We start from the raw sequence: 48,417 nt of genomic DNA on the forward strand, positions 1-48,417 counted from the left end.
TGCGCCGAAGCTCCGCCGCCGTGGGATTGGCAGGGTCCGCATACAGGGGCGCGGCTGCGGCGCCCAGGCCCGTCTTGCCCAGGCCGCCCGTCAGCAAGTCCTGCGTGGCTGCCGTGGCACCCGTGCCGGTAGCCGTGGCCGGATACACCGTGGCGCCCAGCTCGGTAAAGCCCTTGGGCAGGTCGTTGCTGGGCTCACGCTCGCCGCTGCCGCAGGCCGCCAGCGCGGCCGCCGCCAACGCCGTGAAGGCCCAGCGCCAGGGGGTTGCAGGAATCGACGACACCATCTCTTCACGCTTCAACATGCCCATCTCCTTGTGGTAGTTCTCTGATGCACGAATGCGCCAGGGGCCCTGGTCAGGCTCCGGCGCGGGAAGAACGCAGACGCCCCACGACGCCCGTGGGGAAATAGTAGACCGACAACACGAACAGCACGCCCAGCCACAGCAGCCAGCGGTCGGGCGACAGCAGCGCGGCCAGCCAGGGCAGGCTGTGCGCGGCCTCGCTGGCCACGCGCAGCAGGTCCTGCAGATAGCTCTGGGCGATGAGGAACAGCACCGAGCCGATCGCCGCGCCATAGATGGTGCCCATGCCGCCGATCACCACGATCAGCAGGCAGTCCATCATGATCTCGAACGACAGCGAGGTATCTGGCCCGTTATAACGCAGCCACAGCGCCAGCATGGCCCCGGCCACGCATGCGAACAGGGCCGACAGCACGCTGGAGAGGGTGCGGTACACCACCACGCGGTAGCCGATGGCCTCGGCGCGGAACTCGTTCTCGCGGATGGCCTGCAGCACGCGGCCGAACGGGGAATTGACGATGCGCAGCAGCGCCAGCACCAGCGCCACGGCCAGCACGAACAGCAGGTAGTAGGTGATGATGCGCCCGTCGATCAGCACGCCCAGCACCTCGTTCTCGAACGGCTCGAAGCTGGGCGACAGCCACTCGGGCAGCTTGAAGCTCAGCCCGTCCTCCCCGCCCGTCCATTCCGACAGTTGGGAGGCCAGCGTCTGGAACGCCGCCGCCACGGCCAGCGTGATCATGGCAAAGAAGATGGCCCGCACGCGCAGCGAGAACAGGCCGATGGCCAGCGACAGCAGCAGCGACACCAGCAGCGCCGCGCCCAGGCCCAGCGCCAGCGCGCCCCAGCCCGCGCCCATGCGCGACGATGCAATCGCCACGCCATAGGCGCCAATGCCGAAGAACATGGTGTGCGCAAAGCTCACGATGCCGGTGTAGCCCAGCAGCAGATCGAAGCTGGCCACCAGCACCACGAAGATCAGCACCTTGGCCGCCACGTTCAGCGCCTTCACGCCAGGGAACACGAACGGCGCCGCCGCCAGCCCCAGGAAGATCAACAGCAGCAGCACCGCCAGCACGCGGCTGCGCGGCAGGTCGCCGGAAAGCAATCGGTTGAGCATGTCGATCACTCCTTCAGCGGTTGGCCACGGGATAGACGCCCTGCGGGCGCCACAGCAGGATGGCCACCATCAGCGCGATGTTGGAGAACAGCGCCACCTTGGGCACCAGGAACCCCGTGTAGTTGGCCATCAGCCCCACCAGCAGCGCGCCGATCAGCGCCCCGCCCGTGCTGCCCAGCCCGCCGATGATGATCACGATGAAGATCAGCACATTCACCTGCGCGCCCATCTGCGGCACCACGCTCTGCTGGTACATGCCCCACATCACCCCGCCCAGCCCGGCCAGGGCCGAGCCCGCCACGAACACGCCCACGAACAGGCGGCGCACGCGGTAGCCCAGGGCCTCCACCATCTCGCGGTCCTGCACGCCCGCGCGGATCAGCAGGCCGATCTTGGTGCGCGACAGCGTCCAGGCCAGCAGGGCAAACACCGCCAGCCCCACCAGCACGGCCACCACGCGGTACTTTTCCACGGCGGCATCGCCCAGCAGCCAGGCGCCCTTCATGCCCTGGGGCAGCGGCAGCGGAATCTGCTGCGGGCCCCAGATGAGCTTGATCAGCTCCTCGCCGATGATCATGCCGCCCATGGTGATCAGGATCTGCTTGAGATGCTGGCCGTACACGGGCCGCACGATGAAGCGCTCGAACGCCAGCCCGATGGCACCCGCCACCAGCATGGCCACCACCATGGCCGGCAGCACGGCCAGCAGGTTGCGCCACAGCTGGTCCGACCCCGTCCAGTCGCCCATGGCACCCAGCACGTTGGTGGCCACGAAGGCACCCAGCGCGATGAACACGCCGTGGCCGAAGTTCAGCACGTCCATCAGCCCGAACACCAGCGTCAGCCCCGAGGCGATGATGAACACGATCATCCCCATGGCCAGCCCCGCCACCGTCAGCGTCAGCCAGGTCGAGCCCGAGCCCACCAGCGGCAGCGCCGCCAGGGCCAGCACGGGCACCAGCAGCAGCGGCTTGAAATCCACATCCAGCCTGTTCAGCTTGTTCATAGCGAAAGCCCCAGCAGCGACTGCTGCAACGCCGCGTCTGCCGAGAACTCGGCCATGCCGCCCGCGTGCACCACGCGGCCGTTGTCCATCACCGCCACGCGGTCGCCCAGGCGGCGCGCAAAGCCCAGGTTCTGCTCCACCAGCACAATCGTCGTGCCGCCCGCCTTGAGCTGGGCGAAGGCCGCGATCATGTTCTCGATGATGGCCGGTGCCAGGCCCTTGCTGGGCTCGTCCACGATCAGCAGGTCGCGCGGCTCCACGATGGCGCGCGCCACCGCCACCATCTGCTTTTGCCCGCCCGACAGCTTGCCGGCCGGGTGGTTCCAGAACTTCTCCACGGCCGGGAACATGCCGAAGATCCACTGCAGCCGCTGCGCGTCCATGCGGTCGGCGCGCGAGGCGCCGCGCGCGGCCAGCAGCAGGTTTTCCTGCACCGTCAGGTCCGCGAAGATGCCCATGTTCTCGGGCACATAGGCAATGTTCAGCCGCGCGATCGCGGGCGTGGGCAGGGCCGTGATGTCGGCCCCGCCAAAGGCGATGCGCCCCTGGCTGGCCCGCCACAGGCCCATGATGGTGCGCAGCGTGGTCGTCTTGCCCGCGCCGTTGCGCCCCAGCAGCATGGTCAGCTGCCCGCGCGGCACGGCCAGGTCCACGCCATGCAGGATGTGATAGGCCCCGATATGCGTGTGCACGCCCGACAGTTCCAGCAGGTTGGCGTTTGGGTTGAGGTTGGCGGCAGCGCTCATGCGGCCTCCTTCACGGCGCCCTGCTCCGGCACCACACCCAGGTAGGCCTGCTGCACCACAGGCGAGGCAATGACCTCGGCCGGCGGCCCATCGGCCACCAGCGTGCCATTGGTCAGCACGATGATGCGGTCGGCCAGCTCGCGCACCACATCCATCTTGTGCTCCACCAGCAGGATGATCTTGCTGCGGTCCTGCTTGAGCTTGCGTATCAGGTCCAGGATCACCGGCGCCTCGTCATGGCTCATGCCCGCCGTGGGCTCGTCGAACATATAGACCTGGGGTTCCAGCGCCATCAGCAAGGCCACCTCCAGCTTGCGCTGGTCGCCATGCGGCAGCGCGGCCACGGCCTCGTCGCGCCGGGCGGACAGGGCCACCTGGTCGAGGATGTGCAGCGCCCGCTGCGTCAATGCCCGGTGGTCGCTCCAGATGCTCCACAGGTTCAGGCCGCGCCGGTGCGGCCCCTCGTCGCGCGCCTGCACGGCCAGGCGCACGTTCTCCAGCACGCTCAGGTGCGGGAACAGATTGGTGAGCTGGAACGCCCGCCCCAGCCCGGCCCGCGTGCGCGCCGAAGGGGCCAGCCCCGTCAGCTCGCGCCCGCCCAGCAGCACGCGCCCGGCCGTGGCCTTGAGCTGCCCCGAGATCAGGTTGAAATACGTGGTCTTGCCCGCCCCGTTGGGCCCCACGATGGCCGTCAGCGTGCCCGGCTCGAAAGCGCAGCTCACGCCGTTGACGGCCACATGGCCCCCGAAGCGGATGGTCAGATCCTCTGTGCGCAACATTGCTCAGCGGCCGTTGCGGATAGGAACCTGCATCTCCTCGGGCTTGATCTCGCGCACCAGCTCGGGCACGCCCCAGGCCAGCGCCGGGTCCACGCGGATCTTGAAGTGGTACATGCTCTGCAGGGCCTGGTGGTCTTCCTTGCGGAAGGTCATCTGGCCCTTGGGCGTGTCGAAGCTCATGCCCTCCATGGCCTTGATCAGACCGTTGGTCTTGGTGTCTCCACCTGTCTTCTTGAGCGCCGTCACGATGGCCATGGCCGCAGAGAAGCCGCCGGCCGTGAAGAAATCCGGCGGCGTCTTGTACTGCTTGTAGTGCATGGACACCAGCGCCTCGTTCACCGGGTTCTTGGGAATGCCGTAGTAGTAGTACGTGGCGCCCTCCATGCCCGGCAGATTCTTGTAGGCCGCCATGGCGGGCAGGATGTTGCCGCCCGTGGCGATCTCGATCCCGTAGCGCTTGAGGTCCAGGTCCGCGATCTTGAACGGATTGCCCGCCCCGGCCCACACGATCCAGATGATCTTCCTGCCCGGCTGGTCCTTGAGCTTGTCGATCAGCCGCTGCGCCCCTGCCGTGAAATCCGTGGTGGCGGCAGGCAGGTACTCCTCATGCGCCAGCTTGCCCTTCTTGATGGCGTCCTTGAAGGCCTTCACCCCGTCGCGGCCGAAGGCGTTGTCCTGGGCCAGCGTGGCAATCGTCACGCCCGCCCTGTCGATGGCCACCGCATTGCTGATGGCGTCCTGGCTGGAGTTGCGGCCCGTGCGGAAGATGTACTTGTTCCACTTGTCGCCCGTGATCGAATCGGCCACGGCCGGCTCCACCAGCAAAATCTTCTTGTACTCCTCGGCCACCGGCAGCATGGCCAGCGCCACGCCGGACGACGTGGGCCCCACGGCCAGATCGGCCTTGTCATCGGAATACGCCGTGGCCAGCAGGCTCTTGCCCAGGTCGGGCTTGCCCTGGTCGTCCTTCTCGATCACCACCAGCTTTTTGCCATTCACCGCCATGCTGCCGCCCGTGGCGTACTCCAGCCCCATCAGCAGCCCGGCCTGGGTCTGCTTGCCATAGGCCTCCAACGCGCCGGTCTTGCTGTAGACGTGGGCAATGCGGATCTCGCCCTGCTGGGCCAGTGCAGCAGGAGCTGCAGCGGCCATGGCGGCGAGTGCGATGGCGCAATGGAGGAAGGGGCGGCGGTGCATGGTTTGTCTCCTTTGGGGTTTGCGGCTTGATGGCCTGGCTGGGCCTGCCGTTTTGCAAGGGGACCATGCATGCTTTGTGCCAGGCACGCCCAGGCGGCACCAAGACAGGGACGGCCTTGCGCCCCCCGGGGCCAGGCAGCCCGTGCCAGGGCCGAAAGTGTCTGGCCATTGGACAGATTCAGTGTCTTTTTCCAAGACAGCTGCCTGAATCCGATACAGGGCAAACCATGAACTCCTGGGATGTTCCCCTTCGCCTGGCCCACCATCACGTCCTGGCCGGCCAGCAGCCTCATGAGTTCAGGAGGCCCATGGGCGTGGAGAGAAAACCGTTGTTTTCTTCAGGCAACAGCCGCTGATTCGGCCAGATGGGGCATGGTGCGCTGCCTCAGCTCGACCAGCGGCAATGCCCGCTGAACCGCCAGCGCGGCCCGCTGTAGCAGTGCCTCGTCGTGCAGGCGGTAGTCCAAGAAATCCTTGTCGGTCGCGTAGACACCCAGTGGCAGGGTGCGTGCCTGGAAGAAGCTGAACAGCGGCCGCAACTGGTGGTCGATCACCAGGGCATGGCGCTCGCTTCCACCGGTGGCCGCCAGCAGCACGGGTTTGTCGATCAAGGCGTCCTGGTGGACGAAGTCGAAGAAGTGCTTGAACAGTCCGGTGTAGGCGCCGCGAAAGACCGGTGTGGCCACCACCAGCACATCCGCCTGCTCCACCGCCGCAAGCTCACGCTCCACCGTCTCGGGCAACTGCGAGCGCCACACAGCGCCGGCAAGCTGCGGCGCGAGCTGGCCCAGTTCCACCAGGCGTTGTTCGCACGGACCTTCGTCGGCGATCAGATCAGACAGATGCTCTGCCAGGGCGGCAGACTTGGAGGGGCGCTGCAGTCCGCCGGATACGGCGACCAGACGAAGTGGACGTGTCATTGCTGCTCTCACGCAAGATGGCCGGGGTTCAACGCGGGAGCCGGTTGTGGCGACCATGCGGTCCGAGGTGAAGTGATGGCCATGACTGCTTCCCAAAATGCAAACGAACAATGGGAGCGGATGATATGGAGCCAAATCAATGAAGTAAAATGTTTTTATCTCACAATTACATGATTAAAACTCATATAAAGCCTTAAACCTGCCCCGTCGGTGCTGTTCGGGGGAGCATCCGGGTCACAAGCGAGGCGGGCATCTGCATCGCGCACAAGCGGGCCGTTGCCGAACCGGCATTCCCGCTCAGCGGCCCGCTTCCTGGGCCTGCACCAGACACTCCCGCAAGGCCTGCGCCACAGGCCCGAGCATGCGATCGCGCCGCTGCAGCAGGCCCAGCGTGCGCCACACATCGGGCGCGGTCAGCGGCACGCCGCAGACCTGGGCATGGTCCTGGCGCAGGGCCAGCTGGGGCACGGCGGCCAGGCCCAGGCCCGCTTCCACCAGGGCCAGGGCGCCCGTGACGTGGTTGCATTCGTGCCAGGCCACGGGCTGCTCTGGCAGGCCGGCCATCACCTGGTCCAGCAGCAGCCGGTTGCCGCTTTGGTGGGAGACGGACACCAGGCGCTTGCCCGCCAGCTCGGCCCATTCCACCTGGCTGCGCCCGGCCCAGGCATGGCTGCGCGGCATGGCCAGCACATAGCGCTCGCGCGTGAGCGCCTCAAAGCGCAGCGACGGCTCCTGGCTGCCCGTGAAGCTCAGGCCAAAGTCCGCCTCCCCGCGCAGCACGGCCTCCACCACCTGGTGCGCGCTCTCGTCGATGACGTGCACCTGCACATCGGGCTGCTCCACGGCAAAGGATTTCAGTACCGGGGGCAGCAGATTGGTGGCCACCGAAGGCACGCAGGCAACCGTCACCCGGCCACGGCGCAGCTTGACCTGGTCATCCACGCGCTGCACGGCCTCGTCCAGGCCGGCCAGGGCCCGGCGCGCCTCCTGCAGGAATTCATGGCCTACCTCGGTCAGCTTCACTTGCCGCGTGGTGCGCTCCAGCAGCCGCACGCCCAGCACCGACTCCAGGCGCTCCACGCGCCGGCTCAAGGCAGGCGGCGACAGGAAAAGCGCTTCTGCGGCCAGGCGAAAACTGGCCTTCTCGGCCGTGGTCACGAAGGCGATCAGCTCCCCCATGTCGAATTTGATGCGCTGCATGCAACAGTCCCTCCAAAAGTTGCAATTCACAGAATAGCAGCCCCTGCATAGGATGGCGCCCTTGATAACGCTGCCCCCTGCGGGCAGGCAAGACCAACAAACGGAGACGACATGCACCAACGCAGACTGATCGCGGGCGGCGCCCTGGCAGCCCTTCTTTCCCTGGCCGTGGGCGCTGCCCAGGCCCAGGACTTCCCCCCCAAGAAACCCGTGGTCATGGTGGTCGGCTTTGCTGCAGGCGGCTCGGCCGACATTGCCGCGCGCATCATCGCCAAGAAGCTGGGCGAGAACATCGGCCAGAGCGTGGTCGTGGAAAACAAGCCCGGCGCGGGCGGCAACCTGGCCCACACGCAGGTGGCCAATGGCCCGTCCGACGGCTCGGTGCTGCTCTTCGGCTCCATCGGCCCGCTGGCCATTGCGCCGCACTTCATGAAGATCGGCTATGACCCGCTCAAGGACCTGGCCCCCATCACCATGGGCGTGAACTTTCCCAACGTGCTCGTCGTGCCGGCCGCCACCGGCATCAAGACCCTGGGCGAATACGTGGCCAAGGCCAGGCGCGAACCCGGCAAGCTGGACTTCGCCTCCACCGGCCCCGGCTCCGCATCGCACCTGGCCGGTGAACTGCTCAACGATGTCGCCAAGATCGACACTCTGCACGTGCCCTACAAGGGCGGCGCGCCCGCCCTGCAGGATGTGCTGGGCAACCGCGTGACCTCCTTCTACGCAGCCCCGCCCACGGCCCTGCCCCACATCGAATCGGGCAAGCTCATCCCGCTGGCCACCACGGGCCTCACGCGCCCGGCCTACCTGCCCAACGTGCCCACCGTGGCCGAAAGCTTCCCCGGCTTCAACGCCACCAACTGGTACGCCTTCGTGGCATCCGCCAAGACGCCCAAGCCCTTGCTGGACCGCTGGAACACCGAGCTGGTCAAGGTGCTGAACACCCCCGAAGTACGCGACAACCTGCTCAAGCACGGCCAGACCGCCGCCCCGGGCACCCGCGAGGAACTGGGCCAGTTCATTGGCGCCGAGCACGCCAAGTGGGGCCGCATCATCCGCGAGCGAAAAATCACCGCCGATTGATTCCCTCGCCAGCCGTTAGCCGTTCCCCAACCATAAAAAACCAGGAGACAAACCATGACCGCCATCCGTTCCACCCCCCTGCAGTCCTCCGTGCCATCCACCCTGCGCCGCCGCACCCTGGGCGCGCTGCTGGGCGGCGCCCTCAGCCTGGGCCTGGCCCTGGGCGCTGCCGCGCCCTCCACCGCCGCCGCAGATGAAATCCGCGTGGTCACCTCGGGCGGCTTCTCTGCCGCCTACGACCAGCTGATACCCCTGTACGAGCAGGCCACGGGCCACAAGGTCGTCACCTCGCGCGGCGCCTCCATGGGCAATGCGCAGGACTCCATTCCCAGCCGGCTGGCGCGGGGCGAGCAGTTCGACGTGGTCATCCTCGCCGACTCGGCCCTGGACAACCTGGCAGCGCAAGGCAAGGTGGAAGCGGGCAGCCGCGTGGACCTGGCGCGCTCCATGATCGGCATGAGCGTGCGCAAGGGCACGCCCAAGCCCGACATCAGCACCGTGGACGCGCTCAGGCAGACCCTGCTGGACGCCAAATCCGTTGCCTACTCGGCCAGCGCCAGCGGCACCTACTTGGCCAACGAACTGTTCCCGCGCCTGGGCGTGGCCGAGCAGATGAAGGGCAAGGCCACCCGCATCCTCAGCGAGCGCGTGGGCGCCGTGGTGCTGCGTGGCGATGCGGACATCGGCTTCCAGCAGGTCAGCGAACTGCTGCCGTTCAAGGAGCTGGAATTCGTCGGCCCCCTGCCCGATGAAGTGCAGCAGCGCGTCTTCTTCTCCGCAGGCGTGGCCACCGGCGCCAAGAGCCCTGACACGGCGCGACACCTGATCCGCTTCCTGGCAGCCCCCGCCGCTGCGCCCATCGTGCGCAGCACCGGCATGGAGCCGGCGGCCAAGCCCTGACGGCAGGCCCCCGAGCCCTCAAGGCCCTCTAGGCTCTCTAGGCACTCAAGGCCCTCGACACACAGGGGGCCTTCCCCCTCCCCGGTTCGACCTCCATCCAGCGGCGCTGCAACGGCACTGCTGCGGCATGCCGCTGCCCAGCCCTATCACCCTCGCCACACCCATGAACACCAAAACCCTGGTGCTGATCACCCTTGCCGCCGCACCGCTGTCGGCCCTTGCGCAATCCAGCATCACGCTCTACGGCATTGCCGATACCGGCGTGCGCTACACCAGCGGCCTCACCGCTGCCAACGCGGCCAGCAACACCTCGGGCGCCGCGCTGTCCAGCGGCGTCAACACCACCAGCCGCTTCGGGTTTCGCGGCCGCGAAGACCTGGGCGGCGGCATGTACGCCCTGTTCAACCTGGAAACCGGCCTGAACCTGGACACCGGCACCACCGCCAACTCCAGCAAATTCTTCGACCGCGCGGCCATCGTGGGCCTGGGCGGCAGCTGGGGCCAGATCACGGCCGGCCGCCAGACCAACCTGCTGGCAGAGGCCATCAGCCCCGTGGACCCCGTGGGCATGCGGTTTGCCTCCTTCAACCCCAACATCGCCACCGCCGCGCTCAGCAGCCACGGCCTGGGCGTGGAATACGGCAGCGCGGGCGCCACCACCGGCTCGTACCGGCTGGACAACTCGGTCAAGTACACCGGCCGCTTCGGCGGCCTCACCGCCCGCGCCATGTACAGCTTTGGCGAGACGGCGCAAGGCGGCTCCGCCCGCTCATCGGCCGGCGCGGGCCTGGCCTATGGCACGAAGACATGGACCGTCTCCGGCGCCTACCAGCGCTTCAAGACCGCAGACCAGTGGGAGCTGAAAGCCGCCACCCTGGGCGCCAGCTACCAATGGGACAAGCTGCGCCTTGCGCTGAACACCGCGCGCAGCGACGGCCAGACCAACGCCACCACCGCCCGCACCGTGCAGCGCGTGCACTCGCTGGGCGCCACCTGGTCCGCCCGCAGCACGCTGGACCTGACCGCCGCCCTGTACCGCGTGGAACGCGAACGCAGCGGCCGCGCCGCAGACGGCTACACCCGCGCCCTGCTGTTTGCGGAATACAAGCTGTCACGCCGCAGCAAGCTGTATGCGGAACTGGACCGCACGCATTGGAGCGGAGGGTTTCAGGGCGGGCAAAACAAGGATGTGGCTACGGGGGTTACTGCTGGGTTGATGCATAGCTTCTGAGGGGCGCTGCGAACACTCGCCCCATCGCCAGCTCAACCGCCCAGCTTTTTGAAAGGCGTGTCGGAAGTGATCCAGCCCTTGCCCTGGGGGCAGATCACTTCCTTGTAGCGCAGCTCCTTTTCAAAGCTCCACTGCTGGCCGAATGCGCAAAAGTCCCCTGCGTTGAGGACAAATGCCACTGTCTGCGGTTGGCCCTTTTTCAGCAGAACATCGACGCTTTGCCTCGCTTCCCACCGGCCATTTGGCGGCTGGCTGCAACCCAGAGTTGCCAGCAACGCCGTGATCGCTGCCCCTCGCAGTAGGTTTTTCATCAACTGCATTTCTTGTGGTTGTCGCGCGAAGACTTTCGAGCGACGGCTTCAGGCTGGTTGACGACGTTCAGCGGCGACAACCCAACGACGGCTATCGACCCGTTGCAGTCGTTCGTCGCGGGCCTGTCGGTGTCGGCTTTGCGGCGGTTGCGGTCTTCCAGACTTCGCCGTCGAACGCGCACTACCGGCCATCAGCAGTCGTACCCCACTAAGCCGCGAGCGACCGCTGCGGAGAAGAGCCGCCGCACAGGCCCCCTGCTCCGCACGAGCAGCAGCGCGCTTGGTGCATCAAGAGACGCGAATCGAGGCTGAATGCTGCGCGGGTGTTGTCTGTTTTCAAGACCGGACAGCAGTCTCGACCAAGACACTCGGCGCCATGCGTCCCCGCCAGGTTAAAGCCGCCCCTCCAGATGCTCAGGCGCCGAGATGGTGCGCATCCACTTCACCGACTCCACCTTCCAGCCTGGCTCACGCTGCATGATTTCCATCACGCCTGGCAGATGCGCAGCGCCATACGTGACGTAGATTTTCGGGCGCTTGTCATCCAGCAATTGCCTTGCAAGGTGGCGATTGCGGAAGTCGAGCACCACCGGGTCCAGGTCCCCGCCGCCGCCCTGGCCGGAACGGCGCATCACATAGGTCATGAACCCGCGGCACAGTGTGCCGGCGAGCGTGACCTGCCGCTCATCGCCAGACTTCTGCCATTCGATCACACGCGCCACGACTTCCGATGAATCGTCTTCAGCGTCGGTGGCTTGCTGCACTTCACGTTGGCGCATCGCTGCCGCGAAGGCTGGGTCGCTCTGCACCAATCTGTCGTACTCCTGCTTCATCGCTCGCGTGTCCACGTCCATGGTCACGTGCCGTTCGGGGTGGGCCTTGGCATCAGCCACCACCGGCCCGAAGTAGTCGATCTGGTAGGCGAGACCGCAGTTCTGGCCGAGCTCTCGGTAGCTGTCGCCAAGGTCTTTACCCTGGGTCAGGACCTTCTTGAACCAGGCGTCGGGTTCCGGATCGCTGTTGGCCACGCCCTCGTAGGCCAACACATAACCGTCGGCTAATGCCTTCTCAAGGTCGTAGACGATGGTCTTGAAGAACCGCTCGGCACCCACGTGCTGCATGCCTTGCAGCACGACGGTGCGGGGTCCGTTGGACATGGTGACGGTGGGCACGATGGCTGGACGTGTCTCCGTCATGACGGCAAGGACATACACCGGTGCTGCCGCCAATCCGCACAACAAAAACCACAATCCGACGGTGCCATGCAGCCAACTTGCAGCCCAGGACCGTGCCCTGGACGAACGCGAGATCCGCCGCCAAGTCCAGACCAGCGGAACCGCGATCAGCGCGGCTGCTAGTAGCAAAGCAGGCAGCGAGAGCCAACTCGCACCGAGAAGGATCGGCAGGCCCGCCACGAAACAAAGCACAAGCACTGCCCACAGCAATGTGGTCAAGCGGATTGACAGCGTGCTGCGCACAGGGCCGCTGTCGGTTGTAGGGGTGGAGGCCTCCATCTTCAGAACTTGCGGCCCGCGCCCCAGTCTCCCTGGTCGCATTTGCCGACAAAGCCGGGCTTGTCCTTGATCTCGACCATGCCGGTACGCCGGTCGATGTTCACGCTGAGCCTGTTGAGGCCGTTGACCTGATAGCGCGCCGTGATGCGGTCGGGCGACATCTGCACATCCTCCAGCTGCCACCAACCGTCGACGCCGCCGGAATGCAGGGGCGGAATCATCTTGTCGCTCAGGTGGATGCGTCCCCGGCCATCGCGGAACTCGAACTGCACGCCGGTCTGGAACTGCTCGTTCGCAGACTCCACGCGCTGCGTGGGCTCGTAGTGCTTGCGCCTGTCGTTCCACTCGTAGCCCGAGTGGCTGGAGAACACTGCATGCTCGCCCTGACCGTAACAGATGAGTGTGAGCGCGTCCGGCTGGTGCGGGCGCGGCGGTATGTCGCCTGCCACGCCTCCAGGACGACAGTTCTGCTCAGGGATGCGGTTGATCGACGCGTAGCGGCCATCGTCGGTGGAAATCGCCACGCAGGCACGCTGCGCGTCGCTCCACCAGAAGGTCCAGGATTGTTCCCGCACGCGGGTGGCGCGCACCTGCTGGTAGCCACGCGCCTGCATCTGGGTTTCCCCGCCGGCGCCGCGCGCGCCGACAAGATCGGCAAGGTCCGGCGGGGTCTGTGCCTGTGCTGTCGCAACGCACAGCGTCGCAAGAAGTCCAACCGTCAATATCCGGCTTGTCATATGTCACTCCGTTCTGTCGGCATGATGCCATTCTCGCCGCAGCGGGTGCGGTTGCTCAATGACAGCAATGTCGCGAGACGGTGATTTACAAAAGCTGGGCGACCGGCCAAGCCGGTTGATCAGTTCCAAGGGAGAGCCAAGCGCTTGGCTCTGCGACTGCCATATCCCAAACGCATGCACAAAGCATTCAAGTGTCCGCGACGGATGAAAGAGTCAGCCACCAAGCAACGACAGACTCAGAGCTTGGCCCCAACCCATATGCCTCTGCACCAGGCCCTCTGCCTTCCCGGCAATGACGATATCCGGGTGCTCGCTTTTATCAGCGTTGTCAGCCACTGCATGCCAAACATCGCCCACCCGCTGAAAGCGCCGCACAAGCATCTGCCCTTCCCACGCGAATGCATAGACGCTGCCACGGCGCGGCGTTCCATCCGCACGATTGAGCAAGAGCACGGCCCCATCCCGGATCGTGGGCTCCATGCTGGTTCCTGCCACATGGACGAGGGCCGCGTTCACCGCACTGACACCAACTGAGCGCAAAAAGTCGCGCCGGAACTGCAATGCGCCAAGCTCCGCCACAAGAGCGCTCCCAACATCCGAGTCTTCGGTCACGCCGACGCTGAGTTGCGAGACCTGAACGAAGTCGCTGTGTTCTTCATCCCCGTCAAGGGAATATTTCGGCAGGTTCAGCGCCTCTTCTATCTCCCGCGCCAGCTTCGCGCCTATTGGCTTTCTCCCTCTCAAGCGATCAGACCAATAACTCGATGTCCGGCCAAGTCGATTGATCAACTCCAAAGGGGAGCCCGAGTTGTCGCCCTTCCGACTGGTCCTGCCCAAGCGCAGGCAAAAGGCATTCAAGTTCGCACAACGGATATTTGACGTGTCGCTCATGGGTGTACTTGAGCCCACGAATTACACCAAAGGGTGTTAACAAGAAGCGATTCCAACGATGCAATGGCGATTGATCGTTTCTGTGAATGCACGCTTGCCCTTATTCCATGCACATCACCCACCACTTCACCCCCGGCCTGCGCTTCGCCGCACGCTGGAAGTACGCCGCCCGCGCGCCATCGGGCCGGGCCTGTTGGTCGGGGCAGCCGGATGCGGGCAGGGCCGATCCGCATGGCGCCTGGTGGTGTGTGCGGCGCTGCGCTGCCGTGCTGCGGCGGGAGATGTGGCAGTCGGTGGATCTGCCGCCAGGCATGCCCTTGCGGCCGGGGCCGGAAGATGTGGCGCTGGCTCTGCACGCGCTGATGCCGCGCTGGCAGGTGCAGCTCAGAGCAGGGGACTAGAGCTGACTGGATGTGGTGACGGCGGCGCAGCGGGATGTGTTGTGGGCGGTAGTCCGTATCTACTGGCAACGATGACCTAATTTGTCATTTGCTCAAGAGTTAATCTTGGGCAATCTTGGCACTCCCTTGGAATATTTTCAAATATCACATCATTTCCCACCATAATGCTATTCATTGGCGGTTCAAGATACCAATATATTGAGCCATTCAGCCAAAGATCCACCACAGCGCTTTCAGAAATAAGTCTACCTGTTTTTACTTCATAAAGACGCACAGTCATGGGCATTTTCATCTGGTGATAAATCAGTTTCTGGGCTAATGGCACGTAATAGTACTCAACCCTGTAAACACCGCGCGGGCTGATGCTCTCACCTTGTTTCTTTGGTATCATGAACAGCAAAAGCAATACCGTAAACACTACCATCCCCAGGATGATAAATATCCATTTTTTACTATATTTAATTTTCACAAAATTATCTCCTGAGGATGATTTATTTTTACCCCAGAGCCATTCCCATGACATGACGCCACGCTATTTCGCAGGCGATGCCCTTGGATTCATCAGCATTGCACCTTTTCAAACCCTGCAGATCAGCAATGGTGGAATTCTTCGTCTGCTCAAGACGATCCACCACGGGGGCAGCACCTACCGCAAGTTCCTGTCCTTGTACCCCGAAGTACGCTGCGAGCCGCTGGACTCGCTGTATTTTCTTCGCACCAGCCTCAATGCCTTTGACAGATCGCTGCTACACGATCTGCTTTTTTGCTACGGCTGGCGAGAGTCCAACTGGGGTGCACTCCTAGCGGCGCTGGCCCCAGCCCCTGAATACCGCGCCATGCTGGAGGACCGCCGCCCCAGCCTTCCATACGCAAGCCGGATCGTCGACTTGGCACTGGCAGCATGCGGCCACCCAGTGCCTGAACAATTGGTGGAGCACCAACATCTCCTGACCTCGATCAGGTCCATGCTAGACGAGCTACCTGCTGCAAGAATTCCCTTGCGCCCATCCCTCAATGCCGCCATGGAAAGCCAATACATCCGCGAGGCCGAGCACATCAGAAACATCTACCGGATGCACGGCACGGATGCCGCAAAAAAGCAGATGACGCAAGGAGTCATTGGCTACTATGGAATGAGCCATAGATTGTGGGTGGCAAACGGGGGCCGTGCCTATCAGCCAAAGTAGTACTCCCATCACCATGCCGCAAGAAGCATCTATTGCAACTTCCCTAGGACTCTCACCACCGCAATTGCGCCGTGGAACCTACAGACCCCGGTTGCCCAGAAGCACGCCAAGAAAGCTCTGAACGCCGAATATTCATCGGGCAGCAAGCGGTATGGGCATGCCAGCAAAGCATCGCTCCGATACCTGGCGACGGTACGGCTTGCAGGCGGCGGGTGACTCAGCCCTGCAGCTCCAGCACCGCCATCCGGTCATACAGCGTGGCCCGCGAGATGCCCAGCTGGCGCGCCGTGGCCAGTTTGTTGCCGCTGTTGGCGGCCAGGGTGGCGGTGATGGCCTTGCGCTCCAGCTCGGCCACCTGCTGGGCCAGGGGGCGCAGCAGGTCGGTGTCGGCGGGGCTGTTGTGGGCAGAGGACGGGGCGGGTGCAGTCTCTGGGCCGGGCGCGGGGGCGGCGGGTTCCACGCCGGATGAGCGCAGCACTTCGCGCAGTTGCTCTGCGTTGATGGCGGTGTCTTCGCTGCGCATGGCGGCCTGCTCCAGCACGTTGCGCAGTTCGCGGATGTTGCCGCGCCAGGTCTGGCCGGCCAGCAGGGCCAGGGCGTCGGGCAGCAGTTCGGGCGGGGGCATGTCGTTGCGCAGGGCCAGTTCTTCGGAGAGGACTTCGACCAGTGCCGGGATGTCGCGCCTGCGTTCGCGCAGCGGGGGCACGCGGATGGGCAGCACGTGCAGGCGGTAAAAGAGGTCTTCCCTGAAGCGGCCGTCGCGCACCATCTGCGGCAGGTCGCGCGAGGTGGCGGCGACCACGCGCACGTCAAAGCGCACGAGCTGGTTGGAGCCCAGCGGTTCGATCTCGCCTTCCTGCAGCGCGCGCAGCAGCTTGGCCTGCAGGTTCAGGGGCATGTCGCCGATTTCGTCGAGGAACAGCGTGCCGCCGTCGGCCAGCCTGAATTTGCCGTCGCGCGGCTTGCGGTCGGCGCCGGTGAAGGCGCCGGGGGTGACGCCGAAGAATTCGGCCTCCAGCAAGGCGTCCGGCACGGCGGCGATGTTGACGGTGACGAAGGGGCCGCCGCTGCGGGCCGATGCGGCGTGGATGGCATGGGCCAGCAGCTCCTTGCCGGTGCCGGTCTCGCCCAGCAGCAGCACGGGGCTGAGCGACTGGGCCGCGCGGCGCGCCTGGCGCTTGACCTCCACGGCCGCCGGGCTGCTGCCGACAAAGCTGGCAAAGCTGTACTTGGCGCGGCGCTCGCCCTGCACGGCCACGCGCAGGCTGCGGTTGCGCTGGGCGGCCAGCTCGCGCCGGGCCTCGTCCAGGTCGCGTTGCAGAACGGCGAACTTGCTGATCAGGGGCTGCAGCGTGGTCTCCGGCTGGTCGAACAGCACGATGCCGATGGCACCGATGACCGCGCCCGCATCGTCCTTGAGCGGGATGCGGCTGACCACGAAGGTGCCGGCACGGTTGGTGAGCAGGTCGATGAGCACGGGCTCGCCGGTTTCCAGCACGCGGCGCATGCGGGTGTTGGGAATGACGTCCTCGACCATGTGGCCCAGGAACTCATCCACCGAGGCCACGCCCAGGTCGGGCAGGAAGCGCTGGTAGCCCTCGTTGACCCAGACGATGCGCCCCGCCCTGTCGGCCAGGAACATGCCCTGGCTCATGGTGGAGAACAGCTGGAACATGGAGCGCGCTGCCAGCGCGAGGATGCCGTCGGCATCGAGCGGCAGGGGCTGGACCAGGGTGGGTGTGGGCGGCATGGATGGCATCCTAGCCGAGTCGCCCCTGCCAGGCTGCGGCACTCAGCCCTGCTCGATGGCGACCTGGGTGCAGATGGCGCTGCACATCTGCGCAGCCTGCTCGTTGGCGATGAAGTAGTAGATGCTGACGCCTTCGCGGCGCCGGCCCAGCACGCCGGCCTGGTACAGCGTGTTCAGGTGCTGGGACATGTTGGGCTGCGTGGTGGCGATGCTGGCGAGCAGCTCGGTCACGTTCTTCTCGCCATTGCACAACACGCTGATGATCTTCAGGCGCACGGGCGCCGCCATGGCACGGAACAACTCCGCAGCGCTCTCGAAAACGCTGTCGTCGCTCAGGTCCATGCTGTCATTGCGGCTGTCCATAGGCGTCTGTCATCCTGGTATACGGCGGGAGGGCAAGGGGGCCGGCATGCTTTGCCGCCCGACCGGGCTAGTTTATAGCCCGCAGGGCGGCAGCGCAGGCTCGGTGCGGCTTGATGGAAGGCAAGCCGCCCTGTCATCGCTCAGAAATCAACCGTGGCCGACAGCATGAAGGTGCGCGGTGCGCCCAGCCCGAGGCTAGTCCACAGTGGCGTGGCCCAGTAGGCCTTGTTGGCCACGTTGGTGATGCTGCCGCGCAGCGTGAGCGGATGGCCGGCCGCCGTGGTCACGTAGCGCGCGCCGATGTCGAACACGGTGCGGCCCGGCACGGACAGCGAGTTGTCGGCATTGATGTACTGCCTGGAAGCCTTGGTGGCGTTGGCCGTCAGCGTCAGGCCCTGCACGGCGGGCAGGTCCCACTCCACGCCCAGCTTGCCCTGCAGCCTGGGCACGCCCGCCGCCAGCTTGCCCTGGTTCACGCCGCCTGCCGTGCGGGTGAGCTTGGGCTGTACGTAGGCAATGCCGCCCATCAGGCGCACGCCCGTGGCCACGTTGCCGAAGAAGCCCCATTCCACGCCCCGGTTGCGCTGCTCGCCGCCGAAGGAGAAGACGTTGGAGACGGGATCGGTGTAGCCGTTGGGCCGCTGGATCTCGTAGAGGCTGAAGGTGTGGGCGAAGTCGCCCAGGTCCAGCTTCAGGCCCAGCTCCTTTTGCCTGGATTTGTAGGGAGCAAACACTTCGCCCGCGTTGGCCGCCGTCATGGGTGCGGTGGCGCCCTGGCTCAGGCCTTCGATGTAGTTGGCGTAGACCGAGACACGCTCGCTGGCCTTCACCAGCAGCGCGGCGGCGGGCGTGGTGGCGCCTTCGTCATAGCGCGCGGTGCGCGCGCCCGTGGCCACGTTGAAGGTGTCGCTGAGCACCTGCTGGCGGCGCAGGCCCAGGGTGAGCTGCACGCGGTCCTGCGCAAAAGACAGGGTGTCGGCCACGCCGATGCTGGTCAGCCGTAGTTCGGTGCGCGAGATCGGGGGCGCGTTGAAGCTGGTGGCCGGGCCCCAGATGGGGTGGTAGATGTTGGTGATCCAGTCCTGGGCCAGCACGTTGCGGCGGCCGAACTGCTTGTCGGTATGCGTGTAGTAGGTGGCATTGAGCGCCCACTGGTGGCCCACGCCGGCCGTGTTGAACTTGCCCTTGAGGCCGGCCTCGGCCGACTTCTTGTCCATCTCGAAGCCCAGGTCGGCCAGGTTGGTGCGGTAGTCGCCGGCCGTGTTGAAGACCTGGATCAGATAGGCGCCCGTGGAGCGGTACCGGGTCTTGCTGGTGCCCACGGCGGCATAGGCCGTGACGCGGTCGCCCAGGTCGAGTTCGCCGCGCACCATGGCGCCCTTGTCCTTGGTGTCGTAGAAGGCCCAGCTGGGGTTGAGCAGGGTGTCGGCCTTGGGCGGCCTGGGCACGGGCAGGCCTGCGGCCAGGTTGATGCCGCGGTTCAGGCCGTCGGTGCGGTCCTCGCTGCTGTACAGGTCGGCCGACAGGCGGGCACGGTCGCCGCGCCAGTCCAGGCCCAGCGAGGCCAGCCGGGTCTCTTTTTCCTGGTGGTTCACGGCGCCGTCGCCGTCGCGCAGCACACCGTTGAAGCGGATGCCGAACTGCTTGCGCTCGCCGAACCGCCGGCCCAGGTCGATGTGGGCGCCCAGCTGCGCATCCGACATGAAGGAGGTGGTCAGCCGCGTCAGCGTCTCGTCGCCCGCGCGCTTGGGCACGAGGTTGACCGTGCCGCCCACCGAGCCGCCGGGCGGCATGCCGTTGAGCAGGGCCGAGGGGCCCTTGAGCACGTCCACGCGCTCGAACATTTCTGGCGATGCGCGGTAGAACGGCGCCACGCCGAACAGCCCGCCAAAGGTCACATCGCCAATGCTGGAGCTGAAGCCGCGAATGGAGTAGTTCTCGCTGATGATGCCGGTCATGCCCGTGCTGAACACGGTGGGGTCGGCGGCCGAGATAACGTCGGTGATGTCGCGGGCCTGGCGGTCGGCGATGAATTTCTCGGTGTAGCTGATGGTGTTGAAGGGCGTCTCCATGAAGTCCTTGTCGCCCAGCAGGCCCATGCGGCCGCCTGTGGAGACCTGGCCGCCGGCATAGGCTTCCGGCGCCTGCTGAGCCTGTGCGCGCACGGTGACGGCAGGCATGAGCACGCCGCCGTCCACGGGCGCTGCCGCGTTGCGGTCGCGGCCCAGGGTATAGCTGCCGTTGGCTTCGCGCAGGGCGCGCAGACCCTGGCCGCGCAGCAGCTCGGCAAAGCCTTCGGCCACGCTGTAGCTGCCCGACAGGCCTGCGCTGCTGCGGCCTTGCAGCAGGCTGGAATCCACCGTCAGCTCCACGCCGGCCGATGCGGCAAAGGCGTTGAGCGCCTGGCCCAGCGGGCCGGCCGGGATGCTGAAGGCGCGGCGGGCCTCGCCGGGTGCCGCCCCGGAGGCGGCTCCAGATGCGGCCCCCTGGGCAGCCGCCTGCGCCAGCGCGGACGGCATGGCCACGGCCAGGCCCCCCAGTGCCAGGCCCGCCATGCAGAGCATGTGCACGGCGATGGCCGTGTGCCTGCAGGCAAAGGCCGGGTGCGGCAGGGCGCGCGATGCGCCGTTGTGCGCGGGACGGGATGGATGGCGTAGTGCCATGCGGGACTCCTTTCGATTCGGGTAGGCGTTGGGTGTTTCACCTTGTCTTCCGAACGAAAACGACAAACCCTCAATCGAGAATGCGATCAATTTGCAACCGCAGCGGCCACCGGGCCCGCGCCCGCTGCCGGCACATCGCCGTAGCCCTTGAGCACGTCATCGACCATGAGCTTCACCGAGGTCACGCTGGCCGCCGTGACGTACCAGGCCTCGGAATCGACGAAGACCACGCGGTTGTTCTTCCAGGCGCTGGTCTGGCGCAGCAGCGGGTTGTCCATGCCGGCAGCATCCATGCCCGGGCGGCGCTGCATGATGGCCGTGCGGTCGATCACGTAGAGGATGTCCGGGTTGGCCTGCTGGATGAATTCGCTGGAGATGGGCTGGCCGTGCAGGTCAGCCTCGGCCGCCGTGCTGGCGGGCCTGACGCCCAGCGCGTTGAAGACAAAGCCGTAGCGCGACTGCGGCCCGAACGAGGTGAAGGCGCCGTTGTTGTGCATGACGATGAGGGCCGTCTCCGCACGGCCCTCGGTGGCGCGCCGGGCCTGGGCCACCTTGTCGTCCATCTCGGCGGCCTTGGCGCGCGCCAGGTCCTGCTTGCCGAAGATGCGGCCCAGGGTCAGCAGATGATCGCGCACGGTGTCCAGGTGCCGGGTGCCGCTGTTCCTGAAGTCCACGTCGAAATGAACCGTGGGCGCAAAGCCCGAAAGCTCCTGGTAGGCGCTGGCCTGGATGGGCGAGATCAGCACCAGGTCGGGCTTGAGCGCATGCACGCGCTCCAGGTTGGGCTGGACGATGGAGCCCAGGTCCTGCACGTTGGCATCGTCCTTGTACCGGGCCAGGAAGTGGGGCACGAAGTCCTTGGGCATGCCGGCAATGGGCACGCCGAGCTGGTCGAGGAAGTCGGCCTCGTTCATGTCCAGCGCGGCCACGCGCTGCGGCGGGCGCTCCACCACCGTCGTGCCCAGCTGGTGCTGCACGGTGACGGGCTTGAACTCGCCGGTGCCCGCCGCCTGCGGCGCTGCGGCCTGTGCCGACGGGTTGGCGGGCCGGTCGCAGGCCGACAGGGCCAGGGCAGCGGCCAGGGCCAACATGGGAGCGTGATGGGGAACGCGGAACAGACGGGTCACGGGCTTTCTCTCCTGAAAAATGGGATGCATTGCGTTGGGTGTTTTTGGGAAGCCGGGGCCGGCTCAGGCCCGCCCGCGCCCGCGCACCATGAGCGCGAGGAAGTAGCTGCCGCATACCAGGTTGACCAGGATGCCCACCGAGGTGCGGTAGTTGAAGACATGCTCCACCGCCAGCTGCGCCGCGAGGAAGATGGACACGGCCACGGCGCAGCCCAGCGGCAGCGTGACCCGGTGGCGCGCCGTGCCCGCCAGCGCATAGCTGATGTGGGCCACGAAGATGCCCATGAAGGCCGTGGGCCCCAGCAGGCTGGTGGACACCGCCACCAGCGCGGCAATCAGCGCCAGTTGCAGGCGCAGCTGGCGCTGGTAGTGCACGCCCAGCGAGATGGCCTGCTCGCGCCCCAGGGCCAGCACGTCCAGCACGGGCAGGCTGCGCCGCACGATCACGCAGGCCACGGCCACGATCAGTGCCGACCACAGCAGCTGCGCGGGCCGGGCGCGGTTGAACGAGGTGTAGCTGTAGCCCTGCAGCACCGAGAATTCGCCCGGGCTGATGCGCAGCTGCACGAACTGCGTGAAGGTGCCTATCACCATGCCCAGCACCAGGCCCAGCAGCAGCAGGAAGTACACGTTGTCGCGGCCCCCGCCCAGCAGCCAGCGGTGCAGGACCCAGGAGTAGCCCAGCATGCAGGCCACCGACAGCCAGAAGTTGCCGCTGGGGCCCAGCACCACCAGGCTTTGCACGCCCATGGCCAGCACCAGCAGCGCCTGCAGCAGCAGGTAGACCGCCTCGTAGCCCATGATGGCGGGGGTGAGGATGCGGTTGCCCGCAAGCGTCTGGAAGACGATGGACGACAGCGCAATGCAGATGCCGCCGATGACGATGGCCGACAGCCGCGTCAGCCGCCGTGCAATGACGTAGCCGAAGTCCAGCCCCGAGCCCAGCAGCACGAAGCAGGCCGCCAGCGCGACGGCAACCACGGCAACCACGGCAGCCGCAATCCATGCGGTGGTGTGAGGCAAGGCCTTGCGCATCACGGCCTTCTGCGCAGGATGAGCACGAGGAAAAGCACGCCGCCCACGCTACCCGCCGTCAGGCCGATCGGCACCTCGAAGGGGTGCATGATCAGCCGGCCCACGATGTCGCAGACCAGCAGCAGCGAGGCGCCGCTGAGCGCGACGATGGGCAGGGTGCGGCCCAGGTTCTCGCCGCATCGCATGGCCACCAGGTTGGGAATGACCAGGCCCACGAAGGGAATGGCGCCCACGGTGATGACCGTGGCCGAGACGGTGACCGCCACCAGCACCAGGCCCAGCGTGGCCAGCGCCGGATAGCTCAGCCCCAGGCTGGTGGCCATGCCCTCGCCCATGCCCAGCACGGTGAAGCGGTGCGCAAACGCATAGGTCAGCACCACGATGGGCACGATGAGGTAGATGATCTCGTAGTGGCCCTGCACGACGCGCGAGAAGTCGCCCAGCAGCCAGCCCTGCATGCTTTGCAGCAGGTTGTGGCGGAAGGCATGGAACTCGGCGATGGCGCTGAGCACGCTGCCGTACATCAGGCCGACCACGGGCACCAGCACCAGGTTGCGCAGGCGCATGCGGCGGATGATGGCCACGTACAGCAGGCTGGCGCCCAGGCAGAACACGAGCGCGAACACCATGCGCCAAGCCACGCCCCACGCGCCCGAGGTGAAGGCCGAGGCGGGCGCCACCGTCAGCGACACCAGAATGCCCAGCTTGGCCGCATCCAGCCCCCCACAGGTCGCAGGCTCCACAAATCGGTTCTGCACGATCTGCTGCAGCACGACGCCGCACACCGACAGCCCCACCCCCGTGAGCACCAGCGCTGCCAGGCGCGGCAGGCGGCTGGCCGTGAGGGTGAGCCAGGCATCGCCCGACAGCGACAGCAGCTGCCCCCATTCCACCTGCCGCGCGCCGGTGAGCACGGAGGCGCAGCACAGCGCGGCAAACGGCAGCAGCCACGGCGCCAGGCGCGGGACCTGCGTCCCTGTCTTTGGCTTCGCAGGCTCGCTCAACGGAGGTCCTCACCCGTGCCCGTGCCCGTGCCCGCTACCGTGTCCGTGCCCGCAATGCGCCAGCCCTTGGCGGCGCGCCGCCGCGCCAGAAAGCGCGCATACAGGCCCTGCGCCTGTGCCAGCTGCTGCGGCGTGCCCTGCTCGCTGACGCGGCCCTGGTCCAGCACGATGATCTGGTCGGCCATGGCCACGGTGGACAGCTGGTGGGCAATCACGATCAGCGTGCGCCGGCCGCGCAGCCGCGCCAGCGCCTGGGCGATGGCGGCCTGGTTTTCGGCATCCAGCGCGGCCGTGGCCTCGTCGATCAGCAAAATGGGCGCATCCTTGATGAGCGCACGCGCGATGGCGATGCGCTGGCGCTCGCCGCCCGACAGGCGCGCCCCGCCCTCGCCCACCGGCGTGTCCAGGCCCTGCGGCAGGCGCTCGATGATTTCGGCCACGCCGGCCTGGCGGGCGGCTTCCATCACCTCGGCATCGCTGGCCTGCGGGCGGCCCATGCGGATGTTGTCGGCAATGGAGCCCTGGAAAAGGTAGCTGTCCTGGAAGATCTGGCTGATCTGCCCGGCCAGCCGCTCGCCCGCGATCTGGCGCACGTCGATGCCGCCCACCAGAACGCTGCCCTGCTGCACATCGAAAAAGCGTGCGACCAGCCGCAGCACGGACGATTTGCCAGAGCCCGAGGCGCCCACCAGCGCCGTCATCGAGCCCGGCTCCACGCGCAGGCTCAGGCCGCGCAGCACCTCGGGCTGGCCCGGCGCGTAGCGGAACACCACATCGCGCAACTCCACCGAGGCATCGCGCGGCGCCTGGGGCACGGCAGGCTCGGGCAGCGGCTGGACCGCGAGGATGTCGCGCACGGCATCGAGCTGCACGCGCGCGGCGCGCAGCGAGTCGGCGTAGCCGGCCACCTCCAGCAGCGGATCGACATGGCGGCAGGCCAGCAGCAGGGCCACGATCACGGGGATGGCGGCTACCATTCCCATGCCCATGCCCTGTGCTGCAACGCCGCCCAGGCGCTCGTCCAGCCACAGCGCGCCGGCCACCAGCAGGGCCGCAAACACGGCCTGCACGGCCCAGCCGTTGAGCACGCCCGACAGCGCCGCCAAGCGGATGGATTGCGCGCCCGATGCGCGCTGCCGGCCCAGGGCCTGCTCCAGCCAGCGCGTGCCGCCGCCTTCGCCATTGAAGGCGCGCAGCACGGACTGCGCCTGCGCAAACTCCACCATGCGCTGGCTGGCGCCGGCCATGCTGCGCTGCAGGCGCTCGTCGGCACGGCGGCCCAGGTACGCGGTGACCAGCAGCACGCCTGCCAGCAGCGGCAGCGCCAGCAGCGCAATCAGGCCCATGCGCCAGTCCATGGCACACAGCGCGGCCACCACGGCAACGGGCGCCACGGCGCCGCTGAACACGGGCGTGAACACATGGGCCGGCAGCTGGGCCACCTCCATCATTCCCTGCGAGACAACGTGGTTGAGCCGGGCCGTGTTCTCGGGCGTGAACCATCCCACGGGCAGGCGAGCCACATGGTCACCCAGCCGGTGGCGCGCCACGCGCAGAACGGCGGCGCCCAGGCCCAGGCCGGCCTTTTCCACCTGGCGCTGCCAGGCCCAGCACAGCACCACGCCCGCCAGCAGCACGGCCAGCCAGGCTGCGGCGCCGCGCGTATCGCCTGCCAGCAGGCGCGACAGCACGGGCACCAGGGCCGTGACGACCAGGCCGCTGAGCAGGCCATGCGGCACGGCCATGCAGGCATAGCGGCGGAAAAGCCGGGCGTCGTCGCCCAGCAGTTGCATCAGGGTCTTCAGCATGGGGGCAGCTCCGGGGCCAGGGCGGGGGTGGAAGGCAGGGATTGGGAGGGCTGTGACTCGCACCCGCCCAGCGCCCACAGCCGTGCGTAGCGTCCGCCCAGCGCCAGCAGCTCGGCATGGCGGCCGCGCTCGCGGATGGCTCCGCCTTCCACCACCAGGATCTGGTCCGCATGCATGACGGTATCCAGCCGGTGAGCGATGACCAGCAGGGTGCGTCCGGCGGCCAGGCGCGACAGGGCTTCCTGGATGGCGGCCTCGCTCTCGGCATCGGCAGCGGCCGTGGGTTCGTCCAGCACCAGCACGGGCGCATCCAGCAGCACGGCGCGCGCAATGCTCAGGCGCTGCTGTTCGCCCCCGGACAGCTGGGCGTCTTCGCCGATCACCGAGTCATAGCCGCGCGGCAGCGCCAGGATGCGTTCATGGATGTGGGCGGCGCGCGCCGCCTCTTCCACCTCCTGCGCGCTGGCCGAGGGCCGGCCCAGTGCGATGTTCTCGCGCACGCTGGCATGCACCAGGCGCACGTCCTGCAGCACAAAGGCCAGGTGGCGGTACAGCTGTGCGGTCTCGATCTGCCGCAGGTCCACCCCGCCCAGCGTGATGCGCCCTTCGTTCGGGTCGAAGAAGCGCAGCAGCAGCCGGGCGAGCGTGGACTTGCCCGCGCCCGAGCCCCCCACCACGGCGGTCACCGTGCCGGGCCTGAGCGTGAAATCCATGCCCTTGAGCACGTCATGCCCCGCCTCGTAGGCATGGCCCACGCCTTCGAAGCGGACTTCGCAGCCTTGGGGCAGCCTGCATTGATGGGCGGCCGGTTGCTCCAGCACGGGCGTGCGCAGCAGCGCCTGCACGCGCTGGGCGGCGCCCGTGGCGTGGTTGAGCGCATGCAGGTTGAAGCTGAGCAGCTGCAGCGGCGCGCTGATGCCCGGCGCCACCAGGGCAAAGGGCAGCACGTCCACGGGCGCCATCCAGCCCAGGGCCGTGAACAGCGTGCCAAAGGCCAGCACCACCCCCAGCACGGCCACGGGCGCGATCAGCGCATTGGCATTGGCGCGCGCCGACACCAGCGGACGCGCAAAGCCGAGGAAGGCATCGGTAAAGCCATCGACGGCCTCGCGGTAGCTGCCATGGGCGCGCCCGCTGGCACCAAAGGCCTTGACCACGGGAATGCCGTGCACGAACTCCACCACCGCGTTGTTGATGCGCGCCAGCCCCGCGCCAAAGGCCGGCATGTGGGCGCCACTGGCCTGCATGGCATGGCGCATCACCAGAAAGAAGATGCCGAACGGCAGGGCCGAGACCAGGGCCATCCGCCAGTCCATGGCCACCAGGTAGACCGCAGAAGCGGCCACCGTGCCCGCGCCGCGCCCCACCGTGGTGTAGAAGTGCGCGGTCAACTCGTGCAGGGTGGCCACGTCGTCCTGCATGGCCTGCTTGACCTGGCCCGAGGCCCGCTCGGTAAACCAGCCCAGCGGCACGCGCGCCAGCCGCTGCATGGCCGACAGGCGCAGCCCGTGGGTGAGGCGGTTGTCGGCCAGATGGGCAACCAGCTCGCCCGCCGACACCAGGGCCATGCCCGCGAACAGGCAGACAAGGCACAGCGCGATGACGCGCCAGGCATCGGCCGCCACCATGCCGCCATCGGCCAGCGCCAGCCGCGCGATGTGGGCAATGCCCGCCAGCGGCGCCAGCGCCAGCACGGCGCCCGCAAACGACAGCAGCGCGGCAAGAACAAGCTGCGCGCGGATGGGCTGCAGCGTCTGCGCAATGGGGCCGGGGCCGGCCTGGGGGTCATCGGCATCGGTGGAGTGCATGGGATTTCCTGGAAGGCATGGCGGAACAGAAAACAAGGGCTCTTGCCTGTCTTCCGAACGAGAACGCCAAACCCTCAATCCGCAGGGCGAGGAAGTTGAATCAGCCGGTAACGGGTTCCGAGAGACGAGGAAGGCGCCGCGATGAAAGGCGCCTCAGCCCGCCGCCTGCACCGTGACCCAGTAGCGCGTGCGCGCGACCACCTGCACGGGCAGGCCCAGCGCCAGGTTCTGCAGGGCGCGGTCGGTATCGCGCAACGAGAACACGCCCGTGACGCGCAGGCCGGCTACCTGCGGGTCGCAGCGCAGCAGGCCCGTGCGGTAGCGCGCCAGCTCGGCCACCAGCTCGCCCAGCGGCATGTTGTCGGCCACCAGCACGCCGCGCGCCCAGGCGGCGGCGCTTTCCTGCGCGGCCACCGGGGGCTGGGCCAGATCGCCGGAGAAGACGGCGCCCTGCCCTGCCTCCACGCGCACCACCTGGCCCGGCGCCCGGGCGGGACGCACTTCCACCGCGCCCTCGAACACGGTCACGCGGGACTGCTCATCTTCCTGGCGCAGGGTGAAGCGCGTGCCCAGGGCCTGCACCGTGCCGTGGCGCGAGCGCACGCGCAGCGGGCGCGGTGTGCTTTGCGGATCAGGCGCGGTGGTCACGAGGATTTCTCCGGCGCGCAGCAGGATCAGGCGTTCGGCCCCGTCAAAGCGCAGGTCGATGGCCGAGGCCGAGGCCAGCACCACCTGCGTGCCATCCGGCAGCGTGATCTCTCGGACTTCACCACGCGCCGTGCCATGGCTGGCGGCGGCGACCTGCCATGCATCGGTGCCGCGCACCACATGGGCAATGCCTCCGGCCGTGGCCATGAGGCCCAGCAACTGCATGGCACGGCGGCGGCCCCGGGGCGCCGGCGACGCAGCGGAGGTGTCCGCCAGCGTATGCCGCGCGATGCCGCCGGGCACGCTGCGCAGCTTGTCGTCAAAGGCCTGCAGCCGGCTCCAGGCCAGCTCGTGCCGCGGATGCTCGGCACGCCAGCGGGCGCAGGCGGCTCGGTCTTCATCGCTGGCGTCGTCAGCCCACAGCCGGGCCATCCATTCGGCGGCGCGCTGGACAATGGCCGGCTCCAGCAGCTCGCTGGCGGACGCAGTTGCGCAGGCGTCAGTGGATGCGGCTGACGCGGCCGATGCCGGAGATGAAGACATGCCGGCCACTCAGCACACGGCGCCGTGCAGCGCCTGGTAGCAGGCCAGCAGGCCGGCAGCGATGTATTTCTCCACCGAGGACACGGACACGCCCAGCTCGGCCGCGATATCTCGGTAGGCCATGCCGTCGAGCTTGCACAGCAGCAGGGCCTTGCGCGCCTTGGGCGGCAGGCCGTTCAGCGCGGCATCGATCTCCACCAGCGCCTCCAGCGCCAGGGCGCGGGCTTCCTCGGAGGGAGCCATCTGCTCGGGCAGCAGGGCCAGCGCTTCAAGATAGGCCGCCTCCACGCGGCGGCGCCGGTACAGGTCGATCACCAGGCCATTGGCGATCTGGGTGAGATGGCGGCGGCGCTCATCGGCCGGCGGAACACGGCCCGTGCGCAGCAGTTGCAGGTAGACGTCGTGCGCCAGATCGGCCGCATCAAAGGCATTGCCCAGCTTGCGGCGCAGCAGGCCGCGCAGCCAGCCGTGGTGATCGGTGTAGAGAATTTCGACTTGTTGCTGATGCGCAAACTCGGCGGCGGCCACAGTACCCCTCCCTGTGCCCCAGGGCGCAGGCACGCCGGGGACGTATGACAAATGAGAACCATTTGCATTTTATATGGAAGCCAGCCCCCGCCGCCGCGACGCACTAGCGCTGCGGCAGGCCGGGCAGTATGGCGTTCAGGTCTACCGCGTTGGCCATGGCGCGGTTGCCTTCGTCGCCAGGATGCAGGTGGTCGCCCGAGTCGAAGCGCGCCGCCATGCGTGCCGGGTGGGCGCTGTCGCGCAGCACGGCGTCGAAGTCGATGACGGCATCGAAGGCGCCGCCCAACCGTATCCATGCATTCACCTGCCGCCGCAGGTCGTCCTTGCCGTCCTGGTAGTAGTCGTCCAGCGGCGTGCCTGGCAAGGCGCCCTCGAAAGGCGGCAAGGTGGCGCCGATCGCGCGCAGGCCGTGGCTGCGCGCCCTGGCAACCAGCTGGCGATAGCCCTCTGCCATGTCCTGCAGCGTGGGTCGCTGCGCCCGCCGCGCAAAGGCCGTGCCGGGCCAGGAAATATCGTTGATGCCCAGCAGCACGATGAGGCTGCGCACACCGGGCTGGGCCAGCACATCACGCTCCAGCCGCGCCAGGGCATGCTCGCCCATGCCATCGGACAGCAGGCGCGCCCCCGAGATGCCGGCATTGACCACCGCCGCGCCGTGCGGCGCAAGGCGCGCGGCCAGGAAATCCGGCCAGCGGCTGTCTCTGTCCAGGCTGGCCGTGGCACCGTCGGTGATGGAGTCGCCCATCACCGCTACCACGGGCACCGCGGGGTCGGCCTCGACCTGAATACCCGCCAACAGCGGGCGGGCCGTGCTGCTGAGCGTGCCAGGAGCCGAAGTCCGCAGCGCCGCAGCCGCGGACTGGTCGCCCGCCACGATCCAGCCGGTCTGACGCCCATCCCAGTGAAAACTCTGCACAGGCATGGCGCCGGGCAGGTACAGGCTCACGGCCACCTGCGACAGCGCCGCCAAAGGCAAGGCCACAGGGTCGCTGACCAGGGATGCGCCTGCGGCAATGGTGGCTTGCGCGCTGCCGCCAAAAGTCACGGCCTGCAGGCTGCCAGCGTCAATGGCGCCCTCCGGCAACGGCTTTGCCACGGTCGCCCTGCCCACGGTCACAGGCTGGCCGCCATAGGCGTTGGACAGCACGATGCGCAGGCGCGGCCCGCCCAGGCTGATGCGCGCCACCTGGCGCACGGTCTGGTCCTGCAGAACGGCGGGCAGGTTGGTAGGAAAGAGGAAGTCCGCCCCCCAGACTGGCTGCGGGCTGGCCTGCCACGTGGCAGCCCAGTTGGAGGCTTCAGCCGAACCCGCCGGCACCGTTGAATCCGCCATGGCTGGCGTGGAAATCACAAGCGCCAGAAGGGCCGCGCCCGAGGCCGTGGAAAGCGATGGAAAAAGTTGCCGCATGCAAGGAATCCGATGTCTGTCGATGGCGGGATCATGGATTCAAGGGCTGCGCGGGACTAGACGGTCTGCTGGAACACCATCTGTGAATTTAATTCACGATGAGGCCTGTGCTGTGCTTTGGCAGCGAGGATGGGTTTGGCGTGCCCAGATGGTCGCAGGGATGGCAGGGAATGGCGATGCGCCGTTGCCATTCTTTTCCTGCCCTTGAAGTTAGGCTGCATTTAACTGAACTTGCTTTGTGCTGTGCGCCGTGGCGCTTTTTTATCACCAATTTTAGACGGAGCTTTCCATAGTATATTTTGTATATATACTATTTCTTGAAACGGATGATGATGCAAACACTTGTTATAACAAAAATACAAGTTGATGTTATTATGGAAAATTTATTATCAATAAAAGGTATTTTGAAATTAATAATGCTCTTAAAAAGAAATAGAAGGAAAATATATGCCATTGCATATACTTTATTCTTCGTACATTTGATTTTTGTTACGCAATATATTGAGAATATAAAACCAGCGTATCTACTGAAATTAAATAGATGGCAGATATATCGCCTGATGCCCAGCAGGTAGCGGGCCACATAAATGCTGTGCATGCTATGAAACTGTAATTCCTCATTTTATTTACAGGGGCAGGTGAATCCATTTATGTCGCCGGATTTAAATGCTTCCCACGCCTTCTTTGCACTCTCAAATAGAGAGCTATCCTTACTGGGGACAATCGATTCCTTGCCTATATGAATAAGAATTTCCGCAGCACTCTCTTGTCCAGTCCACAGTTGAAAACCCGAGTGAAATGGGAACGTCGCATCTTGTATAGTGTGCAATGCCGCGCCGAAATGGAATAGTGCTGAGTCCATATCGCCAGATTTTTTGGCGTTCAGCGCTTTCTGCGATTCATTTTTTATAAATTTATTTGTGGCGGCACATGCCCCTGCTTTGGTCTGACCGGGGCGTCGCATCGCGTGCATATGACTAAACTCCGGCGTTTGGTGCTCAGCGCTATCGGCCCACACATGACCTCTTGCGACGGCCGACAATTGTGATTGACTTATCTCTTTGCCAAAAACCAAATAACCGGCTCTTTGATGCACGTATGCGCCTTTCTGGGAAGCCCATAACCCTAATGGGTCAATTTTTTGTAATGAAATCAATGGATAGATACTTTTATTCATGCCGCCGCTTAACCCAATAGGATCCTGATTGACATAAATCCCCACCACCGGATCGTAATACCGATGCCGGTTGTAATACAGCCCCGTCTCCCTGTCATGGTGCTGCCCCGGCAGCCGGATCGCCTGGTGGATGCCCTGCGGGTTGTATTCCTGCAGCACATTGCCCCAGGGGTCCAGCTTCGCGGCCCAGGCCACCTGGCCGTTCTGGTCCGTCAGGGCCATGGGTGTGCCCAGATGGTCGCAGTGGTAGTGGTGGATGGCGATGCGGCCGTGCTGTTCTTTTTCCTGTTCCTGCAGCTGGGCCTGCATGCTGCCCAGCAGGCGTGTGGGTGCTGTCTGCCTGTTCACCCAGCGTGGCTTGGGCGCCGGGCGGCAGGTCCAGCGTGTGGGGCAAGTGGCGGGCAGCGTCTTGCTGCACGGCACTAAATAAGAGTTATATCGCAAAGTCAAACGATGAGATTTTCAGAAATCTCAGTGGATCCTTCACCCTGATACCCCACTAATCTGCCTCCTCCGCCAATACACCCCTGATTATTGGATAATTTAAAATCCACGCCAGAAGAACCCCAATCAGAAAAAACCATCTATTGTCTGCAACAATAGACATTCCAACGCCAGCAAAGAAGAAAATTATCCCCAATATTTTTCCTAACATCAAAACAATCTGGTATTTTTTCTTTGAGATTTTTATGATCATATGGTTATTTGCATTGACAAGTAAAATTATTTTGATTTGCAACAGCCCCATAACCAGCATTCATAGCGACCAGCTGAGTTGCTCCTCCCGTGGTTGGTTGGACAAATGTTCCCGGCACCGCTCTTACATAACCAGTCGTTTTATTAATAGCCACCGGTATGGCAGAACCAGGTGGCACAAAAGGATTCCTTGGATATCCCCCCACTGAGGATGCGTATTTACCAGCACCAAATAATCCAGCACTTGAGGATTTTATCCCCGACTGTGCGATACCTGCTGCTCCCGCTTCAGTTGTGAAGTGTGTAAGTGTTTTTGGAATTGCACCTACCGCGTTAGTGGCAAGTGTTGCCGCTGCGCCGGTCACAACACCTGACTTGTATGCACCTGTACATTTGTCAATTCCGCCATCCACCCCCAAAGAGTCACGCAGAGATTGACCTTTAAGTAATCCAAAACTCATAGTACTCAATATCCCATCACCCATTCCTGCCGAAAAGTCAACGACCCCTTGCGGCAAGGAAGGCAATGATGCAAAAAATGAAAGGCCTAAAGTATCTATTCTGCTAATCGGCTCCCCACCTGTATAAGAATATATATTCAATCCCCCCATCAACCCGATCGGATCCTGATTGATATAACTCCCCACCACCGGATCGTAATACCGATGCCGGTTGTAATACAGCCCCGTTTCCCTGTCATGGTGCTGCCCCGGCAGCCGGATCGCCTGGTGGATGCCTTGCGGGTTGTACTCCTGCAGCACATTGCCCCAGGGATCCAGCTTTGCGGCCCAGACCACCTGGCCGGTCTGGTCCGTCAGCGCCATGGGCGTGCCCAGATGGTCGCAGTGGTAGTGGTGGATGGCGATGCGGGCGTGCTGTTCTTTTTCCTGTTTCTGCAGTTGGGTCTGCATGCCGCTGAGCAGGCGGGTGGTGCTTTCGGCCTGTTCGCCCAGCATGGCCTGGGCACTGGGCGGCAGGCCGTGCTCCAGGGTGTGGCGCAGGTGGCGGGCGGCGTCTTGCTGCATGTCGCGCGGCATGGCGTCGAGCATGGTTTGCATGAGGGCCAGGGCCGGCGTGTGGTTGGGGTCGTCCGGGTCGGGCAGGCCTGCGGTGATGGCTTGCACCAGCAGGTGGGGCTCGTCTTGGGGGTCGCCGCTGGCCGTGGTGCTCAGGCGCACCAGGGGCGTGAAGCTGCCCGGTTCGTAGATGGTGTGTTCTATGTGGCGGGTGTCGCTGCCGTGCTGCAGGCGCTCGGTGTGGATGAGGCGGTCGCCGTCCCAGCCGTAGTAGTGGGTGCGGGTGGATTCTGTGGAGTCCGCGCTTTCGACCTGCTGCTTCAGGCGCCTGCCCAGGGCGTCGTAGGTGTAACGGCTGTGGTGGCGCAACTGCTCGGCGTTGCCCTGGATCTGGCTGCTGCGCACGGCGATGAGTTGGTGTGCTCCGTCGTAGTGCAGTTGCTGCTGGCTGTGGTCTGCATGCATTTGCGCGATGCGGTTGCCGCAGGGGTCGTAGCGCCAGACGCGGTCTTCGGTGAAGCCGATGCGGTTGTCTTCCCAGCGCTGCACGGGGCCTTGCCGCTGGCCTGCAAGGTGGCCCAGGCCCATGAGGTTGAAGTCGGTGTGCCGCCAGTGGGCATGGACCTGGGCGGCCCAGCTGTCCTGGGTGTTCGTCTGGCCCGGTGCACCGGGTGCACCGAGTGCGGGCAGGCGGTTGCCGGCAGGGTCGATCTGCCAGCGGGCGGTGGTCTGGGGGTCCTGGCTGTCGGTGGCCGCTCTGAGGCGCCCGGCGCTGTCGTAGCCGTAGCGCAGCAGTTGTGCGGCCTGGCTCGGGGCGCCGGCCTGTTCGATGGCAACGAGCTGGCCCAGGCTGTCGTAGTGGTAGCGGCGGCCAAGGATCTGGCCGATGAGGGGCTGGACGAGGTGATCCCTGCCTTCCGTGCTTTGCAGGCCTGTGGTGCCCAGGGCCGTGAGGCGGCCCATGCTGTCCCATTGGCGTTGCACCTGCAGGGGGTGGTGTGCGTCTGCGTCTGCGTCTGCATCTGCTTCTGCATCTGCTTCTGCTGCGGGGGTGGGTGGGTGCAGGCTGCGGCGGACTTCGCGGTGCAGGGCGTCGCGTTCGAAGTCGATGAGGCCGGCGCCGTTGAGCTGCAGTCCGTGCACATGGCCTGAGCCGTAGGTGAGCCAGGCGATCTTTCCCAGGCCTTGCAGCTGGCTGTGCTGGCGTGCGCCCAACGCGTCCAGGCTGTGGGCGATGCGGTGTTCGTATTCGATCTGGTCTGCGCCGCCGTCCTTGCCTGGGCGGTACAGCTGCTGCACTTCTGCGGTGATGCGGCCCAGGGCATCGCGTTCCAGTGCTATGCGGCTTTGCAGTTGGGTGGTGTTCTCTGCGGTGTTCTCGACGGTGTGCTGCCAGACGCTGGCGACCATGAGGCGTCCGGCCGCATCCCATTCGTAGCGGTGGGTCTGGGCCGGCGCATGGGCCGTGGCGGGCAGCTGGCGTTCGACCAATCTGCCGCCTTCGTCCCAGCGGTAGTGGCTGCTGCTTTGCCGTGCAGCGTTGCCGTCCGTGGCTTCCATGAGCTGGCCTGCCGCATCCCAGCGGTAGCGCTGCAGCCGCTGGTCAAACCCTTCTTCCTGCACGAGCCGGTCCAGCGCGTCCCAGGCAAAGCGGCTTTGGGCTCCGTTTTCGTTGACGAGACGCGTGAGGCGGCCAGCGCTGTCGTATTCGAAGGCCAGGGTGAGGCCGCCATGTGTTCGCTGGACCAGCCTGCCCCAGAGGTCGTAGCGCAGGTGGATGCTGGGGTCGGCGGCCGGTGCAGCAGGGCTTTGTCCCCCCATGAGAGGGGTGAGCGGGGGTTGGGCCGGTTCGATGCGCGTGAGGTGGCCTGCGCTGTCGTAGTGGTAGCGCTCGATCTGGCCGTTGGGCAGTTCGCTGGCCACGATGCGGCCCTGGCCGTCGCGCTGGTGGCGTTGGCGCTGGCCCAGGGCGTTGCCCACTTCGATGAGTGCACCCCAGCGGTCGTAGTGGTAGTGCGTGCTGTGGCCCGAGCAGTCGGTGTAGCTGAGCAGTTGGCCCGCGTCGCTCCAGGCCAGCTGTTTGCTGCCGCCCTGGGCGTCTTCGATGCGCCGGGGGCTGTCGCAGGTGAGCGGCGCTTCCTGGGGGTCGGGGTAGTGGTAGCGCTCGGTGCTGCCGTCGGCCTGGGTGATCTGGGTGAGACGGCCCCAGGCGTCGTATTGGTAGCCGGTGGTGGCGCCTGCCGGGTCCGTGGAGGCGAGCAGGCGGCCCGTGGCTTCGTCGTGTTCCTGCTGGGTGCTGCGCCCGTCGGGCAGTTGCACGCCGATGAGCCGGCCCTGGCCGTCGCGCCTGAGGTGGACGCTGCGGCCCAGCGGGTCGGTGCGCGAGGCCAGGCGGCCGAAGCTGTCGTAGCTTTGCAGCCAGCGGCTGCCGTCGGCCTTGTGGTGGGCGATGAGGCGCGACAGGCCCGCCGCACCTTCGAAGTAGTAGGTCTCGATGCGATCCAGGCTGTCGCTGACGCGGGTGGCCGCGCGCGGCTGGCCGTCCGGGCCCGGCGGTTGGCTGAGGTAGTCGAAGCGGTAGGACAGCCCTTCCTGGTTGCTGTGTTCGATGACGCGGGCGCCGGGCTGGGCGCTCTCGTAGCGGTAGCGGTGCCAGGGTCCGCTGGCATGGCGGTGGGCGCTGATGCGGTGGTGGTCCCATTCGAATTCGCGCACGAGCTGGCCTGCGCGGTCGTGGACGGTGATGAGATCGCCTGCACTGCTGTAGCCGTAGCGCACGAGCGTGATGGGGGTGGACAGGGGATGCAACGGGTCCTGCGTGAGGTCGACCCCGATGAGGCGCCAGCCATCGTCGGCGCCCCACAGTCCGTTCAGGCCCTGCGCGTCCTTGCCGCCGTGGATGCGCTGGTGCAGCAGGCGGTAGCGCCGGCCTGTGCCGTCGCTCAGCGAGACCAGGCGGCCTGCGGGCAGCGGTTCCGGACTGCCGTTGACGTCCGGGGCCGTGGTCTTGCCGTCGCTGTAGTGGTAGAGCTGGCGGCGTCCGTAGCGGTCGATCTGGGCCATGAGGCGCCAGGGGCCATCGACCGACTCACCGGGCGGGGGGCCAAAGCCCCAGAGGGTGTCGCCATCGCCGCTGAAGGCCAGGATGGCCTCGGGATTGCACGCCAGCGCCGCCTCCACATGCGACCAGCGCGGGTTCGCAGCCCAGGGCGCTGTGCCGCCGTCCGGCTCCGGGCTGCCGCCGCGCAGCAGCCAGATGTCTTCGCTGGCACTGTGCAGCTGGCCGCCCGGGGCCAGAGGCTGGTCGAAGGTGATGACGCGGCCGCTGGCGTCCAGCAGCAAGGTGGCCTCTTCCTGCAGGCGGATGCTGAGCTCCTGCAGCAGGTGCCAGCCATGGCCCAGCAGGCCGCAGGCAGCGCCGTGCTCGGGGTTGACGTAGCTGCTGTACTGGCGCTGCCAGGCCACGGGCAGCGCAGCCGATGGCAGGGCGAAGTCCAGGTCTTCTGCACCCAGCAGGACCTTGGCGCCCAGCTGGGGGTTGACGGGGGAGCTGACGGTGATGCCACCTGGGCAGACGGAGCAGGCCAGGCCCCCCTGGCTGCCGATGAGCACGGTGCGCGAGCCGGTGACGATCTTGCCCTTGACGACGCTGTCGGTGATGCGGGCTGCGGGTTGGCCACTCATGCGGACTTCTCCTGAGTGGACTTGATGGCGCAGTCGCTTCGTATCGCTGTATCCAGAGCGGCAATTGCTTCACATTGCCTCATCCCAGGCAGATGGAGACAGTGGCGGATTCCCTGATGGCCAGGCATTTCATGAGAATGCAGTGGCTCGCCCCATGGCGTGCGGATGTCAAATGGTCGTGTCATTGTGTCAACCGCCCTGCGGACGGCTCCCCTCTCTCGATGAGCGCGAATCATAGACAGGCCAATGGCAATGGCGCAATTGATTTATGCGTCAGACTTTTCCTATAAATGTAAGCAGATTAATTATCTTGGATACATCAGCAATTGAATGAAGCTTCACCCATGGACGGCCATATCGATAATTCCCACATGCCATTGGTGCAATGGGCATGAGGCGCCTGCTGATCCGCATCAAGGCGCGTCAATAAAAAAGCCCCTGCCTCGAAAGGCAGGGGCTGTCAGGGGCCCGTGGACGCCATGCGTAGCATCGACGGGCCGGCTAGCAACGGGTTGGCGTCAGCCGGCAGTGGCCTGCGGCGAGGGCTTGGGCTGCAGGCGCTTGAGCACGCGCGGCACGATGAGCACGCAGGCCACGATGATGATCAGCGTCAGCGACATGGGGCGCTGCAGGAAGATCCACCAGCTGCCTTCGCCGATGGACACGGCGTTGCGCATCTGCGCCTCGGCCAGGGGGCCCAGGATCATGCCCACCACCACGGGCGCGGTGGGGAAGTCGAAGCGGCGCATGATCACGCCCAGTACGCCGATGCCGTACAGCAGGAACAGGTCGAACGCGCTCTGGCGCATGCCGTAGGCACCCACGGTGGCGAAGATCAGGATGCCGGCGTACAGCTGGGGACGCGGGATCTTGAGCAGCTTGACCCACAGGCCCACCATGGGCAGGTTGAGCACCAGCAGCATCAGGTTGCCGATGTACAGCGAGGCGATCAGCGCCCAGACCAGGGCCGCGGACGAGCTGAACAGCTGCGGGCCGGGGTTGATGCCGTAGTTCTGGAAGGCGCCCAGCAGCACGGCCGTGGTGTTGCTGGTGGGAATGCCCAGGGTCAGCAGCGGGATCAGCGCGGCGGTCACGGTGGCGTTGTTGGCCGCCTCTGGGCCGGCCACGCCTTCGATGGCGCCCTTGGCGCCGAACTCCGCACGGTCCTCGCCCTTGGCCAGCTTCTTCTCGGTGGCATAGCTCAGGAAGGTCGGGATCTCGGTGCCGCCGGCGGGAATGCAGCCGAAGGGCGTGCCGATGACGGTGCCGCGCAGCCACGCGGGCCACGAACGCTTCCAGTCACGGCCGGTCATGTGCACGCGGCCCATCTTGTTTTGCGTATCGACGACCTTGCCTTCGTACATGGCGGCGTACAGCACTTCGGCCACGGCGAACAGGCCCACGGCCACGAGCACGATGTCCACGCCGTCCAGCAGTTCCATCTTGCCCATGGTGTAGCGCGCAGCGCCCGAGATCTGGTCCATGCCGATGCAGCCCAGCGCCAGCCCCAGGAACAGGGCCGTCATGCCGCGCAATGCGCTCTGGCCCAGCACGGCGCTCACGGTGGTGAACGCCAGCACCATCAGCATGAAGTACTCGGGCGGGCCCAGCTTGACGGCGAAGTCGGCCACCGAAGGCGCGAACAGCGTGACGACCACGGTGGCCACGGTGCCGGCCACGAAGGAGCCGATGGCGGAGGTGGCCAGCGCGGCGCCCGCGCGGCCGCTCTTGGCCATCTTGTTGCCCTCCATGGCCGTGACCATGCTCGCGGTCTCCCCGGGAGTGTTCAGCAGGATGGAGGTGGTGGAGCCGCCGTACATGGCGCCGTAGTAGATGCCCGCGAAGAAGATCATCGAGGCGGTGACATCGACCTTGGCGGTGATGGGCAGCAGCATGGCCACGGCCACGGCCGGTCCGATGCCGGGCAGCACGCCCACGGCCGTGCCCAGGGCGCAGCCGACCAGGGCCCACAGCAGGTTGGCCGGTGTGATGGCGGTGGCAAAGCCCGCCAGCAGTGCGTCAAAGATTTCCATTACAGCCACCCCGTCTCAGTCAGGCCCGGCAGGTTGATCGCCAGGAATTGCGTGAAGGCCCAGAACACAGGCGCCGAGATCAGCAGTCCGGTGACCACGTCCTTGGCCCAGGTGATGGGCTTGCCCGCCTGGGACTGGCCGCCGGCACGGCGCAGGCCCTGCACGGCCAGCACGTAGCAGACGGTGCAGCTGACGATGAAGCCCACGGTGCCGATCAGCACGGCATTGACCAGCAGGCCCGTCGACACCCAGACGAAGGCGCCGATGTCGGCTCGTGGGTGGCCGCCTCCGCAAGAGGCTTCGCGAAAGCCGCCCGTGCGTGCCTCCCAGACCAGCCAGGCGCCGCAGACTGCGAGCACCAAGGCACACAGCCAGGGCAGGAAATTGGGGCCGACGCCGCCGTAGCCGGCATCGCCAGGGATTCGCAGCGCGCCGAAGGCCAGGCCTGCGGCGACAAGCAGCACGCCGGAGCCGACGATGGTCTGCGCGCGTACCGAGGGAAAGCCGCTGGGCTCATCGGCCTGGGCGGCATCCGTGGCAAGTGGATTGGGTTGTGAGGACTCGGACATGGTCAGTTCCTGGCCGCAGCGGGACCGGCGACCGGGCCGGCCACCGCTGCAGACGTGGGGAAAAAATTAAGCCGCCGGGGCCTGCGAGCCGCTGGCGCGGCGCGCGGGCATCTTCCGCTTCTTGAAGCAGGCGCTGCGACTGGCGCCTGCCGTGGCCCGCAGGAGTGCGGGCCTGTTGCTGCACCGACCCCGCAAGAGACCGGTGCAGCAGCTCGATCACACCATGCCGGACTTGACCATGGTGGCGCGCAGGCTCGCGAACTCCTGGTCCACGAACTCGCCGAAGGCATCGCCGGCCAGCCATGCAGGCGTCCAGTCGTTCTTCTGCAGCGCCTCGGCCCAGGCCTTGCTCTTGGTGGCCTTCTCGATCATGGCGACCAGCGCATCGCGCTGTGCCTTGGTGATGCCGGGCGCGCCGTACACGCCGCGCCAGTTGCCGATCTCCACGTTGATGCCCTGCTCCTTGAGCGTGGGCACGTCCACGCCCTTCAGGCGCTGGCCCGAGGTCACGCCGATGGGCTTCATCTTGCCGGTGCCGATGTACTCGGCGAACTCGCTGTAGCCGCTGCCGCCCACGGTGACGTTGCCGCCCAGGATGGCGGAGATGGCCTCGCCGCCTCCACGGAATGCCACGTAGTTGATCTTGGAGGGATCGACGCCGACTTCACGCGCAATCATGGCCGCCGCGATGTGCTCGGTGGAGCCGCGCGAGCCGCCGCCCCACTTGACGGAGCCCGGGTCCTTCTTGAGCTGGGCGATCACCTCGGCCATGTTCTTGAAGGGCGAGTTGGCGGGCAGCACGAAGACGTTGTACTCGCTGGTCAGGCGGGCCAGCGGCGTGGCCTGCGTGAGGTTCACGGGCGGCTTGCCCGTGATGATGCCGCCCAGCATGACGGCGCCCATGACCATCATGGCGTTGGGATCGCCCTTGCTGCCGTTGACAAACTGCGCAAGGCCGATGGCGCCGGCGGCGCCGCCCTTGTTGTCATAGGTGACGGAAGCAGCCTGACCAGCGTCCTGCAAAGCCTTGCCCAGGGCACGGCCCGTGGTGTCCCAGCCGCCGCCGGGGTTGGCCGGCAGCATCATCTTGACGGCTGCCGCAGCCTGCGCAGACAGCGGCAGGCTGCCTGCGGCGGCCAGTGCGGCCAGCGACTTCAGAAAAGTATCACGACGCATGGTTTGACTCCTTGTGTTGTAAGGCTGTCGATGATCGGTTCGCTACCTGTCAAATGGCTGTCCAAACCCCTAGGGGAATCCCTAGATCGCTCTCGCCACGATGGCCTGCATCGCGCCCGGTGCTAACGTCCGGCCCATGCAATTGCTGCTCGTAGAAGATGACAACGCCATGCGCACCACGCTGCAGCGCACGCTGATCCGGCGCGGCATCCAGGTGGAGACGGCGGCCGACGGCCCCTCGGCCCTGGCGCAGTGGCTGGTGCGCGAGCCCGACGCCGTGGTGCTGGATTTGAGCCTGCCCGGCCTGGACGGCCTGCAGGTGCTGGAGCGTGCGCGCGGCCAGGGCCTGCGCACGCCCGTGCTCATCCTGACCGCGCGCGGCACCGTGGGCGACCGCGTGCTGGGCCTGAACGCCGGTGCCGACGACTACCTGGCCAAGCCCTTCGACCTCGACGAGCTGGAGGCCCGGCTGCGCGCCCTGCTGCGCCGCAGCAGCGACAGCTTCACGCCCAAGCCGCCGCCCGAGACCATCGCCATGGGTGCGCTGCGCTACGACAAGGCCAGCGGCGCCATCCACCGCGATGGCGAGATCATGGAGCTGACGCCGCGCGAGCTGGCCCTGATGCACGCCCTGCTGGCACGCCCCGGCCATGCCGTGGCCAAGGAGCGCCTGTTCGCGCTGGTGTTTCCCGGCGAGTCGGACGTGCAGTACGAAGCCGTGGAAGTCGTCGCCTACCGGTTGCGCAAGAAGCTGTCGGGCACGGGCGTGCAGCTGGTCACGCTGCGCGGCCTGGGCTATCTGCTCAAGGCCGAGTCGGCCTGAGGCACTCCACCACTCACCGCAGCCCATGCGCGACCCCGGTCTTCCCCTTCCCGCCCCCGCGCGCACGCGCCAGCCCTGGTCGCTGCGCCGCCAGCTGCTGACGGGCATTCTCGTGCCCGTCATTCTGTTCATTGGCTTCAATACCTGGAGCCTGTACCACCAGACGCTGGCTGCGCTGAACACCGCCTATGACCGCACGCTGCTGGCCTCGGCCAAGAGCATCAGCGAGCAGCTGGATGTGACGGGCTATGACGAGTCCGCCCAGCTGCATGCCATCGTTCCCTACTCGGCGCTGGAGATCTTCGAGGCCGACAACCAGAGCCGCATGTTCTACCGCGTCTCCACGCTGGAGGGGGAAATGGTGTCGGGCTTTGGCGAGCTGCCCATGTGGCACGGCGTCATTCCCCAGCGCCCGCCCTACGCGGCCCTGGTCGACTTCTACGACGCGCAGTTCCGGGGCCGGCCCGTGCGCATGGCCGTGCTGCTGCAGCCCGTGGCCAGCGCCAAGGGGCGCGGCATGGCCGTGATCCAGGTGGCCGAGACGCTGGAGCTGCGTGAAGCGCTGGCCCTGCAGATCCTGCGCACCACGCTGGCGCGGCAGGCCCTGCTGGTGGCCGCCGTGGCGCTGATCGTGATCTTCGTCGTCCAGCGCGCCACACAGCCCGTGCGCCGGCTCAGCAGCGACCTGCGATCGCGCCCGCGCGGCGATCTGAGCCCGCTGTCGGCACCCTCAGCACCGCGCGAGTTGCAGCCGCTGCTGGAGGCCATCAACCAGCTCATGCTGCGGCTGCGCCAGCTGCTGTCGGACCAAAAGCGCTTTGTGCGCGACGCGTCGCACCAGCTGCGCACGCCGCTGGCCGTGCTCAAGGCACAGCTGCAGTCGGCCCAGCGCGGCGATGTGCCAGCCGAGCAGGCCTTTGAGGAAATCGGCGCCACCGTGGACCGCGCCACGCGCCTGGCCAATCAGATGCTGGCGCTGGCCAAGGTCGAGCAGTTGCGCCAGGAAGACAGCGCCGAGCCCGCATCGCCCGCGCCCAGCCTGCTGGACGAAGTGGTGCGCGACGTGGCCATCGAACTGTCGCCGCTGATTGCGGAGCAGGACATCGACTTTTCCATAGACACGGAGCCCTGCCCCGTTCCTGCCCACGAATGGATGCTGCGCGAGCTCACGCGCAACCTGCTGCACAACGCCATACGCCACATGCCTGCGGCCGGCAGCCTGCACATCAGCGTGCACCAGGCCGGCAGCCAGGCCGTGCTCAGCCTGCGCGACAGCGGGCCGGGCATAGACAGCGAGCTGGCGCAGAGGCTGTTCCAGCCATTTTCGGCCGGCAATGCGCGCAGCGGCTCGGGTCTGGGGCTGGCCATCTGCCACGAGATCGTGCAGACGCTGGGCGGCGCCATCGAGCTTCGCAACATCTACCGGCAAGGCCTGGTCTGCGGACTGCATGCGCACGTGGCGATTCCGCTGCAGCCGGCCACTGGCAAGCACCCCGCGCCGCGCGCACAATAACGCCATGACCGATATCGAATCCATGCGTCTGGACAAATGGCTGTGGTGCGCGCGCTTCTACAAGACGCGCAGCCTGGCGACGGAGGAAATCGGCAAGGGCCGCGTCACCGTCAACGGAGCCCTGGTCAAGCCCGCGCGCGAGGTGCGCTGCGGCGACACCGTGGCCCTGCGCCAGGGCCAGGTCCCGCGCACCGTGGTCATCCGCGGCCTCTCAGGCATGCGGGGCCCCGCCCCCGTGGCCCAGGCCCTGTACGAGGAAACCGCCGAAAGCCTGGCCGAGCGCGAACGGCTGGCAGAGCAGCGCCGGCTGGCTCCGGAGCCCGCCAGCAGCATCGCCAGCCAGCACGAAGGCCGCCCCACCAAGCGCGACCGCCGCCAGATCGACCAGGTGCGCGAGCGCGGCAGCTGGGACAGCCGCTGGAGCGCCTCCATCGACGATCTGGAGCGGCGCTGAATCGCACGGCCCTGCCCGCCTCTTCCAGCAAAAAAGCCATGCGCAACAACTGCGCATGGCCTTTTTGCATGGATTTGCGGGAAGCAGGCCCTGCGGCGTTCAGACCATCTGGTCCCTGGCCGGGGCGTCGTCATCCTGCGCGCGCGGCAGGATGAGGTTCATCACCATGGCGGCCATGGCGCCCACGGTCACGGCCGAGCCCAGCAGGTACTGCAGCATGTCCGGCAGGGTCTGCACCCAGTCCTTGGGGGCCAGGGTGGCAAAGAAGGAGCAGATGATGGGCACGCCCACCACCAGCATGGCACGCTCGTCCAGGCGCACATGGCGCAGGATGCGGATGCCCGCCATGGCAATGGTCACGCAGACCACGGCGAACATGCCTCCGATCACGGGCGAGGGAATGGCCGCGATCAGTGCGGAGAACTTGCCCAGGAAGCCCAGACAGGCCAGCACCAGGCCGGCTGCAATGAAAACCATGCGGCTGGCCACGCCGGTGATGGAGATCACGCCGGCGTTGGTGGAGTAGCCGGTGACCGGCGTGGCACCTATCAGCGCGGCCACGCTGCAGCTCAGGCCTTCGCCCACGGCGCCTCGGTCCAGCTGGCGGCTGGTGATGGGCTGGTTGATCACGGCCGAGACCGCGAACCACGTGCCCGTGGTCTCCGCCATGACCACGAGGTAGATCACGACGAAGGTGAGCACGGCGGGCAGCGAGAACTGCAGCGGATAGTCGATGCCCGCCAGCTTGGGCAGCGTGAGCCAGGGCGCATCGGCAATGGGCTGCCAGGCAAACAGCCCCATGCCCCAGGCGACGGCCGTGCCGCCAGCCAGCGCGATGATCACCGACGACAGGCGCATCCAGCGGCCCAGCCGGTTGTCGAAGCGCAGGCCCAGCATCATGGCCGCAATCAGCAGCGCCGCCGATACCGAAGCCAGCGCAATGGACTGGTTGACCGTCATGCCACCGTGGACAGAGAACACGTTGGCGCTCAGCGCAATCGGCAGCAGCGACAGCCCCACCACGAGGATGATGGTGCCGCCGACGATGGGCGGCACCAGCCAGCGGATCACGCGGTGGAACCAGCCCAGCGCCCCCAGCGCAATGACGATCAGCGCGCCCGGAATCAGCGCGCCATAGACCGCTCCCATGCCGCCGAAGCCGCCGCCCGCGCCAAAGGCCACGGCCAGGATGGCACCCAGGGGAATGTAGGAAGGCCCTTGTGCCACGGGCATGCGCATGCACCAGGCCGTCTGGATCAGCGTGCCCAGTCCCGCTGCGAGGAAGGTGGACTGGATCATGGACGCCGCGTCGGCCTGCGACAGCGCCAGGGCCGAGGCAATGATGAAGGGCACGACATACACGTCCATGGCCATCACATGCTGCAGGCCCAGCAACAGGGCCTGGGAGAGCGTGACGCGGTCGTCAGGGCGGGCGATCAGGCGCCCTTCGTAGGAGGAGGTCGGTTCGGTCATGGAGCGGAAAACGCGGGAACAGCCAGTGCGCAAACGCAGCCGGTCTTCAGGCGGGGCTGGCCGCCTGGCGCCGGTGCACGCACGCGCCCTGCACCCAGGTGCAGGCCACATTGGCACGCGTGGCATGGTGGATGATCTTCTGCAGGATGTCGGCCGGGCCGTCCTGCTCGGGCCAGATCTGCACATTGGAGTCCGGCGCCAGGCAGTCGACGGCCAGGGCATCCATGGCATGGCCGGGCTCGATGCGGCCAATGGGAAGGTCCAGCGCATCGCCACCCGCCGCCGTGGCCAGCCACAGTGCAAAGACGTGGTCGATGCGGGCCTGCACGCCCTGCCCCGCCCTGCCGCGCCGGGCGGCCGTCTGCGCCGGATCCACGCCTTCGTGCAAGGCCAGCGAGGCTGTCATGGCATGGCGGCAGGCGTCGAACATGCTGGGGCTGTAGCCCCCCGAAATGTCCGTGGCCAGCCCCATGCCCAGGCCCTGCTCGCGGCCGCTGCGCGCGGGGAAAACGCTGTTGGCGAAATAGAAGTTGGATAGCGGGCAATGCGCCACCGAGGCGCCCGTGCGCGCCATCAGCGCCACGTCATCGGCCGTGAGGAAGTTGGCATGGGCCACGACCGTGCGGCGCGTGAGCAGGCCGAAATCATGCAGCGCATGCGCATCGGTGCGGCCCTGGCGTTCCAGCACATGGGCGTGGGCCCAGTCGCTCTCGGAGCAATGGGTTTGCACATGGGCGCCGGTGCGTCCAGCCAGGTCGCCCAGGCCGCGCAGCAGCTCGTCGGTGCACGAAGGAATGAAGCGCGGCGTGATCACCGGCAGCACGCGCTGCTGCGCGTTGTCCGGATGCTGGCGCAGCCAGTCGATGAAGCGCGCCGTCTCGGCAATGCCTTCGGCGGCGCTGTCGTCCTTGTAGTACGGGGGGCATTGCGACGGCTCGTCCATGGCCACCTTGCCGACCAGGGCGCGCTGGCCCAGGGCCAGGCAGCGTTCGGCCAGCACCTGGTTGCCCACGGCGTGGATGGTGCCGAAGTACATGGCCGTCGTCGTGCCATTGGCCAGCAGCGTACGCACCACGCTGTCGTACACCGAAGTGGCAAAGCCGGCATCGCCGTAGCGCGCTTCCAGGGGAAAGGTGTACTCCTGCAGCCAGGTTTCCAGCGGCACATCCAGGGCCTTGCCGCTTTGCGGCCACTGCGGCGCATGCACATGCAGGTCCACCATGCCGGGCAAAAGGTACTGGCCCTCGGGCAGGCGCTTCAGCGTGCCCGCTGCCGCATGCGCTGCCTCCAGAGCGGCGCGGCGGGGATCACCGCGCTCCAGCACGGCATCGATCATGCCACGGCCATCCACCACGATCAGCACGTCCTGCTGGATGCGCAGCGCATCCGGCACGGGCGCATCGAAAGCAGTGCACAACAGGGCCCAGCCCCGGCCAGGGTCAGCGCAATTCATCATGGAAACGCGGCCCCCTGCCTCACTTGGCCTTGAGCTTGGCCAGGTCCTCGGCCGTCAACCACCGCCACTGGCCCGGCTGCAGGTCCTCGGTGAGCTCCAGCTCGCCAATCTTCCAGCGGTGCAGGCCTTCGACGCGGTTGCCAACGGCGGCGATCATGCGCTTGACCTGGTGGTACTTGCCCTCGGTCAGCGTGAGGTCCAGCACATGCTCGCTCACCTGCTCGCAGGCAGCCGCCTTGACGGGCTTGGGGTCGTCATCAAGCACCACGCCCTCCAGCAGGCGCTGCACCTGCCGCGCATCCACGGCATGCTTGGTGGTCACACGGTAGACCTTGGGCACATGCTTCTTGGGCGAACTCATGCGGTGGATGAACTGGCCGTCATCGCTGAGCAGCAGCAGGCCCGTCGTGTCCTGGTCCAGCCGGCCCACGGCCTGCACGCCCTGCACGGCACCCTTGTTCGGGCGCTGGCGCAGCGGCATGGGCAAAAGCGAGTAAATGCTCGGATAGGTTGAAGGCTTTTGCGAGCACTCCGTGCCCGCCGGCTTGTGCAGCAGCACATAGCCCAGCGCGTGATAGGCCCACTCCACGCCCTGTACGCGATAGCGCAGGCCTTCAGGATCGATGTCCTGCGTGGAGTCGAGGCAACGCACCCAGTCGTTGGCCTCGGTGTCCCACAGTTCCACCCAGCCCTGCTGGACCAGGCCCGAGCACACTCGGCGGATACCGAAGCCTTGGGAATACAGAATGTCTTGCAGTTGCATGTTGGTCTTTCAAGCCGGCGCACCCACCATGGCGCACGCACATCGCGCAGGGCCGGAACAGGTATTCTGCGCAAACAAGCAAAAAACCCCGTAGCTTTGGGCTACGGGGTTTCTTGGGCTGTAAGAGCCTGACGATGACCTACTTTCACACGGGAACCCGCACTATCATCGGCGCAAAGTCGTTTCACTGTCCTGTTCGGGATGGGAAGGAGTGGTACCAACTTGCTATGGTCATCAGGCATAACTTGTTGTCATGCTGCTCTTGCGAGCAACACAACGAATTCATAGAGTCTGTAATCAGCTTTGTATTTTGACTGCGCCTTACTTGGCATAACCACCTTGATGATCAACGTCATCAAAGTTATAGGGTCAAGCCTCACGAGCAATTAGTACTGGTTAGCTTAACGCATTACTGCGCTTCCACACCCAGCCTATCAACGTCCTGGTCTTGAACGACTCTTCAGGGGGCTCAAGGCCCCGGCAGATCTCATCTTGAAACGAGTTTCCCGCTTAGATGCTTTCAGCGGTTATCTCTTCCACACTTAGCTACTCGGCAATGCCACTGGCGTGACAACCGATACACCAGAGGTGTGTCCACTCCGGTCCTCTCGTACTAGGAGCAGGCTTCCTCAAATCTGCAGCGCCCACGGAAGATAGGGACCAAACTGTCTCACGACGTTTTAAACCCAGCTCACGTACCTCTTTAAATGGCGAACAGCCATACCCTTGGGACCGACTACAGCCCCAGGATGAGATGAGCCGACATCGAGGTGCCAAACACCGCCGTCGATATGAACTCTTGGGCGGTATCAGCCTGTTATCCCCAGAGTACCTTTTATCCGTTGAGCGATGGCCCTTCCATACAGAACCACCGGATCACTATGTCCTGCTTTCGCATCTGCTCGACTTGTCAGTCTCGCAGTTAAGCACGCTTATGCCATTGCACTATCGTCACGATGTCCGACCGTAACTAGCGTACCTTCGAACTCCTCCGTTACGCTTTGGGAGGAGACCGCCCCAGTCAAACTGCCTACCATGCACTGTCCCCGATCCCGATAAGGGACCTGGGTTAGAACCTCAAACGCACCAGGGTGGTATTTCAACGTCGGCTCCATGAGAACTAGCGTCCTCACTTCAAAGCCTCCCACCTATCCTACACAGATCCGTTCAAAATCCAATACAAAGCTACAGTAAAGGTTCATGGGGTCTTTCCGTCTTTCCGCGGGGAGATTGCATCATCACAAACATTTCAACTTCGCTGAGTCTCTGGAGGAGACAGTGTGGCCATCGTTACGCCATTCGTGCAGGTCGGAACTTACCCGACAAGGAATTTCGCTACCTTAGGACCGTTATAGTTACGGCCGCCGTT

40 protein-coding genes, 2 rRNA genes and 1 pseudogene (2 of these 43 only partly in view) are annotated in these 48,417 nt (G+C 66.0%); 8 read left to right on the forward strand and 35 right to left on the reverse strand.

Annotated features, from left to right (window positions below; translation table 11 throughout):
* From U6958_RS24320 to U6958_RS24355, 8 genes are all read right to left on the reverse strand, one after another.
* Positions 1-304, reverse strand: partial view of a 3-hydroxybutyrate oligomer hydrolase family protein gene (locus tag U6958_RS24320; protein ID WP_074923892.1) — the start only. Its footprint begins 1,901 nt before the window's first position; only the first 304 of its 2,205 coding nucleotides appear in the window; the start codon lies at positions 302-304; the stop codon falls past the left edge of the window.
* Between the two features lie 52 nt (positions 305-356).
* Entirely contained in the window at positions 357-1,424 is a 1,068-nt protein-coding gene (locus U6958_RS24325; protein WP_016449609.1) for a branched-chain amino acid ABC transporter permease, read from the reverse strand.
* 13 nt (positions 1,425-1,437) lie between these two features.
* Positions 1,438-2,430, reverse strand: coding sequence for a branched-chain amino acid ABC transporter permease (locus tag U6958_RS24330; protein WP_074923856.1), 993 nt, complete (start codon positions 2,428-2,430; stop codon positions 1,438-1,440).
* A complete protein-coding gene (locus U6958_RS24335) occupies positions 2,427-3,176 on the reverse strand; it encodes an ABC transporter ATP-binding protein (protein ID WP_074923853.1) in 750 nt (249 codons plus the stop codon). Before U6958_RS24335 ends, U6958_RS24330 begins: the two co-directional genes overlap by 4 nt.
* Positions 3,173-3,955: an ABC transporter ATP-binding protein gene (locus U6958_RS24340; protein WP_012204469.1), complete on the reverse strand. Its 783-nt coding sequence runs from the start codon at positions 3,953-3,955 to the stop codon at positions 3,173-3,175. The genes U6958_RS24335 and U6958_RS24340 overlap by 4 nt, the downstream gene beginning before the upstream one ends.
* A gap of 3 nt (positions 3,956-3,958) precedes the next feature.
* Positions 3,959-5,152 carry a substrate-binding domain-containing protein gene (locus U6958_RS24345; RefSeq protein WP_047474939.1) on the reverse strand — a complete coding sequence of 398 codons (1,194 nt, stop codon included), beginning with the start codon at positions 5,150-5,152 and terminating at the stop codon, positions 3,959-3,961.
* 338 nt (positions 5,153-5,490) lie between these two features.
* Positions 5,491-6,072, reverse strand: a complete 582-nt coding sequence (gene msuE, locus U6958_RS24350) for an FMN reductase (protein ID WP_074923850.1) — start codon at positions 6,070-6,072, stop codon at positions 5,491-5,493.
* Positions 6,073-6,369: 297 nt separating this feature from the next.
* Positions 6,370-7,272 (reverse strand): LysR family transcriptional regulator, encoded by a 903-nt coding sequence (locus tag U6958_RS24355; protein WP_016449615.1) that lies wholly within the window; start codon positions 7,270-7,272, stop codon positions 6,370-6,372.
* 111 nt (positions 7,273-7,383) lie between these two features.
* On the opposite strand from U6958_RS24355, the gene U6958_RS24360 reads away from it, so the two are divergent.
* The 3 genes from U6958_RS24360 (at position 7,384) to U6958_RS24370 (ending at position 10,489) form a co-directional block, all read left to right on the forward strand.
* Positions 7,384-8,358, forward strand: a complete 975-nt coding sequence (locus tag U6958_RS24360; protein WP_074923848.1) for a tripartite tricarboxylate transporter substrate binding protein — start codon at positions 7,384-7,386, stop codon at positions 8,356-8,358.
* Between the two features lie 54 nt (positions 8,359-8,412).
* Positions 8,413-9,258 carry a substrate-binding domain-containing protein gene (locus tag U6958_RS24365; protein ID WP_047327059.1) on the forward strand — a complete coding sequence of 282 codons (846 nt, stop codon included), beginning with the start codon at positions 8,413-8,415 and terminating at the stop codon, positions 9,256-9,258.
* Between the two features lie 127 nt (positions 9,259-9,385).
* Complete coding sequence (locus U6958_RS24370) at positions 9,386-10,489, forward strand: porin (protein ID WP_047474943.1); 1,104 nt, start codon at positions 9,386-9,388, stop codon at positions 10,487-10,489.
* A gap of 32 nt (positions 10,490-10,521) precedes the next feature.
* On the opposite strand, the gene U6958_RS24375 is transcribed toward U6958_RS24370, so the two are convergent.
* From U6958_RS24375 to U6958_RS24390, 4 genes are all read right to left on the reverse strand, one after another.
* Positions 10,522-10,800: a hypothetical protein gene (locus tag U6958_RS24375; protein ID WP_143044700.1), complete on the reverse strand. Its 279-nt coding sequence runs from the start codon at positions 10,798-10,800 to the stop codon at positions 10,522-10,524.
* Positions 10,801-11,192: 392 nt separating this feature from the next.
* On the reverse strand, positions 11,193-12,314 hold the full coding sequence (locus U6958_RS24380) for a hypothetical protein (protein WP_244160577.1): 1,122 nt from the start codon (positions 12,312-12,314) through the stop codon (positions 11,193-11,195).
* A 2-nt stretch (positions 12,315-12,316) separates the two neighbouring features.
* On the reverse strand, positions 12,317-13,051 hold the full coding sequence (locus tag U6958_RS24385) for a hypothetical protein (protein ID WP_074923843.1): 735 nt from the start codon (positions 13,049-13,051) through the stop codon (positions 12,317-12,319).
* Positions 13,052-13,264: 213 nt separating this feature from the next.
* Positions 13,265-13,942, reverse strand: coding sequence for a LexA family transcriptional regulator (locus U6958_RS24390; RefSeq protein ID WP_208607089.1), 678 nt, complete (start codon positions 13,940-13,942; stop codon positions 13,265-13,267).
* A 107-nt stretch (positions 13,943-14,049) separates the two neighbouring features.
* Between U6958_RS24390 and U6958_RS24395 the strand changes: the two genes are divergently transcribed.
* Entirely contained in the window at positions 14,050-14,343 is a 294-nt protein-coding gene (locus U6958_RS24395; protein WP_244160576.1) for a hypothetical protein, read from the forward strand.
* A 76-nt stretch (positions 14,344-14,419) separates the two neighbouring features.
* Here U6958_RS24395 and U6958_RS24400 read toward each other — a convergent pair whose 3' ends face one another.
* Entirely contained in the window at positions 14,420-14,812 is a 393-nt protein-coding gene (locus U6958_RS24400) for a hypothetical protein (RefSeq protein WP_350337287.1), read from the reverse strand.
* A gap of 52 nt (positions 14,813-14,864) precedes the next feature.
* Between U6958_RS24400 and U6958_RS24405 the strand changes: the two genes are divergently transcribed.
* Positions 14,865-15,530 carry a hypothetical protein gene (locus U6958_RS24405; RefSeq protein ID WP_016454040.1) on the forward strand — a complete coding sequence of 222 codons (666 nt, stop codon included), beginning with the start codon at positions 14,865-14,867 and terminating at the stop codon, positions 15,528-15,530.
* A gap of 217 nt (positions 15,531-15,747) precedes the next feature.
* Here U6958_RS24405 and U6958_RS24410 read toward each other — a convergent pair whose 3' ends face one another.
* From U6958_RS24410 to U6958_RS24490, 17 genes and pseudogenes are all read right to left on the reverse strand, one after another.
* On the reverse strand, positions 15,748-17,280 hold the full coding sequence (locus U6958_RS24410; RefSeq protein WP_074923840.1) for a sigma-54-dependent Fis family transcriptional regulator: 1,533 nt from the start codon (positions 17,278-17,280) through the stop codon (positions 15,748-15,750).
* Positions 17,281-17,322: 42 nt separating this feature from the next.
* A complete protein-coding gene (locus U6958_RS24415; protein ID WP_074923837.1) occupies positions 17,323-17,643 on the reverse strand; it encodes a metalloregulator ArsR/SmtB family transcription factor in 321 nt (106 codons plus the stop codon).
* Positions 17,644-17,783: 140 nt separating this feature from the next.
* Positions 17,784-20,306 carry a TonB-dependent receptor gene (locus U6958_RS24420; protein ID WP_074923834.1) on the reverse strand — a complete coding sequence of 841 codons (2,523 nt, stop codon included), beginning with the start codon at positions 20,304-20,306 and terminating at the stop codon, positions 17,784-17,786.
* Positions 20,307-20,392: 86 nt separating this feature from the next.
* Entirely contained in the window at positions 20,393-21,433 is a 1,041-nt protein-coding gene (locus U6958_RS24425; protein ID WP_074923831.1) for a siderophore ABC transporter substrate-binding protein, read from the reverse strand.
* 63 nt (positions 21,434-21,496) lie between these two features.
* Complete coding sequence (locus U6958_RS24430; RefSeq protein ID WP_046988636.1) at positions 21,497-22,468, reverse strand: iron chelate uptake ABC transporter family permease subunit; 972 nt, start codon at positions 22,466-22,468, stop codon at positions 21,497-21,499.
* Positions 22,468-23,472 (reverse strand): ABC transporter permease, encoded by a 1,005-nt coding sequence (locus tag U6958_RS24435; protein WP_074923828.1) that lies wholly within the window; start codon positions 23,470-23,472, stop codon positions 22,468-22,470. The genes U6958_RS24430 and U6958_RS24435 overlap by 1 nt, the downstream gene beginning before the upstream one ends.
* Positions 23,469-25,280 (reverse strand): ABC transporter ATP-binding protein, encoded by a 1,812-nt coding sequence (locus tag U6958_RS24440; RefSeq protein ID WP_074923825.1) that lies wholly within the window; start codon positions 25,278-25,280, stop codon positions 23,469-23,471. Before U6958_RS24440 ends, U6958_RS24435 begins: the two co-directional genes overlap by 4 nt.
* Positions 25,274-27,088: an ABC transporter ATP-binding protein gene (locus tag U6958_RS24445; RefSeq protein WP_074923823.1), complete on the reverse strand. Its 1,815-nt coding sequence runs from the start codon at positions 27,086-27,088 to the stop codon at positions 25,274-25,276. Before U6958_RS24445 ends, U6958_RS24440 begins: the two co-directional genes overlap by 7 nt.
* A gap of 153 nt (positions 27,089-27,241) precedes the next feature.
* Entirely contained in the window at positions 27,242-28,279 is a 1,038-nt protein-coding gene (locus tag U6958_RS24450) for a FecR domain-containing protein (RefSeq protein ID WP_074923881.1), read from the reverse strand.
* Positions 28,280-28,288: 9 nt separating this feature from the next.
* Positions 28,289-28,807, reverse strand: coding sequence for a sigma-70 family RNA polymerase sigma factor (locus U6958_RS24455; RefSeq protein ID WP_074923820.1), 519 nt, complete (start codon positions 28,805-28,807; stop codon positions 28,289-28,291).
* Between the two features lie 103 nt (positions 28,808-28,910).
* Positions 28,911-30,215 (reverse strand): SGNH/GDSL hydrolase family protein, encoded by a 1,305-nt coding sequence (locus tag U6958_RS24460; protein ID WP_074923818.1) that lies wholly within the window; start codon positions 30,213-30,215, stop codon positions 28,911-28,913.
* A 1,120-nt stretch (positions 30,216-31,335) separates the two neighbouring features.
* Positions 31,336-31,810, reverse strand: a pseudogene (locus tag U6958_RS24465) (RHS domain-containing protein); the annotation flags it as partial.
* 81 nt (positions 31,811-31,891) lie between these two features.
* The gene (locus tag U6958_RS24470) at positions 31,892-32,089 is read right to left on the reverse strand and encodes a hypothetical protein (RefSeq protein WP_047218304.1); all 198 of its coding nucleotides are present in this window, start codon (positions 32,087-32,089) and stop codon (positions 31,892-31,894) included.
* Between the two features lie 4 nt (positions 32,090-32,093).
* Positions 32,094-36,788, reverse strand: coding sequence for an RHS repeat-associated core domain-containing protein (locus U6958_RS24475; RefSeq protein ID WP_350337288.1), 4,695 nt, complete (start codon positions 36,786-36,788; stop codon positions 32,094-32,096).
* 518 nt (positions 36,789-37,306) lie between these two features.
* The gene (locus U6958_RS24480) at positions 37,307-38,821 is read right to left on the reverse strand and encodes a tripartite tricarboxylate transporter permease (protein WP_074924369.1); all 1,515 of its coding nucleotides are present in this window, start codon (positions 38,819-38,821) and stop codon (positions 37,307-37,309) included.
* The gene (locus tag U6958_RS24485; RefSeq protein WP_074924371.1) at positions 38,821-39,390 is read right to left on the reverse strand and encodes a tripartite tricarboxylate transporter TctB family protein; all 570 of its coding nucleotides are present in this window, start codon (positions 39,388-39,390) and stop codon (positions 38,821-38,823) included. The genes U6958_RS24480 and U6958_RS24485 overlap by 1 nt, the downstream gene beginning before the upstream one ends.
* A 216-nt stretch (positions 39,391-39,606) precedes the next feature.
* Positions 39,607-40,566 (reverse strand): tripartite tricarboxylate transporter substrate binding protein, encoded by a 960-nt coding sequence (locus tag U6958_RS24490; protein WP_016449641.1) that lies wholly within the window; start codon positions 40,564-40,566, stop codon positions 39,607-39,609.
* 100 nt (positions 40,567-40,666) lie between these two features.
* Here U6958_RS24490 and U6958_RS24495 point away from each other — a divergent pair, with 100 nt between their 5' ends.
* The 3 genes from U6958_RS24495 to U6958_RS24505 are packed head-to-tail and all read left to right on the forward strand — an operon-like array spanning position 40,667 to position 43,356.
* Positions 40,667-41,389, forward strand: coding sequence for a response regulator transcription factor (locus tag U6958_RS24495; RefSeq protein WP_016449642.1), 723 nt, complete (start codon positions 40,667-40,669; stop codon positions 41,387-41,389).
* A gap of 25 nt (positions 41,390-41,414) precedes the next feature.
* Positions 41,415-42,902 (forward strand): sensor histidine kinase, encoded by a 1,488-nt coding sequence (locus U6958_RS24500; protein WP_016454029.1) that lies wholly within the window; start codon positions 41,415-41,417, stop codon positions 42,900-42,902.
* Positions 42,903-42,906: 4 nt separating this feature from the next.
* Positions 42,907-43,356, forward strand: coding sequence for an RNA-binding S4 domain-containing protein (locus U6958_RS24505; RefSeq protein ID WP_074924373.1), 450 nt, complete (start codon positions 42,907-42,909; stop codon positions 43,354-43,356).
* A gap of 99 nt (positions 43,357-43,455) precedes the next feature.
* Here the strand turns inward: U6958_RS24505 and U6958_RS24510 are convergent, their stop codons facing one another.
* The 5 genes from U6958_RS24510 to U6958_RS24530 form a co-directional block, all read right to left on the reverse strand.
* Positions 43,456-44,829, reverse strand: a complete 1,374-nt coding sequence (locus U6958_RS24510) for a uracil-xanthine permease family protein (protein WP_074924375.1) — start codon at positions 44,827-44,829, stop codon at positions 43,456-43,458.
* Positions 44,830-44,875: 46 nt separating this feature from the next.
* Positions 44,876-46,285, reverse strand: a complete 1,410-nt coding sequence (guaD, locus tag U6958_RS24515; protein ID WP_074924377.1) for a guanine deaminase — start codon at positions 46,283-46,285, stop codon at positions 44,876-44,878.
* A 19-nt stretch (positions 46,286-46,304) separates the two neighbouring features.
* Complete coding sequence (locus U6958_RS24520) at positions 46,305-47,048, reverse strand: 16S rRNA pseudouridine(516) synthase (RefSeq protein ID WP_047327088.1); 744 nt, start codon at positions 47,046-47,048, stop codon at positions 46,305-46,307.
* A gap of 126 nt (positions 47,049-47,174) precedes the next feature.
* Positions 47,175-47,287: ribosomal RNA gene (rrf, locus tag U6958_RS24525) — 5S ribosomal RNA — on the reverse strand.
* A gap of 126 nt (positions 47,288-47,413) precedes the next feature.
* Positions 47,414-48,417 (reverse strand): 23S ribosomal RNA (locus tag U6958_RS24530) (it continues 1,872 nt past the right edge of the window).

The organism is Delftia lacustris, from assembly GCF_040267515.1.
In the GTDB taxonomy this organism is placed as follows: Bacteria; Pseudomonadota; Gammaproteobacteria; order Burkholderiales; family Burkholderiaceae_C; genus Comamonas; species Comamonas tsuruhatensis.

Coding starts and splice junctions, on each gene's coding strand:
- U6958_RS24325 (WP_016449609.1), bottom strand. CDS start 1,424: ATGCTCAACCGATTGCTTTCCGGCGACCTGCCGCGCAGCCGCGTGCTG.
- U6958_RS24330 (WP_074923856.1), bottom strand. CDS start 2,430: ATGAACAAGCTGAACAGGCTGGATGTGGATTTCAAGCCGCTGCTGCTG.
- U6958_RS24335 (WP_074923853.1), bottom strand. CDS start 3,176: ATGAGCGCTGCCGCCAACCTCAACCCAAACGCCAACCTGCTGGAACTG.
- U6958_RS24340 (WP_012204469.1), bottom strand. CDS start 3,955: ATGTTGCGCACAGAGGATCTGACCATCCGCTTCGGGGGCCATGTGGCC.
- U6958_RS24345 (WP_047474939.1), bottom strand. CDS start 5,152: ATGCACCGCCGCCCCTTCCTCCATTGCGCCATCGCACTCGCCGCCATG.
- msuE (WP_074923850.1), bottom strand. CDS start 6,072: ATGACACGTCCACTTCGTCTGGTCGCCGTATCCGGCGGACTGCAGCGC.
- U6958_RS24355 (WP_016449615.1), bottom strand. CDS start 7,272: ATGCAGCGCATCAAATTCGACATGGGGGAGCTGATCGCCTTCGTGACC.
- U6958_RS24360 (WP_074923848.1), top strand. CDS start 7,384: ATGCACCAACGCAGACTGATCGCGGGCGGCGCCCTGGCAGCCCTTCTT.
- U6958_RS24365 (WP_047327059.1), top strand. CDS start 8,413: ATGACCGCCATCCGTTCCACCCCCCTGCAGTCCTCCGTGCCATCCACC.
- U6958_RS24370 (WP_047474943.1), top strand. CDS start 9,386: ATGCCGCTGCCCAGCCCTATCACCCTCGCCACACCCATGAACACCAAA.
- U6958_RS24375 (WP_143044700.1), bottom strand. CDS start 10,800: ATGAAAAACCTACTGCGAGGGGCAGCGATCACGGCGTTGCTGGCAACT.
- U6958_RS24380 (WP_244160577.1), bottom strand. CDS start 12,314: ATGGAGGCCTCCACCCCTACAACCGACAGCGGCCCTGTGCGCAGCACG.
- U6958_RS24385 (WP_074923843.1), bottom strand. CDS start 13,051: ATGACAAGCCGGATATTGACGGTTGGACTTCTTGCGACGCTGTGCGTT.
- U6958_RS24390 (WP_208607089.1), bottom strand. CDS start 13,942: ATGAGCGACACGTCAAATATCCGTTGTGCGAACTTGAATGCCTTTTGC.
- U6958_RS24395 (WP_244160576.1), top strand. CDS start 14,050: ATGCACATCACCCACCACTTCACCCCCGGCCTGCGCTTCGCCGCACGC.
- U6958_RS24405 (WP_016454040.1), top strand. CDS start 14,865: ATGACGCCACGCTATTTCGCAGGCGATGCCCTTGGATTCATCAGCATT.
- U6958_RS24410 (WP_074923840.1), bottom strand. CDS start 17,280: ATGCCGCCCACACCCACCCTGGTCCAGCCCCTGCCGCTCGATGCCGAC.
- U6958_RS24415 (WP_074923837.1), bottom strand. CDS start 17,643: ATGGACAGCCGCAATGACAGCATGGACCTGAGCGACGACAGCGTTTTC.
- U6958_RS24420 (WP_074923834.1), bottom strand. CDS start 20,306: ATGGCACTACGCCATCCATCCCGTCCCGCGCACAACGGCGCATCGCGC.
- U6958_RS24430 (WP_046988636.1), bottom strand. CDS start 22,468: ATGCGCAAGGCCTTGCCTCACACCACCGCATGGATTGCGGCTGCCGTG.
- U6958_RS24440 (WP_074923825.1), bottom strand. CDS start 25,280: ATGCTGAAGACCCTGATGCAACTGCTGGGCGACGACGCCCGGCTTTTC.
- U6958_RS24445 (WP_074923823.1), bottom strand. CDS start 27,088: ATGCACTCCACCGATGCCGATGACCCCCAGGCCGGCCCCGGCCCCATT.
- U6958_RS24450 (WP_074923881.1), bottom strand. CDS start 28,279: ATGTCTTCATCTCCGGCATCGGCCGCGTCAGCCGCATCCACTGACGCC.
- U6958_RS24460 (WP_074923818.1), bottom strand. CDS start 30,215: ATGCGGCAACTTTTTCCATCGCTTTCCACGGCCTCGGGCGCGGCCCTT.
- U6958_RS24470 (WP_047218304.1), bottom strand. CDS start 32,089: ATGATCATAAAAATCTCAAAGAAAAAATACCAGATTGTTTTGATGTTA.
- U6958_RS24475 (WP_350337288.1), bottom strand. CDS start 36,788: ATGAGTGGCCAACCCGCAGCCCGCATCACCGACAGCGTCGTCAAGGGC.
- U6958_RS24480 (WP_074924369.1), bottom strand. CDS start 38,821: ATGGAAATCTTTGACGCACTGCTGGCGGGCTTTGCCACCGCCATCACA.
- U6958_RS24485 (WP_074924371.1), bottom strand. CDS start 39,390: ATGTCCGAGTCCTCACAACCCAATCCACTTGCCACGGATGCCGCCCAG.
- U6958_RS24490 (WP_016449641.1), bottom strand. CDS start 40,566: ATGCGTCGTGATACTTTTCTGAAGTCGCTGGCCGCACTGGCCGCCGCA.
- U6958_RS24495 (WP_016449642.1), top strand. CDS start 40,667: ATGGCCTGCATCGCGCCCGGTGCTAACGTCCGGCCCATGCAATTGCTG.
- U6958_RS24500 (WP_016454029.1), top strand. CDS start 41,415: ATGCGCGACCCCGGTCTTCCCCTTCCCGCCCCCGCGCGCACGCGCCAG.
- U6958_RS24505 (WP_074924373.1), top strand. CDS start 42,907: ATGACCGATATCGAATCCATGCGTCTGGACAAATGGCTGTGGTGCGCG.
- U6958_RS24510 (WP_074924375.1), bottom strand. CDS start 44,829: ATGACCGAACCGACCTCCTCCTACGAAGGGCGCCTGATCGCCCGCCCT.
- guaD (WP_074924377.1), bottom strand. CDS start 46,285: ATGATGAATTGCGCTGACCCTGGCCGGGGCTGGGCCCTGTTGTGCACT.
- U6958_RS24520 (WP_047327088.1), bottom strand. CDS start 47,048: ATGCAACTGCAAGACATTCTGTATTCCCAAGGCTTCGGTATCCGCCGA.